Below are 57671 nucleotides of genomic sequence, written 5' to 3'. Positions count from 1 at the left end.
ATTGATAAACTGTCCTATCTCAGCGAGAATGACATGATGTATATTATGCTTCAGGGTACTGTGTACGGTATCGATCTCAAGAGCAATGAATCCCTGGTAGTGGCCCAGGGGCTGACAGAGGGAAGCTATGCTGTCAGCGGCGATGCCAGCCGGTTTGCATGGCAGGAAGGCCAGAACCTCTATGAATCCGAAAAGGTCCATGTTATGGACTTTAATACTTCCCAGAAACAGGAAATCGTAGGGGAGGTAAATGATTATGTCAGAGTATTGGGATTTGTTGGAAATGATTTGATATATGGACTGAGCAGTTCCAAGGATAAGTGGATTGTCAATGGCCGCATGAAGGGTATGCCTATGTATGCAATGTACATTGTCGATACGCAGATGCAGGTGGAGAGTGAATACAGAAAGGACGGCATTTATATAACGGATGTAGTTGCACAGGATGGACGGATTCATCTGAAACGGCTTGTGCCATTGGGTGAGAACCAATATCTGTATCAGAATGAGGATACCATTGTATGCAACCAGAGGGTTGAGAAGGACCCATTGGAGGGAATCGGCTGGTTTGCCTCCCAGGATAAGGGAAAGGTTTATTTTGTACAGGCAGATTCGGAAATACACGGAAATGAGGTCCGTACATCTGCGCCAAAGGCATTTTCTTATGAATATACAAGTGTTCTGGATACAGGAAGCAGTGCTTCCGCATCATCTGATAACAGCATGATATTCAGGGCATACGGAGGCGGACATTATTTAGGTTCATCCAGAACCTTCAGCCAGGCAGTGGAGATGGCCTATGGGCAGATGGGGTATGTGACGGACAGCAGCCAGCATATTGTGTGGGACAGAATCAACAGGCAGCCCATACGCAATATCAAATCCCCGGTGGATGAGGCCAGGAAGGTGACAAAATATCTGGATTCATTTGACGGAAGCCGCGTTTATGAGGATGGACTTATTCTCATTGACGCAGGAGGATGCAGCCTGAGCCAGATACTGTACTATATTGACAAGGGTATTCCTGTGATTGCCTATGTGGAATCAGGCCAGTACGTGCTTTTATCCGGCTACGACCAGTACAATGTGACGCTCTATGACCCTCAGACCCAGGAGACACAGAAGATGGGGCTGAATGATGCCACAGAGTATTTCAAGAACCTGCAGAATGATTTCCTGTGTGCTTTGGCAGTGGAGTAGACAGTGTACTTTAGGGTGTGCATTTTCGTTTTACTTTACAAATCTGATTCTTATGGTATAATCTAAGAAGATGTAAATAAATTATGAACAAATTTTTAAAGATTTCTTTAGGAGTATTTTCCTTATATATTGGATTTGTTTAAATAAAAATCAGAGGTGTGGAATGGAACAATATATTATCAAAGGCGGGAATCCACTGGTGGGAGATGTGACCATAAGCGGAGCCAAGAATGCCGCACTGGGAATACTGGCTGCTTCTATCATGACTGACGATGATGTGGTGATTGATAATCTGCCGGATGTAAGGGATATCAATGTACTGTTAGAGGCGATTCAGGAAATCGGTGCAAGGGTTGACCGGATTGACCGACACACTGTAAAGATAAATGGAAGCAATATAAGCGAGGTATCTGTGGATGATGAGTATATCCGCCGGATACGTGCTTCTTACTATTTCATAGGAGCTCTTTTGGGCAAATATAAAAGCGCGCAGGTTCCCCTTCCCGGGGGATGTAATATCGGCAGCAGGCCCATTGACCAGCATATCAAGGGATTCAGGGCACTGGGGGCTGAGGTGACCATTGAGCGCGGGGCTGTCATTGCCCATGCCATCGACCTGGTGGCAAGCCACATTTACCTGGATGTGGTGTCAGTGGGAGCTACTATTAATATCATGATGGCCGCGGCCCTGGCAGAGGGACAGACCATCCTGGAGAATGCTGCCAAGGAACCCCATATTGTTGATGTTGCCAACTTCTTAAACAGCATGGGCGCCAATATAAAGGGAGCCGGTACGGATACAATTCGTATCAGGGGAGTGAACCGTCTTCACGGCACTGAGTATTCCATTATACCGGATCAGATTGAGGCAGGCACATTTATGTGCGCTGCAGCTGCCACCAGAGGCGATATCATGGTTAAGAACGTGATTCCCAAGCATCTGGAAGCCATTTCGGCCAAGTTGACGGAGATAGGCTGTGAGGTGATTGAATTTGATGACGCTGTACGCGTGGTGGGAAAACCTGCCCAGAGGCATACGGATATAAAGACCCTTCCCTATCCCGGCTTTCCTACGGACATGCAGCCTCAGATGTCGGTTGCCCTGGTCCTGGCCAACGGCACCAGTATGGTGACAGAGAGTATTTTTGAGAACAGATTCAAATATGTGGACGAGCTGGCCCGCATGGGCAGCAATATAAAGGTAGAGGGCAATGTGGCTGTCATAGACGGCGTAAAAGGCCTGACAGGAGCCCAGGTCAATGCACCGGACCTGAGGGCGGGAGCAGCCCTTGTGATTGCGGGATTGGCCGCTGACGGGTATACGGTGGTGGATGAAATCGGTTATATCCAGCGCGGATATGAGTGTTTTGAGGAAAAGCTTCAGGGATTGGGAGCTATGATTGAAAAAGTAGATTCCGACCGGGAAGTACAAAAGTTTAAATTAAGGGTTGGTTGATAACAGGAGAGAATACAAGGCAGGAGGATGTACCGGAAGGTGCATGGTTCCTGCCTTTTCTTTCAGAGGCAGGACAAACAGACTTAAGAAGGATATGTGGAACGAATATGAAACAAGAATTTTATTACCAGCAAATGAATAAAGCTCAGCAGAACGCCTATAGGGCCATGTTGGATGGATTTGAGTCACTGTCGCCGGAATTTCCGGTTCTGCGCTTGGATGGTAAGGAGCTGTCAGATATTTTTTTCCGGCTCCGCCTGGACCATCCGGCCATATTTTATGTGGAGGGCTTTCACTACAGGTTTGCCCAGAATTCAGAGTATGTACAGATGATTCCGGAATATATGTTTGAGAAGAAGAAAATAAAAGAGATGAAAACAGCCCTGGAGTCCAGGATAAGCCGGCTGGTCCGTCAGGCAGAGGGAATGGCGCCGGAGGAAAAGGAAAAGTACGTGCATGACTTCATCTGCTCCAATGTGACCTATGACAAGCTGAAAAAACAGTATTCCCATGAAATCATAGGGCCTCTCCAGCAGGGGATCGGCGTCTGCGAAGGCATTGCCAAGACCGTGAAAATACTGTGCGACAGGATGGGGCTGGAGTGCCTGATAGCCATAAGTGAATCAGCTCCTGACAGGGGAATCCGGTACCGTCACGCATGGAATCTGGTAAAATTGAAGAATACATGGTACCATCTGGATGCGACCTTTGATAATTCCCTGGGACGGTATGGACAAAAGCGGTTTGATTATTTTAATCTGGACGACAAGATGATATTTAAGGACCATCAGCCCCTGGTGTATAAGGTGCCTGCGTGCACAGACGGGGGAAGGTTTTATTATAAAGAAAACAGGCTGTCCCTGACCAAGCTGGAGGACGTGGCGGGACGTTTTAAGGCTGTGCTGAGGAAGAAACAGCCCTATTATGTATTCCACTGGCGGGGAGGATATCTGACCAGGGATGTGCTGGAGCAGATTGTGGGCATTGCATCTGAGGCAGCCAGGGAAAAAGGAAAATATGTCAGGATGTCCGTGAACTATTCCCAGGCCGTAATGGAGCTGGCTGTGACGGATTATCAGTCCGGGCAGGAGATATGCAGGGAAGAGGCGAATGAGGGCGAGCTGGCCAGTGAATAACCGAAATGCCGGAGGCAGAAATCAGGCGGCGGACTAGGATACGCAAAAAATGGGGAAAGAATCCACAGGCAGGATGATTTCCCCATTTTCTTATTAGAACCGTTATCAGCGTTTTTTACTTATCCGCTTAAATATGATATGATGGTGGCAGGAACCTTTGAAAAAAACATAATAAGGAGGAAAATCATGAAAAACAAGAGCTTCAAATGGCTGCGCAGCCTGTTTCTTGCAATTGTCCTGACCACTGTAACGGTGATGGGCCTGCCGCTCACAGGCGGTCCGGTCACGGCACTGGCAGCGGACAAGGATATCGTGGTTCTGTACACCAATGATGTCCACTGCGGAGTGGATGACAACATCGGCTATGCAGGTCTGGCATTGTATAAGAAGGAGATGCAGCAGCAGACGCCGTATGTAACCCTGGTGGATACAGGGGACGCCATTCAGGGAGCGCCCATTGGCACGCTTTCAGACGGCGGGTATCTTATTGATATCATGAACTATGTGGGATATGATTTTGCAGTTCCTGGAAACCATGAGTTTGACTATGGCATGTCCAGATTTCTGGAGCTGGCCGGGAAATTAAATTGTGGGTATTATTCCTGCAATTTTATAGACAGTGCCACAGGCGCGCCTGTTTTTGCGCCTTATAAGATGTTTACATATGGGGCTACTCAGGTGGCTTTTGTAGGCGTTACCACGCCTGAAAGCTTTACAAAATCCACACCGGCATATTTCCAGGACAGCCAGGGCAATTATATTTATTCCTTCTGTGAGGACGAGAGCGGCCAAAAGCTGTACGATCAGGTGCAGGCCAGCGTGGATGCAGCCAGGACAGCGGGAGCTGATTATGTGATTCTGGCGGGACACCTCGGGGAAAACGGCATTACCCAGAAATGGTCCTCCGCCAGTGTGATTGCCAATACCACGGGAATTGACGCGTGTATTGACGGTCATTCCCATGAGACGGTCCCGTCGGAGAACGTAAAGAATAAAAACGGACAGAATGTGGTTCTGACCCAGACGGGGACCAAGCTGAATCATATCGGAAAGCTGACCATATCTGCCGATGGATCCATACGCACAGAGCTGGTATCAGAGGTGCCTGCTGCGGACCTGGACAGGGAGTATACGGTACAGGAACATGATTCCTTAAGCAGGATTGCGAAGAGGGAATTGGGCAGCTATAACCGCTGGATCGATATTTACAACAGCAATCTGGATAAGATAAAGAATGCGGACGTGATTCCTGTGGGTCTTAATATTGTGATTCCCGGCAAAAGCTATATTAATCCTGACGGAAAGGCCGCAGACTATGGGACCTATCAGTTTATCCAGTCTATCGAGAACCAGTACAATGAGACATTAAAGACAGTTCTGGGTACCACGCCATATGAGCTGACAGTCAATGATCCTGCCACGGGGAATCGTATTATCAGAAACGCTGAGACGAATCTGGGAGATTTGACGGCAGATGCTTACCGTGCGGAGCTGGGTGCTGATATCGGGCTCAGCAATGGAGGCGGAATCCGAAGCGTTATTAAGCCGGGAAACATTACCTATAACGACACCCTGGCCGTGTTCCCTTATGGGAATATGGGATGTGTCATAGAGGCCACGGGACAGCAGATTAAGGATGCGCTGGAGATGGCGTCCAGGAATTGTCCTGAGGAGAGCGGCGGTTTCCTTCAGGTTTCCGGTTTGACCTACACCATCGACACATCTGTTAAGTCCGGCGTTCAGACGGATGACAAGGGGAATTTCACCGGTGTGTCCGGTGCTTACAGGGTAATGGACATTAAAGTGGGAGGAGAACCCATTGACCTTAACAAGACGTATACCGTAGCGTCCCATAATTATATGCTGAAACAGGGAGGTGACGGCATGACCATGTTTAAAGGATGTAATGTAATCCGGGATGAGGTTATGGTGGATGTGGATATATTGTCTTCCTATATCCGAAGAATGGGAGGTTCCGTGACATCTGAGTATGCAAATCCAGGGGGACAGGGAAGGATTTCCATAAGGTAAGACAGGAAATGATGGATTTTAGTATTGACATATATATATAATTGCTATAAGATATGGAAGGTAACACATTTTACAATTAAAGAGTTCGTAAATATCCCTTATTCAGAGTGATGGAGGTACAAAGGACCTGTGAAGTCACGGCAACCCCGGTTGAGTATATCAGCAAGATATGCGAAAGGGCCGGAAGGTGCCAGCCTGAGCGAGGAGTATGCTATGGAGCATACTTGGTCGAGCAATAAGAGGATTTGAAGATTTAATGATATTTTCAAGTCCGCAATTGCTGCGGACTTTGTTTTTTGTAAATGGTTGATGTTACAGCTGCTATTAATCATTTATCTGAAAGAAGGAGAGATTAAAATGGAGAGAAGACTTTTTACATCTGAGTCCGTAACAGAAGGGCATCCGGACAAAATGTGCGATGCCATATCCGACGCAATCCTGGATGCTCTGATGGAGCAGGATCCAATGAGCCGCGTGGCATGTGAGACAGCCACCACAACAGGACTAGTTCTGGTTATGGGAGAGATAACCACCAACGCTTATGTGGACATCCAGAAGCTGGTGCGCGAGACGGTGCGTGAGATTGGCTATGACCGTGCCAAATACGGCTTTGACTGCGATACCTGCGGTGTTATCACAGCCATTGACGAGCAGTCCCAGGATATTGCGCTGGGAGTGAATAAGGCGTTAGAGGCAAAGGAAAACAAGATGTCCGACCAGGAACTGGATGCTATCGGAGCAGGGGATCAGGGCATGATGTTCGGTTTTGCCACCAATGAGACAGAAGAATTTATGCCGTATCCCATTTCCCTGGCCCACAAGCTGGCTAAGCGTCTTACAGAAGTCCGCAAGAACGGTACGCTTAAGTACCTGCGTCCAGATGGCAAGAGCCAGGTAACTGTGGAGTATGATGAAAATGACAAGCCGGTCCGCCTGGATGCTGTGGTATTGTCAACACAGCATGATGAGAGCGTGACCCAGGAACAGATTCATGCGGATGTGAAAAAATACATCTTTGACGAGATACTTCCTCAGCATATGATTGATGGGAACACAAAGTTTTTCATCAACCCTACAGGACGTTTTGTTATCGGCGGACCTCAGGGAGACAGCGGTCTGACAGGACGTAAAATAATCGTTGATACCTACGGCGGTTATGCGCGCCACGGCGGCGGCGCATTCTCCGGAAAGGACTGCACCAAGGTAGACAGATCTGCTGCATATGCTGCCCGCTATGTTGCTAAGAACATCGTGGCGGCCGGTCTGGCTGACAAGTGCGAGATTCAGCTGTCCTATGCCATTGGTGTTGCTCACCCTACCTCCATCATGGTGGATACCTACGGAACTGGTAAATTGAGCAATGAGAAGCTGGTGGACATTATCCGTTCCAATTTTGATCTCCGTCCGGCCGGAATCATTAAGATGCTGGACCTGCGCCGCCCGATTTATAAGCAGACAGCTGCTTATGGTCACTTTGGCCGCAATGATTTGGACCTGCCTTGGGAGAGACTGGATAAGGTTGAATTGTTAAAAAGTTATCTATAGGAAGGCGCTTAAGATTTGACTGAACCCCCTATTTTAATAAGTAATTAAAGGATTTCGGTTGAGTCAATGATTAGAGCTTCGGAATATGTTTGATTTTTAGTTACAGCTATCTTCTATGGCAATAGGGGATAGCTGTTTTCTTGTCTGAGGATTGCCCTGGTTTCCCCCCTAAAAAAAATTATAAAATCTTTCATTTACATATTGACATTTTTTTAACGAAGGTTTATAATGCAAACAGTGAGATTGTTAATTAATTATCAATAGCAATTGAGTAACAATTTAAAATGACTTGACAGGCAGGTACAGCCTAAATGTACTGATTCAAACACAAGGAAAATGGAGGATAAGGAAATGGCAAAGAAAATCGAGCAGGTTGTTCCGGAAATCATTGACAGCGTAGACGGACTGAATGCAAAAATGAATGCAATGCGCGAAGCGCAGAAAGCTTTTTCTACCTTTACACAGGAGCAGGTAGACAAAATCTTTTTTGCAGCAGCAAGCGCAGCCGACAAGATGCGTCTTCCACTTGCAAAGATGGCAGTAGAAGAGACCGGCATGGGCGTGGTTGAAGATAAGGTCATCAAAAACAACTACGCTGCAGAGTATATCTATAACGCATACAAGGATACCAAGACAGTTGGTGTGATTGAGGAAGATAAGGAATACGGCATTAAGAAAATTGCCGAGCCAATCGGTCTGATTGCAGCTGTTATTCCTACCACTAATCCTACTTCCACAGCTATCTTTAAGACACTGATTGCCTTAAAGACACGGAACGCAATCATCATTTCCCCACATCCCCGTGCTAAGAACTGTACTATCGCAGCGGCCAAGGTGGTTCTGGACGCGGCAGTGAAGGCCGGCGCACCGGAGGGCATTATCGGATGGATTGATGTTCCTTCACTGGAACTGACCAATGAGGTTATGAGGGATGCGGATCTGATTCTGGCAACAGGCGGTCCCGGCATGGTTAAGGCTGCTTATTCTTCAGGAAAGCCTGCTCTGGGCGTTGGCGCCGGCAATACACCGGTTATCATCGACGACACAGCAGATATTAAGATGGCGGTTAACTCCATCATTCATTCCAAGACATTTGACAACGGTATGATTTGTGCTTCCGAGCAGTCCGTGACAGTCATGGAATCCATTTACAGCGAAGTAAGAAAAGAATTTGAATACAGAGGCTGCTATTTCTTAAAGTCGGGCGAGATTGATAAGGTGCGCAAGACCATCATTGTTAACGGCGCCCTGAACGCCAAGATTGTGGGACAGAAGGCAGCAACCATTGCCAAGCTGGCAGGCGTTGAGGTTCCGGAGGATACCAAGATTCTGATTGGCGAAGTTGAGTCTGTGGATATCAGCGAAGAGTTTGCCCATGAGAAACTGTCTCCTGTACTGGCTATGTACAAGGCTAAGACGTTTGACGAGGCTCTGGATAAGGCAGAGCGTCTGGTGGCAGACGGAGGCTACGGCCATACCTCATCCCTGTATGTGAATGTAAATGAAGAAGAGAAGATTTTAAAGCATGCAGCAAGAATGAAGACCTGCCGTATCGTAATCAACACTCCTTCTTCCCACGGCGGTATCGGTGACCTGTATAACTTCAAGTTAGCTCCGTCCTTAACACTGGGCTGCGGTTCCTGGGGCGGCAACTCCGTATCTGAGAATGTTGGAGTTAAGCACTTACTGAATATTAAGACCGTTGCTGAAAGGAGAGAGAACATGCTGTGGTTCCGTGCACCTGAGAAGGTTTACTTTAAGAAAGGCTGTCTGCCTGTAGCATTACAAGAGCTGAAGGATGTTTTAGGCAAGAAGAGGGCGTTCATCGTAACAGACTCCTTCCTGTATAAGAACGGATACACCCATGCCATCACAGACCGTCTCAATGAAATGGGAATCACATATACCGTATTCTCCGATGTACAGCCTGACCCAACACTGGCTAATGCACAGGCCGGCGCCAAGCTGATGAGAGAATTTGAGCCGGATGTAATCCTGGCCATGGGCGGCGGTTCTGCTATGGACGCAGGTAAGATTATGTGGGTGCTGTATGAGCATCCGGAAGTGGATTTCATGGATATGGCTATGCGTTTCATTGATATCAGGAAACGTGTATATACCTTCCCGAAGATGGGTGAGAAAGCATATTTCATTGCTGTTCCTACTTCTTCCGGTACAGGTTCCGAGGTTACTCCTTTCGCCGTTATCACAGACCAGGAGACTGGTATCAAGTATCCTCTGGCAGATTACGCGCTGCTGCCTAATATGGCAATTGTTGATACTGACAATATGATGAGCCAGCCAAGAGGACTGACCAGCGCATCCGGCGTTGACGTACTGACCCATGCACTGGAGGCATATGCATCCGTCATGGCAACCGACTATACAGACGGCCTTGCGCTTAAGGCCATGAAGAACGTATTTGATTACCTTCCAACCGCTTACAATGAGCCTACAAATGTTGAGGCACGTCAGAAGATGGCGGATGCTTCCTGTATGGCTGGTATGGCGTTTGCCAATGCATTCCTGGGCGTATGCCACTCCATGGCTCATAAGCTGGGCGCATTCCATCACCTGCCACACGGTGTTGCCAATGCTCTGCTGATTTCCCTGGTGGTTGATTTTAACGCAGCTGAGAATCCACGTAAGATGGGTACTTTCTCCCAGTATCAATATCCACATACCCGTGAAAGGTATGCGGAGTGCGCAAGGTTCTGCGGAATCCAGGCCAAGGATGATGCTGAGGCAGTTCAGAAGCTGATTGTTAAGATTGAGGAGCTTAAGAGGACTGTTGGTATCAAGTCCTGCATCAAGGATTACGGCGTTGATGAAAAAGACTTCTTAGACAGGCTGGATGATATGGTAGAGCAGGCATTTGATGACCAGTGTACCGGCGCTAACCCAAGATATCCGCTTATGAGTGAGATTAAAGAAATGTATTTAAAAGCATACTACGGTAAATAATTCGTACCCATTGCGGGTAAATACCTTTATCCTTTGTGTTTGGAACAGGCCGTCTGTCGTTTGACAGGCGGCCTGTTCATATTGTTTAGTTATTGTTTATCCCTGTGGTTCAGCATGATACCATCAAAAAAAGATTCATAATTGATGTTAAATATTTCCTTCATGGCTGCCAGCTCGGAGATTCGTATATTATATGTGCCGCTTTCTATCTGGGAATATATGCTGCGTGAAATATTAATCCCCATCAGCTGCATCTTTGCAGTGACCTGATCCTGGGTGAGATGTGACTGCATGCGGTATTTTCGGATGTTTGGCCCTATCCTTAAATCCTGCTTTAATTTTTGATCCATGGCTTCCTCCGGAATATGCAAGAAATAGGTTGCATTTCCTTGATTTTACGACAAATGTCATATATAATTGCAATGTATAGATTGCACAGGAGAAATTGGAAATATACATGCAGAAAGAAGAATAGGAGTTTTATATGATGCCAGATAAATCCCAGGGGGGGCTGTTGGCCAGATTGCAGGATCTCTCCGGCTGTCAGTACCTTTCGGACCTCCACAGTCCGTTTTATATAGAGGATATTATATATGCCGTGCGCACGGTAAGCATGTCATCCTATTCCATGAGCGAGTGGGAGGAGGCTTTCCGGTATATTACTGGCGTCAGGACGGAATTTAAGAGTAAGGAAGAGCTTGTTAAGAATCTGATTCTCAGATTAGAGGAAAATAAGGAACTATAGATAAATAAAGATGCTGTATGGCTGGCTGTCCGGATGTATTATAGTATATCCGGACAGCCAGCCATACAGCATCTTTTTCATTTATCCTGTTTTTTTCCTGTTTTTATGCGGAGCGTATTTTTGTGCGGAGCGTATTTTTGTGCGGAGCGCAGTCCTGTCCTGTGCTGGGCAGGGGGCGCTGGGGCAGGAAGCGCTGCTGTGGTTTCTGCAGTCACCCGGCATACCCTATGTAATCTCGCTGTAAAACAGCTCATGCTGCCTTTTTACCCGTTTGCGGATCTGCCGTACAAAGGACGAAGGGCCAAGTACCCGGACCACAGGGCCAAAGGACAGAATATCTATGAGAAGTTCTGTCTCATCTGCCAAATCATAGTGGATGGAACAGATCCAGCATTTCATTTCCGCGTCATATTCCGTATGCTTTTCATAGTTGGCAAAATGCAGCATGCACCGTTCCAGGGAGTTGCGTTCCCCGCTGATTTTAAGAACCACTGGTTCCGAGGCCTTTTGGATGGGTTCAAAACAGCGGGATTCAAGGTCTGGTGGGCATGACTTTGAGGTTACGTGGCAGTCCTTTATGCGTGCCAGATTAAGTATGGTGCTGCGGCTGAACGTATTCCGGTGGAGCTGGAGACAGCAGAGCCGGAACTTGTCATCCTTGGAGGAATACTGAAGCTGGTAAGGCGCGGTCTCAAAGGAGTGGACACGGCCGTGTTTTCCCTCATAGGCAACCAGAAGAACGCGTTCCTCCCGAATTGCTTTAAGTATAGCCTGAAAATGCTTCCTGTAGGAGGGGGAATCATAGGAATCCCCATCCCTGTAGCGGTCATAGTAGTAAAAGTCGTCCTCATGGTAAAGGGAGGGCAGACCGTCCCATTCCCCGGCCAGAAGTTCTAACTGCCTGTCTGTGAAAAACAGTTGGAAACGGGGGTCCTGTATCAGGGATTTCAGCCATGCTTTCTGGAGGTTCGTGAGAGGGAGCGCAGGAACAGCATGGCCCAGACGGGACGTAAAGGTATGTTTGTCCTGTTCTTCCAGAAGGGCCCATGTGCTGTCCGTCAGTTTGGGGATGATGGACAGGGCGCTTTCCTGGAAACCGTAAGCGCGGCATATATCCTCCATATCCTGCCTGGTTATGGGGCTGTGACCTGCTTCATCCAGTATGTGGCGGACCACATTGTAATAACAGCTGTATATTTTGTGAAATAATTCCATGGCATCCTACTCCTCATTCCTGCAGTACATCTCATACATCTTCTCCCAATCCCGGGTTACCTTGGCTATAGAAAAAATATTTGTGCCCTGTATGTCCATGATACGGCCTGTAAAGGTTTTGACCCAGGACAGCATTTCATTGGTATCGAAAAATGTACCTGTGTAGAGAAACTGGTTCTCACGTATCTTCATAATTTCCCCGCCCCTTCCTTCACGGTAAAGACGGTTCAGAATGTAGGGTTCCTTTTCCTCGTCTATATAGAGCTTGATGCAGACCTCCTCCATACGGCTTGTACCGCTTCCAAAGGACACGCCCCAGCATTTCTCCTTATTCTTTTCCAAATCACGGAGTACTTCCTCATAAAATGCACATGGCTCCAGAAGGGTCACCCGGGTAATGGAGTCCAGGCGGGAGTTGCTGAAGCGGCGGCGCTCCGGCAGATACAGGCACAGATACCTGCGCCCGGTCTGGGTGCTGACAAATATCTTCAGGGGCACTCCTGACAGGGTGGAAACCTGTCCGCTGCGGCTGCTTTTGTTCTCAAACCGAATCATGCGTTTCTCACGGACAGCGGTCAGTATGTCGGCCAGTATGCCGTCCTCCAGTGTATGTACGATAAAATGGTGCTTGAACTGGAACAGGTCATTACATTCATCCTGACGGTCCAGGATGGTGCTGCCTATGCAGCCAAAGGGGGCGGCTTCCTGGAAGTATTTCACGGCTGTCATGAGGCACTGCCACAGGTTCTGTTCCCCTTCCTCAGTCCCATCCGGTTCCATGTCACCGGAATTTACACACTGCGGTTCTGTTTCCATGGGCATGAGAGGAGCAAGCGCGTAGGACAGGGTCTTGCCGTCCTTATGGGATACCAGTATACCGAGGGTTTCGTATTCCTTCAGCTTCAGTCGCACGGTCTGGGTGTCGAAAACTACCCCGTAGTTGTGGGATATAAGGTCGGTCACTGTGTTGGATGACATGCCCTCCGGACAGTCCCATAAAAGGTCCAGGATGAAGAAATGGAGCATCAGGTCGTTGTCTGTAAAGCTTTTGGACTTCCAGGCAGCGTACAGGGGATTCTGGGGAATGGTCTTGCTGTCCACATTGATGTAGACATGCTTTCCCTTGGAGGTGTAATTGGACTTTGTATACCGGGAGAGCCAGCTCTCAATACGCCGGCGCTCATTGTCGTAGGTTCTGGCGCTCTTTTCGCTGAAATCATTTCTTACCTTAAACCCATATACGTAAAACTGGCGCATATAGTCCCGGATGCGGTCAAAGTTCTTGATTAGTTCCTGGAATTCAGCCATATATGTCCCCTCCTGTCCGTGGATTTCCGACTGTTTTATCTATCATTTTAATGTAATGTTCTATTTTGTCAAGCTGACACACCTGTTCTTACAGCATACGTTCAATTTAAACGTTAGTATAGATATTATAGTAAATAATGGAAGTTCGCAACTTTTTTTAAATGATAACCATGTTAAAATTGAGTATTATAAGCATGTAGTTAAGATACATACGCAAATATATGAACGGTAAGACAGATTACCACGGCGCCGGCAGGGCGGGATTCATCCCAATCATCCATTGACGGCGTACAGAGTGAAGAAGAAAGGATGTGAGATATATGTTTGTGATGTATGAAAAAGAAAAGATGAAGGTTCCTGTAAGGGTATGGCTGAAGGAACGAGAGGATTTGGAAGGAAGCTGTCTGGAACAGGCATATCATCTTTCACAGCTGCCTTTCCTTCATAAGTGGGTCAGTCTGATGCCGGATACACACGCCGGAATGGGAATGCCCATTGGAGGTGTTATTGCAGCAGACGGCGTGGTGATTCCCAATGCAGTGGGTGTGGACATCGGCTGCGGTATGGCTTATACCGAGACCAACATTAAGGTGGCTGATATCAGGGAGGTTATCACGGGCAACGGCTCCCTCCTCCAGGCTGTCATAGGTGATATCATGCGCAACGTGCCGGTGGGATTTGCACACCATAAGACCATGATGCCCAGCTATACCATGGACGGTGCTTTGGAGGAAATGGACCGGTATGAGGAGGATGGGGAGCTCTTAGGACAGCTGGAGGCGGGATATTACCAAATTGGTACGCTGGGAGGCGGGAATCATTTCATTGAGCTCCAGGAGGATGACGACGGTTATCTGGCTGTAATGATTCACTCGGGAAGCCGTCACTTCGGAAAGTCTGTCTGCGATTACTTCCACTATAAGGCAAGACAGCTAAACCAGAAATGGTTCAGCGCTGTGCCCGATGAATACAGGCTGGCCTTCCTGCCGGTGGATACCAGAGAGGGCAAACAATACCTTAACTGGATGCAGCTTTCCATGGATTTTGCCAAAGAGAACAGGGAAAAGATGATGTTAGCCGTGAAGGCCATTCTGGAAAAATGGATTGGAAAGTATACCGAACTTTCACTGGAGTTTTCCCACGACATAAACTGCCACCACAATTACGCTTCCTTTGAAAACCACTATGGGAAGGATGTGTGGGTCCACAGGAAGGGCGCTGTCAGCGCTCAGAACGGAGAATTAGCCGTTATTCCGGGGGCCATGGGTTCTTACAGCTATGTGGTCATGGGAAAGGGAAACCAGGAGAGCTTCTGCTCTTCATCCCATGGAGCCGGGCGGCAGTATTCAAGAAAAGGTGCCATGGCGGCATTTTCCTGTGAGGAAGTCATTCTGGATTTACAGAAACAGGGTGTGATTCTGGGTAAAAAGGGAAAGGCCGATGTGGCGGAGGAGAGCCGGTTTGCCTATAAGAATATTGAGGAGGTCATGGATAACCAGCAGGATCTGGTGGTGCCTGTGAAGCGCCTTAAGACAATAGGCGTGGTGAAAGGATAGAAGGCCGCGGCAGTATGCCGGGGCCGGGGAAAAACAAGCAGGCGCCCGTCAGAGGGACGGGAGGCCTGCCCTACATAAATATCGGCAGTTTGCCTTAAGAGGCGGAGTTTACTTCCTGGGACTCCCCGGTGCCCGGCCTGTGGTTCAAGGGTATGCCGGCAATCTGCAGTTTTTTAGGATGATGTGTCGCGGGTTCGACTCCCGCCGTGTATGATAACACGTAGCTAAGTGGGTATAGCAATCATTAAAAATGATGACATAACCAAATGTCTCCAGGAAGGAGAAGGGATGCCTTCGCTCCTGCCGAACCTGTTTAAAACAGGGAAAGGCAGTTCTTCTGCGGCCCAGCGCGGCTGCGGATACCGCACAAAATGGGCCGGGCCAGAAATACGGTCAATCCGGATAGGCCGGATGATAAAGTGTTTCCCGTTCGGATGGAGCCTGTACGGAATGCGTGTCAGCGCATTACGGATCGGATCCGGGTAGGGCCGTAACGCCCAGCCCTTCCAGGATGTGCTTAAGCAGAAGCCCGCAGCAGGAGGATGGAGCCGGGCATCCGCCTTTTCCATCAAACAAATTTTACAGATTCATAATAATGAGGGATTCAGATATGATGATAAAGAAATATATAATCAAAGAGCAGGAATGCGGCTACCTGATGAAGGATGGCCGGTTCGTGGAACTGCTGACAGCAGGCAGGTATTCTTACCTGAACATGTTGGGATATGAGGTACAGACAGTGCCTATGACAGGGGAAGTCAAAACATGCGGAATACCGGAGGAAATCCTCATGAAGGATGAAAAGTTTGCCTCCAGGGTAGTGAAGGCAGTGCTGCCGGATGAGTGCATAGCTCTCCGGTTTGTGAATAAGGCGTACAGGGAAGTAATCACAAAGCCTGAGACATTGTACTGGAATGTATTTGAGAAAAATGAATTCCGGCTCATCGACATAACACAGCCTTATATGGAGGATACCCTTCCCCGGATGTATATGGATCTGATGCCATCCAAGTACTATAAGAAAATAGTTATAAAGGACGGAGAGACAGGTCTTTTGTATTTTGACAACCGCTATGAAAAGAAACTGGACACAGGAACCTATTACTTCTGGAATTACGGAAGGGAGGTTACCTGCAAAGTTTTCAACATGAAGATCCAGCAGCTTGACATCTCCGGCCAGGAAATCCTTACCGCAGATAAGGTGGCTGTGCGGTTAAATATAATCTGCAATTACCGGATTACCAATCCGGAGAAGCTGGTTCAGACCGTAGAGGGGGTGGCTTCCCAGCTCTATACCTATGTCCAGCTGAAACTGCGGGAATATGTGGGGCGGTACAGGCTGGATGAGCTCCTGGAACAGAAGGAGGAAATCGGAAGATTTGTGCTGGATAAGCTAAAGGAGTATCAGGAGGAATACTGCGTGGAGATAACCGGGGCAGGTATCAAGGACATTATCCTTCCGGGAGAGATAAGGGAAATCATGAATACCGTGCTGATGGCAGAAAAAAAGGCCCAGGCCAATGTCATCATGCGGCGGGAGGAAGTGGCTTCCACCAGAAGCCTTTTGAACACTGCCAGGCTTATGGATGAAAACCGCACCCTGTTCAAGCTGAAGGAAATGGAGTATCTGGAGAAGATCTGCGACAAGGTGGGCAATATATCCCTTAACGGCGGTAAAGGCGTGCTGGAGCAGCTGGCAGAGCTGGCCGGGGTGCAGGATTAACGGTATACAGGGATAATGGTGTACAGGAATGAGAATGCCGGGTTAATTTAAAAATAATGCAAATCTGCCCAGGTCCATATGCTATAGTACTGACATAAGAGAACGGAGGCCTCCCCGGCCTCCCTCCATAAGCGCCGGTATGCAAATGGCTGAAGCAAGCGGTCTGTAAAACCGTGACCCAGGTGGTGAACATTGTTGGCTCGAATCCAACCCGGCGCATCAGGACTGTTAACAGACAGGTTCCGGGCGTGCCCATACCGGGATAAGGCATGGGCGCGCAATCAGCAGATGTGGCAGAGTGGTCGAATGCGGCTCCCCGCTAAGGAGCAGGCCGGCAGTAACCGGTCCGGAGGTCCGAATCCTCCCATCTGCGTTGACAAATTTGGAAGAAAAAGTGTATACTGATAATCGGAAGGAGAGCATTATGGCAGAAGCAGTGTTTATAAAGGTAAGGTTATATAGTTATGGGAAGTCCGGTGCCGGCAGTTATTCATGCTATGGCAGCGGACGGATTGGTGTAACTGAAAACAGGAACTGCCAAAGCCCGGGATAAGACGAAACGATTCATAAATACTTTTATGAACCTTTAGCGAACATGGTACAAAGGGCCAAAGGCAGGCCCTTTTTTGATGCGGAAGGCGAGGAAGATTCACATGCATCAGACCATGTTTCCATTATTGATTGTTAATATCCTGGAGAATCATGCCACGAAGGAAAGACCTCTTTCCGTTACGGAGATAACAGAGTTTGTCAACAGGGAGTTCGGACCCTTTGCCATGGAAAAGGAACAGCTTATGAACCGGTCCACGGTGACGCGGATTCTGGATGCCATGGAGTTCTGGACCGAGGAAGGAAACCTGCTTAATTTTAAGGTGACGCAGTGCGGTTCAGAGAATAAGAAGCTGTTCTGTCTGGAGCGGCCAAAGGAGTGAAGTGGAGTTCCGGACCGATTTCAGGTGGTAAATGATGAAACATCCGGTAAAACCGCGGAAAATCCGGCTGCAGTGATTTTGAAAATCGGTTTACATACTTCTTGACTTTAACATATTAACTTGTTATACTTTTCCTAAAGTGTGTGCCGGACCCACTGCCGGCACAGCATCCCCACACTTCACAAACAAAAATCCAGGAGGTCGATTGAAATGTCATACGTTGATGAGATTTATGAGAGAGTAGTAGCACAGAACCCGGGTGAGCCGGAGTTTCATCAGGCTGTCAAGGAAGTACTGGATTCCTTAAAGCTGGTCATTGATGCCAATGAGGAAAAATACCGCAGGGAAGGTATTCTTGAACGTTTCACGGAGCCGGAAAGAATTGTATCTTTCAGGGTACCGTGGGTAGATGACAATGGAGCTGTCCAGGTGAACAAGGGATACAGGATCCAGTTCAACAGCGCCATTGGACCATATAAGGGCGGCCTGCGTTTCCATCCATCTGTAAACCAGAGCATCCTCAAGTTTCTCGGTTTTGAGCAGACACTTAAAAACTCCCTGACAGGCCTTCCCATGGGCGGAGGCAAGGGCGGTTCCAACTTCGATCCCAAAGGCAAATCAGACCGCGAGGTCATGGCTTTCTGCCAGAGCTTCATGACAGAGCTGTACCGCCACATTGGCAAGGATACGGATATCCCGGCCGGAGATATCGGTGTAGGCGGCAGGGAAGTGGGATACCTCTTTGGACAGTATAAGAGAATCACAGGATTGTATGAGGGCGTACTTACAGGCAAGGGACTTACCTTTGGCGGCTCCCTGGCCAGGACACAGGCAACCGGATATGGCCTGGTATACATTCTGGATGAGATGTTAAAGCACAACGGCAAGGATATGGCAGGCAAAACCATCGTTGTATCCGGTTCCGGCAATGTGGCCATCTACGCAACTGAGAAGGCACAGCAGCTGGGAGCAAAGGTAGTGGCTTTAAGCGATTCCAACGGTTATATCTATGACAAGGACGGCATTCAGCTGGATATTGTGAAGGAAATCAAGGAAGTACGCAGAGGACGTATCAAGGAGTATGTGGAAGAGGTCCCAACCGCAGTGTATACAGAGGGAAGAGGAATCTGGAGCATCCCATGTGACATCGCCCTTCCCTGCGCAACCCAGAATGAGCTGAATCTGGAAGATGCCCAGACACTTCTCGCCAACGGATGCTTTGCAGTGGCAGAGGGCGCTAACATGCCGTCCACCAGGGAAGCCACAGATTTGTTTGTGGAGAAGAAGATTCTCTTTATGCCGGGTAAGGCTGCCAATGCAGGCGGCGTGGCAACTTCCGGACTGGAGCAGAGCCAGAACGCCTTAAGAATGTCATGGTCCTTTGAGGAAGTGGACGATAAGCTTCACACCATCATGGTAAATATTTTTGCAAAGGTATCAGAGGCAGCAGAGCGTTACCAGGTTGCGGGCAACTATGTGGCTGGTGCTAATATCGCCGGATTTGAGAAGGTGGTTGAGGCTATGCTGGGACAGGGCATCGTGTAGTCTGCACTGTATCGCGCAGACGGAATATATAATGTGCGGATTGGATCCCGCAGTCAGGCCATATTGGCTTGTCTGCGGGACTTTTTTACTTTTTTTGGAATGTGGGTATGGAAAAGAGACAGGTCAGGTCTGGTTTATCTTGAAAATCAACAGAAACTGGAAATAATGCATAAAAAACATAGTTTTTACTTTTGTATATTGAATATTTTTAAAACTTGTGTTAATATAATGCTAATACGGATTGTTGACAATCCACAATCCACAATTTACAATCATCAATATATGAAAGGTGAAGAGGAAAAAAAGATGGAAGCACTTATTACACGTACCGAAGGCCTGATATTCGTGATTTTAATCATGGTAGCATTTGCGCTTTGGTTACAGAGATTCAAAGCATTTAAGTCACTGGGGCCGGTTTTGACAGTAGTGGTATTGGGAATTATTCTTTCTAACACCCATGTGGTGCCGATTTCACATGATTTTTACAGTGCGTTGTCTACATACTGCGTGACGCCCGCCATATCTATCTGCCTGCTCAGCATGAATATGCGTGAGCTGAAGAAGCTGAACAGGGAGCCGGTTATTGCTTTGGTATCTGCTATTTTTTCCGTATGCTTTATTGCCATCATACTGGGATTATTCTTTGCCCCAAGGATTACTGAGGGCTGGAAGTGCGCCGGCATGTTTGTAGGCACCTACACAGGCGGAACACCTAACCTGACAGCTATCGCAACCGGTCTGGACTGTTCAAGGGAAACCCTTGCGGCCGCCAATGCAGCTGACTACGTGGTGTCCACCCCCTTAATGGTATTTCTATTCGCGGCTCCGGCTATCTTAAAGGCGTCCAAACGCTGGAACAAGCTGTGGCCTTACCAGTTTACAAAAGAGGAGCTGGACGACGGAGAGGACGAGCCTCTGATGTCCGATAAGAGATGGTCTATCCGGGATATTGCATGGCTTTTGACCATTGGTTTCGGTGTTTCCTTTGTATGTACTGTGATTGCACAGTCCATTTTTCCGGATACCTTCTGGAAAGCGGGAAGGCTGCTGATTCTTACCACGGTATCCATTGGCCTGGCACAGTTAAAGCCTGTCCAGAAGCTGCGCGGAAATCTTGACCTGGGTCTGTTTATTTCCCTGACCTTCCTTGCAACCATTGGATTTGCTGTGGATTTACAGCAGTTTATCGGTTCCGCGCTAATGATGACACTGTATGTACTGTTTATGCTGATTGGATGTATCGTACTGCACCTTATTATCTGCCGCATATTTAAGATTAAGTATGAATATGTAATCCTGTCCATGGTGGGATGTATTGTAGACGGGCCAACCTCATCCCTGACCGCGGCGGGCGCAGACTGGAAATCCCTGATTAACGTCGGCTTAATCATGGGTGTAATAGCCGGAGCCTGCGGAAACTATGTGGGCATCTTTGTATCCTATGTCATCAAGGGTATATGCGGCCTGTAAACATGATGAAAGGCGAAAGCCTCAGACAAACTCCGGCGCTTGTGATCCAAGGTGCCGGAGTTTTGCCATTTTTTCAGACAATATGTTTACCGTGGGATTTTCTTATGATACTATTATTTTGTGACAGAATACACTGGAATTGTTGTGGGATTATGAAAAGGAATTGCTTTTATGGGAAAATTAACGTATCAGACACTGCGTGAAAATGTGGTGGACGTCATTCGTATGAAAATATTCAACCACGAGCTGGCGCCGGGAATGAGAATTATTGAACAGGATATTTCGGACGAACTTGGGGTGAGCCGCGGGCCGATCCGGGAGGCTTTAAGACAGCTGGAACAGGAAGGCCTGGTGGAATATGTGAGAAATGTGGGGTGTTCGGTGAAAAATATCACCCTGGAGGACATTTACGAGATTTATCTGCTGAGGGCCACCTATGAGATTTTGGCAGTAAAGCTGTGCAGGGGAGTGTTTTCAGAGACTGCCTTTGCCGAGATGGATGCTGCATTGGAATCCATGAAGGACTTAAAGGAAACGGATTATAACAAATCCATTGCCTGTGATAACATGCTTCATGAGGCCATCATACGTTCCACCGGCTTACCGCGGCTGATTAAGGGATGGACGGACTTAAACTATGGAAATGCCATCAATTATTATGCGGGCAACCCTGACAGCCGGGCCATGATAGAACGCCAGTACCCCATCCACAAGGAACTGGTGGACGTGTGCCGCACCGGAAATACGGAGGAAATATGCAGGGCCATATCAAACCATTATATGAAGACAATCAGACGGCGGCTGAAGGAGCAGGGTATGCCGGAAGACCATTTTAAGTTTTCAATTGATGTGATTGATGGCTGGGTGTGAGGCTGGGAGAGAAGATTGGACAGCCGCAGAAAACAGAAGAGAGGGAGAATCCTGATGACGGTTTGAGAAGTACCTGTCATCAGGATTTTTTTGTGGAACAATAAGAAGGTGTATTCTGCCCTGTGATTTGGTAAACCATGTTGTTGTGAATAGTGACATGGTATCCGGGTGAAACAGGGAAAATAAGGCACAATTATGTATAAAATAATTGCGCATCACAGGAATGAGCATCATATTGCACAAAATATGGGCCCTATTTGAATTGAAATACACATGTCCGGCCTTTATAATGCAGGTATGGAGAAGATACATGAGCGCGCGTGTAACTTTAATATTAATTAATGAGGAGTACCAAATCATGACGGGAGATATTGTATACAAGGACCTGATTCAGCTGGATTTGGATGTGAGAAACACAGACGAATTATTTGAAGTAATGTCCGGGCGGCTTATGGAATTGGGATATGTGACAGGGGATTTTCTTGAAAGCATAAAGGAAAGAGAGAAGGAATATCCCACGGCCCTTCCCATAGAGCCATATGCAGTGGCTATACCCCATACAGACCCGGAATGCATTAAGAATGCATTTATTGCCTGTATCCGCCTGAAGGAACCGATTCCATGGAGGGAGATGGCTGCCAACGAGGTAGTCCATATGGTGCGGTTTGTATTTCTGCTTGGTTTTAAGCAGGAGGCGGTGGGGGATGCCCATGTGGAACTGCTTCAGATACTGGTAAACAATTGCCAGAGACCTGATTTTATGGAAAGGCTGAGGCAGGCTGCTAATATAGAAGCATATTTTAATCTGGTATTATCAATGGAAGGTATAGGGTGAACATATGAAGAGAATTATAGTTGCATGTGCAAATGGAGTTGCCACGTCACAGGCTGTTGCCAGTAAGGTAAACCGTCTGCTTAAAGAGAGAAAGGTGGACGCGGTGGTGGACGCGGTTAATATCAAGTCCCTGGACAGGGATATAAAAGACTGTGTGGCTTATATAACCATCACAAAGACGGTAAAGGAATATCCGGTACCTGTTATCAACGGAATCGCGTTCCTGACAGGGGTCAGGCAGGAAGATGAACTGAAAAAGCTCATTGATGCGGTCAACAAAAGCTGATAGGGAGAAGGAGGGGAAAGTATGCAGGTATTAACAAATGTTGTTAATTTCTTTTTGGGATTAGGGGCTCCCATATTTGTACCGATTATAATGATTGCCGGCAGTATAATGGTGGGGATGAAGATAAAGGACGCGATTTCATCCGGCATCACACTTGGCGTGGCATTTACGGGCATGAATCTTCTCATATCCTTTATGAAGGACAGCATAACCCCGGCCGCCCAGGCCATCATGACCTCTACGGGAATCTCGCTGCCCATTGTTGACGGCGGATGGAGCACCATGGCTACCATATCATGGGCATGGCCCTATGCATTTCTCATGTTTCCGCTTTTGATAGCAGTCAATGTAGTGATGATACTTCTCAACAAGACAAATACCATCAACGCAGATTTATGGAATGTATGGCTTAAGATATTTACGGCAGTTGCCGTGGTATCCATTACTCATAGTGTGATTCTGGCCTTTGTGATTGCGGCGGTTCAGATTATACTGGAACTTAAATCTTCGGACGCACATCAGCACCGAATTGAAAAGCTTACAGGAATTCCGGGTGTGTCAGTGACCCATGCTACGTTATTCTTTGGAGCTATTTTATACCCGATTGCCCTTGTTTTAAGAAAAATTCCGGGACTTAACAGGGAATTTGACACGGATATGTTAAAAGACAAGGTTGGTATTTTTGCGGAAAACCATGTGATGGGATTTATATTGGGCTGCCTGTTTGGAATTCTCGCGAAGTATTCCCTGGCCCAGATTCTTACCACAGGAATCAAGGCTGCAGCTGCCATGACGCTGTTCCCGGTGGTGGCCAAATATTTCATGCAGGCCTTGTCTCCCATTTCTGAGGCGGTCAGCGCTTTCATGAATAAAAAGTTTGAAGGAAAGACTCTGATTGTAGGTCTGGACTGGCCTATCCTTGGCGGCTGTAATGAGATATGGCTGGCTATCCTTTGGAGCATACCGTTTATGCTGATTTATTCCATGGTGCTGCCGGGCAATGAAATCCTTCCCTTTGCAGGTCTTATGAGCGCATCCCTGGCATTGCCGGCGTTTCTGGTGACAAGAGGAAACCTGCTTCAAATGTCTATCCTCTGCGTCATCGGCGCTCCGGTGTTCCTGTGGGTGGGGACTGCCTTTGCTCCATTCATGACAGAGTTAGCCATCGCAACAGGCAGTATTGACCTTCAGGCGGGAGAGCTGATCAGCAACAGCCTGATTAATGGTCCTGTATTTACGTATTCTATTTCCCATCTGTTTATGTTTTTAAAAGGTAATTTCATGCCTTTGATTATATTTGCAGTCTGGCTGGCAGGGTTTATTTTATATTACCGTGATTTAATGCGTGAGGCCAGGGAAGACGCGGCTCTGGAGGCTGGGAATGCCAAGGCGGGACAGTAAGCAATCGAATTGACGAGGTGATATCGTGTATCTGGATAGCAGAAGTTATATGATTTTTCAGGAGATTGTAGATAATTCATCAGCTACAGGCAAGGGGCTGGAGGAAAAGTTCCATCTTACGAGAAAGCAGCTCAGCTATAGCTTTGACAAAATCAATGACTATCTTAGGGATAACGGCCATCCGGAGATTAAGCGGCTGAAGACCGGGTACTTTATGGTGCCCGGTCCGGTGGCTGAGCATTATTCCGCCAAAGAAGCAGCAATCACCAAGTCCTCCTATACCTATTCGGACGAGGAGCGGGCATATTGGATTGAGCTACGGCTGCTCTGCCATGAGGATGAGCTTTCCACCTATCATTTTACAGAGGAGCTTCAAATCAGTAAAAACACGCTGCTCAGTGACTTCAAGAAGGTACAGGAACGGGTAAACAGATTCAGTTTGGAGCTGGCATATAACAGGAAGGAAGGGTACCGCCTTTACGGAAGTGAATATCACAAAAGAGAGCTTTTGACACATGCCCTCAGAAAGCTTCTGAACATGCCGGGCGGTGAGGAGAACCTGAACCGTATATACGGAATCAGGGAGGAAGGGGTAAAGGAGCTCAGGGCAAATATCGAGGAGATAGAAAATAAGCTTCAGCTTCAATTTACAGATGAACGTCTGAAGGAGCTTCTGTATATTTTTTATTTTACACTGATTCGGATTAAAAATGAAAAGACCGTGGAAGCCATGGACCGGTACCGCCTGGTAACCACCACCAAAGAATATTCCGTGGTGGCTGCCTTTGCAGATAAGTACAGGATAAAGGATGAAAATGAGATCGTAAATTTTGCAGTTCAGATACAAATTTCAAAGGTCCATAACAGGGTCCATGAAGATATAGGGAATCTGGAGCTGCTCAGGGACGCGGGCATGCACATGCTGGAACGTTTTGAGTCCATCAGCTGTGTACGGCTGGACGGAAGGGCGGAATTTTTGGAAATCCTTTATCAGCACATGAAGCCTGCCGTGTACCGGATCTGGTATGGATATCATGTGGAACCGGATATCACGGACATGATACTGCCAAAATACCAGTATCTTCATGAAATCGTGAGAAAGGCCGTAAGGCCCTATGAAGTGTATCTCACATGTACTTTTCCGGACCCTGAGCTTGTGTATATTACGGTTCTCTTTGCATCATGGCTTCATAAGGAGGGAAAACTGATTCAGGTCCAGGAAAAAGAGAGGGCCGTGGTGGTGTGTACCAATGGTCTTACCGTATCGCAGTATCTCTTTGTGTCTCTGTCAGAGCTTCTGCCTGAGATTGAATTTTTAGAGTGCCTGTCCTTAAGGGATTTTTATGAATATGATAAGGATTTTCAGATAGTGTTCTCCACCGTAAGGCTGGAGACAGATAAAAAACAGTTTGTGGTGTTTCCTTTTGCCAATGATATTGCCAAGAAATCATTCAGGGAAAAGGTATTGGATAACATACGGGTTTCGGAGGGAGAGGTAAAGCTTCAGAGCCGTCTGCCCTTCCTGCTGCCGGACGAGAGGATTCAGATTACCCGGGAAATGCCCGACTGGCAGAATGCAATCCGTATGGCATCAGCGCCGCTGCTGGACAATGGTTTTATTAACAGGAATTATATTGAAAAAGCCATTGATATGGTGGAAACGGATAAACGGTTCATCATGATTGCAGACGGCGTGATTATCGCCCATGCAGGTGTGGATGACGGTGTTTACAGCATGGGCATGGCGCTGCTTAAGCTTCCTGAAAAACTGTCCTTTAACGGATATATGGATGCTGATATCATCGTTGTGCTGGCCACACCGGATAAGACCAGACACTTGCCCGCACTCTACCAGCTGTTCGATTTGCTGGAGGACGAGGGTAATATAAGCGCCATGCGGAGGGCGCAGGACGCACATGAGATTGCCAGGCTGATACGAAAATATATTTGAATTAACAGCCATTAAAATAATAGGAACCATAGAGGGGAGAAAATCATATGTCACAGGAAACAATACAAAGAGCAATACAAAAAGCAAAAGAGCAGGTCATGTGGGGATGCAGGACCATGGTGGACAAGGGGTATGCATTGGGTACAGCCGGCAATATCAGCGCCAGGGTGGAGGGAGAACCATTGTTTGTCATTACCCCGTCAGCCAGACCGTATCTCACGATGAAGCCGGAGGACCTGGCTGTGGGGGATATGGATGGAAATGTGGTGTCGGGACCCTATAAGCCTTCCATTGAATTTTCCATGCATCTGGGTATTTATAAGGAAAGACCGGAGGTTAACTGCATCGTGCACACACACTCCAAATTTGCCACGGCTGTCAGCGCCATGGACGGTGTTGAGAAGGTGCCGGTCATTGACATTGAGGGCGTGGTGTATCTGGGCGGGGAGATACTGGTGGCCCCGTTTGCACCTCCAGGATCCGGTGAGCTGGCAGCGCATGTAAGGAATACTATTGGGACAAACGCAGGCCTGCTCATGGCCAGCCATGGCGCCATCGGCACAGGTCTTACCATGGAAGATGCCATGATATCCAGCGACAATGTGGAGAGGGCCTGTGAAATGTATCTGGCAATCCTGGGGGCAGGGCGCCAGGTAAGGAAACTGCCTGAGGATTATATGGAAATGGCAAAGAAAAAGTCGCTGGTAAGAAGAAATGTAGTTTTATAGAATCAGGAGGGGCATATGGAAAGAAAGGTTGCGGTAATCCATACCACAGTTGTTACCTGCGATGGCATCAACAGCAGGCTTAAGGCGCTGGTACCGGACGCCGAGGTGATGAACATTGTGGATGATAGTCTTTTAAATGATGTGAAAAAGGAAGGAATGCTGACAAAGGAGGTTACCAGGCGGCTTTTAACATATGCTCTTGAGGCACAGGACTGGGGAGCAGAGCTGATTCTTAACGCCTGTTCCTCGGTGGGGGAGGGAGTGGATGTCATAAGACCCCTTTTAAAGATTCCTTACCTTAAAATTGATGAACCAATGGCCCGCAGTGCAGTGGAAAAGGGTGAAAAAATAGCTGTATACGGCACGGTGAAAACCACGCTGGAGCCAAGTGCGAGGCTCATAAGCCATATTGCAGAAGCAGAGAAAAAGAAGGTTGTGGTGGATTCCTATTTGGCTTCCGATGCGTTTGAAGCGCTGACAGTGGAGAAGAATCAGGAAAAGCATAATCAGATACTGGAAGCGCTGATTCGGGATACGGGGAAACAGTATGATGTTCTGGTCCTGGCACAGGCCAGCATGAGCGTATTGATTCCATGTCTGGCAGATATCACAAAACCAATCCTGAGCAGCATGGATTCAGGTGTGGAGGCAGCCGCCAAGGCGTTAAAGGGTTTATAAGAGAGGTTAAAGTATGATATTAGGATGTGTGGCAGATGATTTCACAGGGGCCAGCGATGCCGCCTCCTTTCTTCAGGCAGGAGGCGCAAATGTGATACTCAGCAACGGGATACCTGAGAGGGAGGATGAGGATATCTTGGAAGCCCAGGCAGTGGTCATAGCACTGAAAACCAGAACCTGTCCTCCCGGCGAGGCGGTGGACCGGAGCATGGCTGCCTTTTCCTGGCTGAAGGCCCATGGGGCACGTATGCTGTATTTTAAATATTGTTCCACCTTTGATTCCACGGAAAATGGAAACATAGGCCCGGTTCTGGATGCAGCCCTAGAACGGTGGGACATACCGTACACGCTTTTATGCCCTGCTCTGCTGGAAAATGGAAGAAGCGTGAAGGATGGTAAGCTGTATGTCAATGGAGTACTGCTGGAAGATAGTCCGATGAAGGATCACCCTCTGAACCCAATGAGGGATTCCAGGCTAAAGTACCTGATGGAGAGGCAGAGCCGCTACCCCTGCTTTAACCTGGGTGCAGGTGAACTGGAACGGGGGTTCAGGCCTTACGAGAAACCAGGGCATTATTACCTGATCCCGGATTATTATGAAGAGAAGCACGGGAGAATGATTGCTAAACAATACGGGAATCTTCCGCTTTTGTCAGGCGGATCCGGTCTGCTCAGGATGATTGCCCGTACATGGGAACCGGATGAGGAGAGGAATGTTCTCACACCGTCCCGTTGTGCGGCCCCTGTCATACTGGCTGGAAGCTGTTCTGAGGCTACCAGGACACAAATCAGGTATTATGAGTCAAAGGGAGGTGCTTCTTTGCGTATCCATCCCCTCCGGTTTGTGCAGGGAATCCAGACAATGGAACACATCAGGGCATTCCTGGAAGAAAATAAAGATCAGGCAGCGCTGGTGTACACTTCAGCGCCGCCTGATGAGGTAAATCGTATAAAAGCAGAGTGGAGGGAGTCATATCCGCCACTGGAACATTATAACGAGGAACTATTGGCCGGTACAGCCGCCTATGCCTTGGAATCTGGAAGAAAAAGAATCATAGCAGCAGGAGGGGAGACGTCAGGCGCCGTTATGCAGAAGCTGGAAATGCACACCTTTCATATCGGACGGTCCATTGCTCCGGGGGTTCCGGTTATGTATCCTGCGGAACAGGAAGGGATGGAGCTGATTCTTAAGTCCGGCAATTTCGGCCAGGAGGATTTCTTTATCCGGGCTGCAAGGGACATCTGAGCCGCCCTTAATGCGTCAGGCCGCCAATCTGTCAGGCTGCCAATTCGCCAGGCCGCCAATCCGCCAATCCGCCAGGCCGCCAATCCGTCAGGCTGCGATTAGTCCGCCGTCTCCGCCCCGCAGTTCATCTCTTCTTCCATACCCCGCATTCTGCGGAGCTCCCTGGTAACAAATACCAGGGCCAGGAGGGCAGCCATTAAATCAGCAACCGGTGCAGAGTACATCACGCCCTCAATACCGAGGAACATGGGAAGGACCACAATCAGGGGCAGAAGGAAGATAATCTGCCTGGTAAGGGAGATGAAGATACCCTTTGCCGCCTTTCCGATGGACGTAAAGTAATTAGCCGTGATAGGCTGGAGCCCGTTTAAAAATGTGAAGAACAGGAATATGCGGAAGTATTGTTCCGCAAAGTGAAAGTATTCCTCGCTGCCTGAGCCAAAGATGCCGATGATTTGCCTGGGTATCAGCTGGAAGCACAGGAAGGACAGGGTGGAAATCATGGTTGCGATGAGCACAGCTTTCAGATAAGCCTCTCGGACCCGCCTGAATTTTCTGGCGCCGTAGTTAAAGCTGACAATAGGCTGTAATCCCTGGGACAGACCGATGACCAGGGAGAAGAATATCATGTTCACCTTGGTTATGATGCCTGCGCAGGCCAGGGGAATCTCACTTCCATAATGGGATTGAGCACCGTAATAGCGAAGGATGTTGTTCATTACAATCTGCACCACCATCATGGCCATCTGGTTAAAGAAGGGGGCCATACCCAGGGCTGCAATGGCCTTCATATGGGATGGAACAGGCACAAGAGAGCCCAGGGACAGGCGCACGGTCTTAAACCGGGTCAGGTATACAATGACCATGATGCCGGATATGATCTGCCCGATGATGGTAGCCAGTGCGGCCCCCGCCATCCCCATGTGGAAGCCGAAGATAAACAACGGGTCCAGTATGGTATTGAGGACGGCGCCTGTGAGAGTACACATCATGGAAAAACGGGGACTGCCGTCTGCGCGGATCAGGTTGGAGCCGCCTGTGGTCAGGATAAGGAATGGAAATCCAAGGGACGTGATGCCGGTATAGGTCAGTGAATAGTCCAGAACATCCGGAGTGGCCCCAAATACAATCATAAGCGGTTTCAGGAAAAGCCTGACCGTGAGACATAGGAGGATTCCAATGGCAGCCAGCATAAATACAGCGTTGCCTGCATAACGTGTGGCTTCCTCTTTTTCGCCGCTGCCAAGGGACAGATTAAAATTGGCAGCCCCGCCGATGCCGCACATCAGGGAGATGGCAGTACAGGTGATGGTAAGGGGAAAGGCCACGTTGGTGGCAGCATTTCCCAGCATACCCACGCTTCTTCCTATGTAAAACTGGTCTACAATGTTATACAGGGCGCTGACCAGCATGGCTATGATGCTGGGTATGGCAAATCGGGCCAAAAGCTGGTTCACGGGCAGAATACCCAGTGGATTTTCTTGAGTTGATGAAGATTTCATAAGCTACCTCGTCTTTCGTAAATAAAAGAAGACTCCCTGTCAGTTTGCGAATGACAGGGAATCACATGTATCATTGGTATAATTATACTACCCGATTCCTCCAAATACAATTCCCAAAACAAAGACCGCAGCCGTTAAACCGCAGAACAGATAGGATGTCATGAAAGAAAACCAGGGTCCTATGGGACGCAGACGGCCTTTTTCCACTTCTTTTTTCGCATAGTCCGATCCAAATACCCAGAAAAACATGATACCGGCCAAACCTGCTCCAAGAGGGCAGATATAGATGGATACAAAATCCATCCACCCGGATACAATGCCCTGGATGCACAGTCCGATGGCCAGGGCGGCAGCCGTTATTACGGAGACAGATGTCCTGCGGCTGAGCTTAAACTGCTGCTGTAAAGCGGCAATGGGGGCCTCGAACAGATTAATCAGGGAGGAGATCCCGGCAAACAGTACGGCTGTGAAGAACACGATAACCAGGACACGGCTTCCGGGCATGGATTTAAAAAGGTTGGGAAGGTAAATGAAAATCAGTCCGGGTCCGCCTTCATCCAGCCCGGAACCCGCAGTTGCCATGGCCGGGATGATGACAAGAGCAGCAAGCAGGGCTGCCAGGGTGTCAAAAAGGGCTACCTTCCATGCTGCATTGGTCACATCTTCCCGGTCATCCAGATAGGAGCCGTAGATTAAGGTGCCGTTTCCTGCCAGTGACAGTGAGAAGAACGCCTGTCCCAGGGCGAATACCCATGTCATGGGATCTGCCAGGCCTTTAAGGTCAATCCGGAAGATATAGCGGTATCCATCCGCGGCAGAGGGCTGGAACGCCATGTAGACAGCCAGTCCCAGGAATAAGAGGAAGAATAGGGGCATGATTATTTTGTTGATTTTTTCAATACCGCCGGATATGCCCAGTACCATGATGATAAAGGTGATAACCAGTCCAACAGTCTGCCAGAAATTATTTCCGAAGGCTCCGGCCATGGAACTAAAAGCAAGGGTAAAGCCGTCCACATCGCCGGGAGCCAGTGTAGTGCCGGTCAGGGAACCCGCGCTGTAGCGGAGGATCCAGCCCACAATGACAGAGTATCCGATAGCCAGGGCCAGGGAGCCCAGAACCGGGATATATCCGATGGCTTCTCCCAGACGCCGTCCTTTTCCCCTGCTGGCCATGGCCTGGCCAAAGGCGCCTATAGGTCCGGAGCGGGCGGCGCGGCCGAATGCCATTTCCCCGATAACGCCGGAAAGGCCTATCATAATGACAAAGAGGAAATAGGGAAGCAGAAAGGTTCCGCCGCCGTATTTGGAGACTCTGGCGGGAAACATCCATATATTGCCCATTCCAACGGCGGAACCGATGCAGGACAGGATAAATCCCCAATTTGTTTTCCAGGAATCCCTTTGAGTGTCAGTTGAGTTAATCACGTAAAACCTCCAAAGTTGGTGTATGTAGTCCGCTGCTCCGCATACAGTTCAGCATGCGAGGCAGCGTCGTGTTTTATCTTTTATTTCTGGTTCTGTACAAACTGCTTATCAAACTCAGGATTGAAGTAGTAAAAATTCTTTTCATCCAGCTTGGACTTTATCTTTTCCAGCGCCTCCCCGAAACGCTGGAAATGCACGACTTCCCTGGCCCGGAGGAATTTAAGGGGTTCTCTTACCTCCGGGTTTTCAATGATGCGGATCAGGTTGTCATACGTGGTCCTGGCCTTCTGTTCTGCCGCCAGGTCCTCATGAAGGTCTGTGATGGCATCGCCTTTGGACTGGAATTCGCAGGCATTAAAGGGAACACCTGCAGCAGCCGTAGGCCAAAGAGCCGTGGTGTGGTCGATATAATAGGCGTCAAAGCCTGCTGTCTTGGCCTGTTCCGGGGTCAGATTCTTGGTCAGCTGATAGATAATGGCGCAGATCATTTCCAGATGGGCAAGCTCTTCTGTGCCAATATCTGTCAGCAGTCCGCCCACTTCCTTGCATGGCATAGTGTAACGCTGGGAAAGATAACGCATGGAAGCAGCTAATTCGCCGTCAGGACCGCCGAACTGGCTGATAATCAGGGACGCTGTCTTGGGACAGGTCTGGGTAATTTTTACGGGAAATTGTAACCGTTTTTCATAAGTCCACATGGTCAGACACCTCCTTATTTTAATGTTCCGGGCAGTCCCATGGCAGAGGTCCGTCTGACCAGGTAAAATGCTTCTGGCCGGGATACTTGGTATGGGATTCGGACTTGTTATTGGTTTCAGGGCAGACACAGTTCAGGGTAAGGGGTTCATATTCCTTGGCAAAGGAATCCAGAAGCTGTTTTCTCTGGGCCATGGCCTGGCTGAACGCGTCTAATGCCTGGCCGTCTGTTGGGTGGGTATCCAGAAACAGGTTCAGGTCATTGACAACAAAACTTATCTCATTAATCTGCTGAAGCAGCTGGCAGCGGTCAGGCATTTTTTTCACCTCCTACTATAAAAAACGGCAGATCCAGGCAGGGAAAAATAGTTCCCTGTTTCAGGGCTTTGGATGGCTCATAAGGTGTTTCCCAGGGCTGCATGGGAACAGTGGCAATGGCCAGCTGTACTCCTGGTCCGGGAGCGGGAAGCTCTTTGCTGCACCCGCATTGTGATGCAGGAACTTTGGCGTCGCAATTGCATAAATTCATATGATTCACTCCTTTCTGTTGATTGGCCTTGTACAGGCTTCATGATTAGTATGAGCCTGATGCGTTTTTTTAGGTTATTTAAAAACTGTCAGTATATCCAGAAATCGTCGGAGTGTTTTTAAATGGGATTTTTTGCTGAATCCGTATTTCTAAAGTTGAACGTGCAGTATGTTTTTCCGGTTGTATCGGCAGCAGAAAGATAGAGTGAATCCTGATTTAGAATTGATTGAGAACAAGCGCAGAAGCAAGAATTTCTAATACTGGCAGTAAATGAATGTTTGATTGTCCCTGCCTTTCAACATAAAATTTTTAAAAATTAGGCTATGTTAAAGTAGTTCGGTGCCCGGACTTGCGTCCTGAGCACCGATGTATCTGCAGTCTGACATGATACAGGTATCATGTCTCATGTTTCCCGCCTGCTGTATGGGGCGCTGTATTCCCCTTACCGCTCGGCAGTCTGCTGTTCCCCGCGTATCCGGCACACCGCACGGCCCTCCTGGGCATCCAGGGTCAGTGTGGCACCGGACCGGCTTACATCATGGATCTTTACAATGTCAGCCAGTTCCTGGGATTCGCCGGGCAGAATATCCTTCAGCACCTCAGGATATCTGGTGAGGAGTTCAGGGCGGTACAGCCTGGTCTTGCTGTTGTCATTGATGGCGCCGTAATACACATCTGCCTCCACCATGTCCTGGAACATGTGGCTGCCGTAGGAAAGATCCGGGTGGTAGCCTGCCTTTCCGTAAGCCACCTCGCAGATGGCGCTGAACTGGCTGATTTCCGCATAGACCACGGGTACGCCTAATTCAGGGGACGAGGTTCCGATGCGGCCGGGCACCAGCAGCATCAGCTTCTTATCCGTATCCTCAAAATGCTGGTTGATGCGGCTGATTAAACGGGCCACGTCCGGCTTCTTGGCATATTCGTATTCATAGTATTTCTGGGGATCCACCCACACAATGTAGTCGATGGGTTCCTCCTTGGACCGGCGCATGGACGTTCTGCGCACGTCAAAGAGAAATTCGTGGTCCACGCCGTCCGGTATATGTACCTGCTCGGATTTGGCGGTCTGAAGGGGACGGCATTGCAGCAGGTTCAGCCTCCATATGCCTTCCTCCGGACTGGTGACGGCAAACTCCACATCCACCGGGCGTTCATATTCTTTCTCCAGCATCTTCATGAGGGTGCGCATCATCCGTATGAACTCCAGATTGTCCACCAGGCCCTGGCAGTCCCCAAAATAGATGGTTCTGTATATATGGCGCTCGGCCAGCATGTCCTCGGCATCCGTATCCCTGCTCAGCACCATTTTCTTCTGCCATTTGGGAAAAAGGTCCAGTATTTTTTCCAGGGACTTGGTACAGAGCGACTTGGTTCCAAAATCCAGGACATCCACCTTGCGCTGGGAAAATTTGTGGCGTTCAGCCAGGGTGGTCCTTAAGTTGGCCTGCGCCCTGTCAAGACCGATAAGACGGGGGTAATCGCCGGGCGTCCTCTCCACAGCCCTGGTCCCCAGCCCCATGACCATGCGCAGCATTCCTGCTTCCGGGTTCAGGTGCTCCATCCATTTATAAGGGTTATAGGAACAGCCCATACCGGCAGCCACCGGCATATAGAGGTCGCCGTACTGCTGCCCGGCCACCTGCTGAATCAGCAGGGCCATCTGTTCATCCACATCCAGCAGGTGGCGTTTCCTGCGGTATTCAATGGCCTGTTCGTTCATGGTGCTGGCGTATACGCGGCGGATGGCTTCCTCCAGTTCCTCCATCCGTTCCTCCTTGGTGCCCTGGTTCATACAGAAGATGGATTCGTATTTGCCGGAGAATGCATTGCCGTATCCGTCCTCCATGATGCTGCTGGAACGGACAATGATTGGGGTGGTCCCGTAGTGGTCCAGCATATCGCTCAGCTCTTCACGTATATCTTTGGGCAGGGAACCGCCCCGCAGCCGTTTGGTCAGTTCCTCGGTCTCCTTAAAATGTTCCTTTTCCAGACGGTGTCTGGCCTTTAACTCCGCACAGCGGTTATATACCAGATACCGGTAGAAAACATCCGTGCCGATGAAAAAGGAGTTATGGGGTTCCACATGCCCTGCGTACTCCGGCATGTTGAGTTCAATCAGCTTCCTGGCAACCAGCAGGCCGCAGGCCTTGCCTCCAATTACGCCCCCGCCGATTTTGCGCATCCAGACCCTGCGGAAATCCTCCTCTGTGAAATGCTTCAGTATCAGCTGTTCCATGTGGCTCTCCGTGGTCATGAGCCGGTTGCAGATACATTTTTTTTCTTCCCTTGTCAGGTTTTCCTTTTTAAGGATTTCTGGCCATCCAACCATTTTTCTTACCCCCTTCTGTATTTTTATTTGCTGAAAAAATGACACTTATAACACTTATAAGCATATGATTATACATACTTCTCCGAGTTTTTCTCAATGCCCGGAATTGCCATTTTGATAAATTCAATCATGCTCCGGGTCAGGTATTTATTTTTTTTATAATACAGGTAAACATCTCTTACTGCCTCGGGGTCGTCAATCTTATAATATATGATATCCGGGTTTTCCGGAAGGCATTTGACCACGGTGTCGCTGACAAATGAGGCGCCCATGCCGTACTCTGTCAGGTGATAGGTGGTTAAGAGCTGGTTCAGCTTTAAGGTATAGTTTAACTGGATTCCTGCCCGGCCAAGTATGGCGTCCACACGTTCCCTGGTATCATTGTGGGACCGCAGCATGACAAAGGGCTCATCCTTGAACTTCTTTAGGGATACGGCCGGAAAGGTATCGTTCTGGTGAAGGCAGCGCTTTATGTCGGAAGCCTTAAGCTGGTATTTTACCGCTCTCCGGTTGCTGTCAAAGGAGGAGGGAACAGCCAGCAGCAGGCGTTCCTCCATGAAGCGCTCCTTTTCGTAGATGCCCGCGTCCAGCAGATAGTTGTCTATGATAATGTCCAGTTCCCCGGCAAAGAGCTTTTGCTCCAGCAGCGGGGTGTGTCCCTCAAACAGGTTCAGCTTCACGTGAGGGTAGGCCCTGCGGAACTTATCAATGATGGGTGGAAAAATGAAGGATGAGAAGAGATAGGTCCCGCCCACGGACAGACGGCCTGTTTTCAGTTCCTGGAGATTGCCCACATAGTAGGCGAACTCATTTTCCAGGTCCATGATTTTCTCGGCGGTCTTGATGTATTTCTTGCCGCATTCCGTCAGCTGGATGGGGCTGGTGCTCCGGTCAAAGAGGGGCATGCCTATCTTTGTCTCAATCTTCTTAATCATGGAACTGAGGGCCGGCTGGGATATGTAAAGGTTCTCAGCAGCCTTGGAAAAGCTCTGTTCCTTATAGACTTCGTATACGTAATTCATCCCGCTGAACATAGCTGCACCTCCTATAAGTTTTTGATTATATGTTTTATTCAAATATAAATATTTGTTTTTATTCTAGGATATTTTTATAATAAAGGCAAGAACAAATATATCTGACTAATGTTTGATGCGGAGGCCATGAATGAGACATGTAACGGAATATTCCAAACAGGAACTGAATGATATGTTAAAAGAGCTTACCATACAGTTCCAGGAAGCCAAGAAATTGAATTTAAAACTGAATATGGCCAGGGGAAAACCCGCAGCAGCCCAGTTGGATATGAACATGGGCCTGTTGGAGTTTCCAGAGGGCTGTACGCTGGAGGACGGTACAGATGCAAGGAATTACGGCGTTTTAGAAGGGATTCCTGAATGCAGGCGTCTGTTGGGCCAGCTTTTGGGCCTGAAGCCGGACCAGATTATAATAGGGGGTAATTCCAGCCTGAATCTGATGTTTGACACCATGGCGTTCCACTGTCTTTTCGGAACACAGGGAGAAAAGCCATGGAGCTTCTATGCATATGAGGGCAGTCCTGTGAAATTCCTTTGTCCGGTCCCGGGGTACGACAGGCATTTCCAGATTTGCGAGGAGCTGGGAATCCAGATGATTCCGGTCCCGCTTCTGGAGGACGGACCTGACATGGAGATGGTGGAAGCCATGGTAAGGGAGGATGCTTCCATCAAGGGAATCTGGTGCGTTCCCCTTCATTCCAATCCTCAGGGAGTATGCTACAGCGACCGGGTGGTGGACCGCCTGGCGTCTATGGAAACGGCTGCCCCGGATTTCAGGATATTCTGGGACAATGCCTACGGTGTGCACCATATTTACCAGGAAGTGCCCCTCAAAAATATCCTGGATGCATGTGAGGCCGGCGGTCATCCAAACAGGGCTTACTATTTCTTCTCAACCTCCAAGATAACATTTCCGGGGGCAGGTATTTCCCTTATTGCTTCAGGACCGGACAACATGAAGGAGTTTAAGGGCCATATGTCCTCACAGACCATTGGACATGACAAGCTGAACCAGCTAAGGCATGTGCAGTATTTCAAAACGCCGGAAAACATCCGCGCCCATATGGCGGATCTGGCAGAGGTGCTGAGGCCCAAATTTGACATGGTGTTAAACCGTCTGGAGGAGGAACTGGAAGGCAGCGGACTGGCAGTGTGGAGCCGTCCGAAGGGAGGCTATTTCATCTCCCTGGACACGCTTGCAGGATGTGCAAAGCGTACCGTGCAGCTGGCTAAGGAGGCAGGTGTCACGCTCACAGGCGCAGGCGCAACCTATCCCTACAAGAGGGATCCGCAGGACAGAAATATCCGCATTGCTCCCACCTATCCCACGCCGGAGGAGTTAAAATCAGCCATGGACATATTTATTCTGTGCGTTAAGATAGCGGGAATCGAGTCAGTGGTGAATCAGGGGAACTAAGTATTGGGATACTATAAACAGGCAGCAGCCGGGCAGAAAAGGAGAACAGGTATGGAGAAACTATATAATCCTTATGATAATGTGTTAAAGGTAGTAAAGGAAGCAGCCGATATACTGGGCTATACGGACAGTGACATAGAGGCCATTAAGTACCCGGAGAGGGAACTTAAGGTTGCGATTCCGGTGCGGATGGACGATGGGACAACGAAGGTATTTGAGGGATACAGGGTGCAGCACTCCACATCCCGCGGACCGGCCAAGGGCGGAGTGCGTTTCCATCCTGCGGTAAATCCTGACGAGGTCAGGGCCCTGGCAGCCTGGATGACATTCAAGTGCGCAGTGGTGAATATTCCTTACGGCGGCGGCAAGGGCGGTGTTGTCTGCGACCCCAATGAGCTGTCTGAAAATGAAATCCGGGCAATCACCAGAAGATACACGGCAGCCATTGCTCCCCTTATTGGGCCGGAACAGGATATCCCGGCTCCTGATGTAGGCACCAATGCGGCTGTTATGGGCTGGATGATGGATACCTACAGCATGCTGAAGGGCCACTGCATCCACGGCGTGGTTACAGGCAAGCCAATCTGCCTGGGAGGCGCCCTTGGAAGAAATGAAGCCACGGGACGGGGCGTCATGTATACCACAAAAAATATACTGAATAAAATGGGAATTCCGGTTCAGGGAACCACGGTAGCCATTCAGGGAATGGGAAATGTGGGCAGCATCACAGCCAAGCTGCTTCATAGGGAAGGAATGAAGATCATAGCGGTCAGCGATGTATCCGGCGGAATCTGTAATCCGCAAGGACTTAACGTACCGGCTATCCTGGATTACCTCTCCCTTAACAGAAAGAATCTGTTAAAGGATTACAATGAAGAGGGAATGAGCCGCATTACCAATGAGGAACTGCTGGAGATGGATGCCAGGGTACTGGTGCCGGCAGCCCTTGAAAATCAGATTAACGCTTCCAATGCACATAAAATCCGTGCGGAAATCATCGTGGAGGCTGCAAACGGCCCGGTGGCCGCAGACGCTGACGGGATACTCCAGGAAAGAGGCATTACTGTTGTGCCTGATATCCTGGCCAATGCAGGCGGCGTAGTTGTTTCTTATTTTGAATGGGTTCAGAATATACAATCCGTGAGCTGGACCGAGGAAGAAGTCAACGAGAAGCTGAAGGATATCATGGATCCTGCGTTTGAAGCAGTATGGGATATTGCAAAGAGACAGAATGCCACACTGCGCACCGGCGCTTACCTGATTGCCGTGAAGCGGGTAGTGGAGGCCAAGGCGGCAAGGGCAATCTGGCCATAAAGCGAATCACAGAAAAAATCATAGAATTTCCGAATAGCAGCAGTTACACAAAGACCAGGCACTGGGGATGCCTGGTCTTTTACTGTGTATAAAGGGGGATAAAATGTGTGAAAGGGGGAGGGCCCTTTCGGTTTTTGCAACAATTTATTTGCTGTGTTTTTCTTGCTTACAGGACACATTATAATACAGGTATATTGCAAAAACCATTGTCAGAAGACAAAGAAATATTGCAATTAGCACAAGCTGTGTTAGAATAGGGTTAAACGCACCTGCGGCTTGCGGCCGCGCAGGGCAGGGACGGCTGGGGACAGCCGGTATTTTTAAGGAGGAGATCCATGTACCAGGAAGAAAGTTTTAAGACGCAGAGGGTGGTATATGCCCATACGCGCAGCGATGAAGGGGATATGGAGTATAAAATGCACTGCCATGATGTATATGAGGTTTATTACATGATTTCAGGCAACGCAGAGTATCTGCTGGAGGGCAGGACCTACACACCCAGGCCCGGAAGCCTGATTATCATACCGCCGGGCTGTTTTCACGGGTTAAGGGTGCTGGATTCGGATGAATATAACCGGATACGTCTGCACTTTGCCGCCGAACTTCTGCAGGAAGAGGAACAGGCTCTTTTGCTGGAGCCTTTTGGAACCGGATGGTGCTGCTATGAGGAACAGTTTCAGCTGGAGTGGTATTTTCACTCCCTGGAGGAGTGTGGGAATTATGGAAAAGATTTACAGGATATTGCAATCCGCACACGGGTTCTGTCTCTTTTGACCAAGATTTTTGCAATATATAGGGAGGCTTCAGGAACTTCCAGGGGAAAGGAAGGACAGGTCCAGGAAATCATCCGCTATATCAACCAGAATCTGTCCGCTCCGCTGAGCCTGGAAGGGCTGGCACAGACCTTCTATATGAGCAAAAATCATCTCACAGCTGTATTTAAGAGGGCCACGGGAACCACGGTGGCCCGGTACATCCTATATAAGCGCATGGCCATTGTGAGAAAAGAGCTGTCAATGGGGGTGCCGGCAGCAGAGGCAGCGTCCAGAGCGGGATTTGGAGACTACTCCAGTTTTTTCAGGGCTTACAAAAAAATGTTTGGATGCGCGCCCTCTGATAAAAGCGCGCCGGGAATGCCTGAGATGGATAAGGGAAGTATGGTTTGAGAATGCGCGGGGACTCAAAAATAAGGTTTAAGAATGTACGTAAATAAATTCTTGACAGGAAAAAAATACCATGATATTATCAATTAAACCTATAGAAATAGTAGGAATTAGGAGACGGAGGACAATATTATGGGAGAGAAGCGTAAGAGATCAGACAGACATTTTAAATTTGAGACAACCCAGCTTCACGGAGGTCAGGAGCAGCCCGACCCTTCAACAGGGGCAAGGTCGGTACCGATTTACCAGACATCATCGTATGTATTTGATAACTGCGACCACGCGGCGGCACGATTCAATCTCAGCGACCCGGGAAATATATACAGCCGTCTTACCAATCCTACCCTGGATGTATTTGAACAGAGAATGGCGCAGCTGGAAGGCGGCGTGGCAGCCCTGGCCACGGCTTCCGGGGCAGCGGCCCTGTCCTATACCTTCCAGAACCTGACACGGGCAGGGGATCATATTGTGTCTTCCGGCCATATATACGGCGGCACCTACAATTACCTGGCCCACACCTTTCCGGAATACGGGGTGGAGACTACATTTGTGGATCCGGCTGATTTAGAGGCGGTAGAGGCAGCTATCAGGGATAATACAAAGGCTGTCTTTATAGAGACACTGGGAAACCCTAATTCCGATATCGCTGATATAGAAAAAATTGCTTCTATTGCACACCGGCATCAGATTCCTTTGGTAATAGATAATACCTTTGCAACGCCGTATCTTGTCCGTCCCATTGAGTACGGTGCTGACATCGTGGTACATTCAGCCACAAAGTTCATCGGCGGTCATGGAACTGCGGTGGGCGGCGTGATTGTGGACGGCGGAAGGTTTGACTGGGCTGCTTCTAAAAAATTCCCGGGACTTTCAGAGCCAAATGCCAGCTACCACGGAATCCGTTTTGCCCAGGATGTGGGAGCGGCTGCCTTTGTCACCCGGATACGGGCCATTCTTCTAAGGGATACAGGGGCGACCCTCTCACCCTTCCACGGCTTTTTGTTTTTACAGGGGCTGGAGACACTTTCCCTGCGGGTGGAACGCCATGTGGAAAACGCGCTTAAGGTGGTGGAATATCTGAATGCGCATCCCCAGGTGGAGGCGGTCCATCATCCCAGTGTGAGCCGGGATCCGGTCCAGCAGCAGCTTTACAAAACGTATTTCCCCAGGGGAGGCGGCTCTATTTTTACGTTTGAAATAAGGGGCGGGGCTGAGAATGCCAGGAAATTCATCGACAACCTGGAACTGTTCTCCCTTCTTGCCAATGTGGCGGATGTAAAGTCACTGGTGATCCACCCGGCCTCCACCACCCATTCCCAGATGCATGAGAAGGAGCTTTTGGAACAGGGAATCCGTCCCGGTACCATCCGGCTGTCCATCGGGACAGAACACATTGACGACATTTTGGAGGATTTGGAGGAAGCGTTCCGGTCCGTATAGAATTCCGGTTCATTTCGTATTCCGGTTCATTTCGTATTCCGATCCGTTTAGCACAGGTGGTTCAGATTAAATCCATGGGTACGGCCGGGGCTGCGTGCAGGGAAAAAATCAGCAGGTGAAAACAGCAATACAGATTGAAACGCCGCGGGAATAAGGCTATAATGGATAGAAAATACACCGCTAAGGAGAAGGACATGGATTACAGGACATATTTGAAAAATTATCCGGATAAGGACGGCCGTTTCGGCGCTTACGGAGGCGCTTATCTTACAGAGGAGCTGATACCGGCTTTTGAGGAGATCGCGGATGCATACCAGACCATCTGCCATTCTTCCCAGTTTATCAATGAGCTGAGACGGATTCGCAAGGAATTCCAGGGAAGGCCCACTCCTGTTTACCACTGCGAACGCCTGTCCGGGAAAATAGGAAATTGCCAGATATATCTGAAACGGGAGGATTTAAACCACACAGGAGCCCACAAGCTGAACCACTGTATGGGGGAAGGACTTCTTGCAAAATTCATGGGTAAGAAACGCCTCATCGCAGAAACCGGAGCAGGGCAGCACGGGGTGGCCCTGGCCACGGCAGCCGCGTTTTTCGGTCTGGAGTGCGAGATTCATATGGGCGAGGTGGACATAGCAAAACAGGCGCCCAATGTCACCAGGATGAAGATTCTGGGGGCAAAGGTGGTGCCGGTTACCCATGGCCTTAAGACACTGAAGGAGGCAGTTGATTCAGCCTTTGAGTCCTATGCCAGAAATTACAAGGATTCCATCTACTGTATCGGATCTGCCCTGGGCCCCCATCCCTTCCCGCTTATGGTCAGGGATTTCCAGTCTGTTGTGGGATATGAGGCAAGGGAACAGTTCCTTGAAATGACAGGCATGATGCCGGACGAGGTCTGCGCCTGCGTGGGCGGAGGCAGCAATTCCATCGGTATGTTCATACCTTTCCTGGATGACCCGGTGGATATCACAGGGGTGGAGCCGTTGGGAAGAGGCGAGACGCTGGGAGATCATGCAGCTTCCATGAAATTCGGTGAAAAGGGAATTATGCATGGATTTGAGAGCATTATGCTGAAGGATGAAAAGGGAGAGCCTGCTCCTGTATACTCCATTGCCAGCGGACTGGATTATCCGTCTGTGGGGCCGGAGCATGCATTCCTTCACGATCTGGGCCGGGTTAAATACGATACGGTAAGCGACGAGGAGGCCATGGAGGCATTTTTCAAACTTTCCAGATATGAGGGAATCATACCGGCAGTGGAAAGCTCCCACGCGGTGGCATATGCCATGCGCAGGGCAAAGGAGATGCGGCAGGGATCCATTTTGGTGTGCTTAAGCGGCAGAGGCGATAAGGATATCGACTATGTGGTGGAGCACTATGGTTATGGGGATCAGTTTATGGATTAATTTGGCGGGGAGGCCGGAGGGCCTCCTGTCTGATTCGGAGAAGATGGAGAGCAGAGCCAGAAGGCGGTGGGGGGTTCATGATGGTCCTTGCTTTCAGGGCAGTATGGATTGAAATAAGGGCATCCGAACCAGCGGAATCATTCCGTGGACCGGATGCCCTTTAGACAATATAGTTTGTTTTACAGCCTCTTAGCAACAGCCTTAATAAAGTCCCCGCTGTTAAGTACAACTGGATTTGGAATGGTGGTAATCAGAGCCAGGTCTTTTGTCATCTCGCCGTTCTCAATGGTGTCAATGGTGGCCTTTTCCAGCCTGTCAGCAAATTCCATCAGCTCGTTGTTGCCGTCCAGCTCGCCGCGCTTGCGCAGTGCGCCGGTCCAGGCAAAGATGGTTGCCACGGAGTTGGTGGAGGTCTCCTCACCCTTTAAGTGCTTGTAGTAGTGGCGCTGTACGGTTCCGTGGGCTGCCTCGTATTCATAGTTGCCGTCCGGGGATACCAGGACAGAGGTCATCATGGCCAGGGAGCCGAAAGCAGAGGATATCATGTCGCTCATGACGTCGCCGTCGTAGTTCTTGCAGGCCCAGATGTAACCGCCCTCGGATTTCATGACACGGGCTACGGCGTCGTCAATCAGGGTGTAGAAATAGGTGATGCCGGCAGCTTCAAATTTTTCAGCATACTCGCTGTCGAAAATTTCCTGGAAGATATCCTTGAAGGTATGGTCGTATTTTTTGGAAATGGTATCCTTGGTGGCGAACCAGAGGTCCTGTTTTGTATCCAGGGCATAGTTGAAGCAGCTTCTGGCAAAGCTTTCAATGGATTGATTGATATTGTGCATGCCCTGTACGATGCCCGGACAGGTGAAGTCGTGAACCAGTTCCCGGCTCTCGGAACCATCCCCGGCCGTGTAAACCAGCTCCACCTTTCCCGGACCCGGTATCTTCATCTCAGAACCCTTGTAGACATCGCCGTAGGCATGTCTGGCAATGGTGATGGGTTTCTTCCAGTTCTTAACACATGGTTCGATTCCCTTTACTACAATAGGGGCGCGGAACACGGTTCCGTCCAGGATGGCGCGGATGGTTCCGTTGGGGCTCTTCCACATTTCCTTCAGGTGGTATTCCTCCACGCGGGCGGCGTTGGGGGTGATGGTGGCACATTTAACAGCCACGCCGTACTTTTTGGTGGCATTGGCGGAATCAACGGTTACCTGGTCGTTGGTCTCATCCCTGTATTCCAGTCCAAGGTCATAGTACTCTGTCTTTAAATCTATGTATGGCAGCAGCAGGTCATCTTTGATCATCTGCCAGAGAATTCGAGTCATCTCATCGCCGTCCATCTCAACAATCGGGGTGGTCATCTTAATCTTGTCCATACTGTATCCTCCTGAATTTTCGCATTATTTTATAGTATACGACGAATTGGGGTTTCGCACAAGAGAAAACTGTGTATCATCTGCCTGCAAACTGTGTATCATCCGCCTGCAAACTGTGTATCATCCGCCTGCAAAACCATGTATTATCTGCTGGATAAAATGTAATATCAGGCAAAGGTTTCATCCGCCGGAAACACAATTCCCATCTGCTTTCTGGCCTCGTCCATGACCTGAAGGGCCATCAGGGAATACCGGTTATGTATATTGCTGCCGGGTCCCGCTGATATAAGGCGGAGCCATTCCGCTATCTCACCGGACATGTCCGCCTTGGCAGGACCCTGGTACAGGACCTGTCTGCCGCCTGTTCTGTCATAAAAAATAAGCTGGTGGGGGTGGTCGATTCCTTCGATGGTAATGGTGCCGTTTTCACCCTGAATCTGGCTGGGAATACGGCTGCTGCTGATTTTGGAATACACCAGTTCAGCCTGCATATCCTTGTACACGCCAAGGATTGTCCCGGATCCGTCAATGCCGTTTTCCAGGAGGACGGCGTCTGTTTTGATTTTTTCCGGCATTCCAAACAGGCGCACAAGAGGATGTACGCAGTAAACGCCTATATCCATAAGCGCACCGTTGGAAAAGATGGGGTTAAATGCGTTTTCCACAATTCCGGATTTGAACTTGTCATAGCGCGAAGAATACTGGCAGAAATGGAAGCTGGCCCTGCGGATGGTTCCCAGTTTGGGAAGATGTTTTGCCAGGGCCTGGTAGCCGGGCGTAAAGATGCTGCGGATGGCTTCCAATAAAATCACGTTGTTTTGGCCGGCCAGCTGAATCAGGTGTTCCAGTTCCCTGGCATTGGAGGTAATAGGCTTTTCGCACAGAACATGCTTTCCATGGGATAATAAAAGTGCGGCCTGTTCATAGTGGAAGCTGTTTGGGCTGGCAATATAGACAGCGTCCAGGTCATCAGCGCAGGCAAAGGCATTCAGATCCGTGTATGTTGTTTCAACCCCGTATTTTGCTGCGAAGTTTCCGGCTGTTTCCTGATTTCTGGAATAGACAGCACTGTAATGAAGGCTGGGATTTTCCATTGCGGCTTCCTGGAAACGGTCCACGATAAAGTTGGTTCCTATGGTTCCATAGCGTATCATTGGCAGGTTTTCCTTTCTGTATGGCTCTGTGTCCTGTACTATTTTATCACAAACAGAGCCGTAAACACAGGATTTCATCCGAAATTAAGGTGGTAAATAAGAGGAAAATAAGGAGGGAGCCGCATTAATTTATGCTGCTCCCTCATGATCACTGACTAACTTCTCCGGTCTTCTACCAGAAGTGTCTGGATGGTATCCGCGGAGGGATTCCAGTTTAACACATACAGGGTATAAATCCGGGATGGATTTAATGTTACCGGCGTGGTAACCAGGGTGTTTTCCGGGCGGGCGGAGCGGGCCACACGCAGGGTATAGTTACCGGAGCTGAGCCGGCTGAAGCTGGCTGCATCGGCAAAGTTTACTGAGTTAAAATAGATATTGCCCAGGGAGGCATTGACTGGTCCGCTGTAATAGGCTAAATTGCAGACCCGGAAGCAGGAAGAGGTCCAGTCCGTGGGGCATGCCGTATCACGGATGGATACCAGGTCCAGGCCCGTGGAGGAGTTGACAATGGCGATGGTGGCCATTCCGTCACCCACATACATGGATTTGCGGAGATATACGTAACCGTTGGAGCCCATAATGGAGAATGTATGATAGCCCTGGGACAGCTGGCGGTACTGGGTCACTTCAGAAAAATCCAGTCCGGAGAAAACAGCCTGGTTATCTATATACACGGTAAATGGGTTATATCCGGTGGCGGCGTTTAACAGGCGTATTCCGCCGCGAATCCACTGGTTATTGTTGCAGAACACGCAGGGGATGGGATAATTGGGCCGTACAGGATAATTAGGGCGTACAGGATAGTCCGGACGTACAGGGTAGTCCGGGTAGTAGGGTGGCATAACGGAAAAATCAGGGTCGATTTCATCGTCAGGAGATGGAATTACTACATCGGTATCAGGATATGTGAAACCTGGATCAATCGGGTCTTCTACCTGGGTCATCTTAAGTGATGGTACAGAGTAGGGATTATTGTTATTCATATACAATGGTCCTCGGTTAATGCTTTTATGATAATATATGTCTGATATGCCGAAGGGGTACGGTAAAAAGCAAAAAAAGCCGGGAGCAAGGTCAGTTCATGGATGCAATTATAATTGTTCCGGCAATGGATCAGGCCAATATGGTATACTTATATCAGCCGCAAAAGAAAGGCAGTTGGGGAGGCCGTTATACGATTCAGCAGTAACAGGATGTCATTCTCCCTCGCTTTTTGCGGCGACAACCTTAGCGGCAGCGGCCTCTACCATATTGGTTATCTTTTTTTCGCTTCCGTCCATGCCCAAGGTCTGGATTTTTTAAGATTTAAAAACCCGATTGACATTTTCTTTTATATAAGGTATCATACCTCATGTTCATCGGAGGACTTATAATCGTAGTATAAGGCCGGATAAGATGTCGGATATAGTGGTTTTTTCGGAGGGCTGCGGTCACGTATGGCACAGCCGGATAAGAAAACTGTCTATGTTCGGTCTCTTATCCGGCTATTTTTATGCTTAAAGGAGGAAACATAAATGAATTTGTTAACTGGAAAAATTAAGCCGCTCTACCTGAAATATCTTGGCGCTGCTTTTGGCAGCGCGTGTATATCTTCTGTTTATGGACTTGTGGATATGGCTATGGTGGGCCAATATCACGGGCCGTCAGGAACAGCGGCCATGTCTGTTGTGATGCCAATCTTTAATATTATTTACAGTCTGGGGCTGTTTATGGGAATCGGCGGATCTGTCCTTTATAGTTCAGAAAAAGGACGGCGGGAAAATGGCGGCTATAACGAGTTTTTTTCCACGGCGCTCCTGGGCACAGCCGCCCTTGCCGCGATTGCTTGGACTGGTATTGTTTTCTTTGGAGAGCCTTTGCTTCGGCTGTTTGGCGCGGAACAAACACTTCTGCCATTGACAAAAGCCTATTTGTTCCCGATTAAGATCGTTATTCCTGTCTTTGTTTTCAACCAGATGCTGGCGGCGTTTCTTCGGAATGACAACGCACCCGGCCTTGCAACCGCGGCGGTCCTTGGCGGTGGTATTTTTAATGTTTTTGGTGACTATTTCTTTGTCTTTGCCATGGACATGGGGATTTTGGGGGCTGGCCTTGCAACCGCGGCGGGCGCGTGTATTACGCTGCTGATTATGCTGACTCACTTTTTCTCAAAACACTGCACACTTAAATTTGTGAGTATTCACTATTTATTTATTAAAGTAAAGGGCATCTTGACAACAGGATTTTCAACATTTTTTGTTGACTTGGCAGTGGGAATCATGACAATGCTGTTTAACCGGCAAATTGTCCGGTATCTGGGAACAGACGCCCTTTCCGTTTATGGCCTGATCGTGAATATCAGTATGTTTGTCCAGTGCTGCGCATACAGTGTGGGGCAGGCTTCCCAGCCTATTTTTTCCATTAATTACGGGGCAGAACACTGGGGGCGTATGAAAGAAACACTGAAGTATGCTTTGGGTACGGTAGCCTTTTTTGGGATCTTCTGGACAACATTGGTGGTGCTGGTTCCAAATGGTTTTGTCCGTATTTTTATGAAACCGACAGAAGAGGTGCTGCAGATAGCTCCTTCCATCATGCGGTGTTATGGTATTTCGTTTCTGCTGCTCCCGCTTAATATATTTTCAACTTATTATTTTCAATCCCTGATGAAGCCGGCTGCGTCGTTTGTTGTTTCCGTTGGCCGCGGGCTGGTGATTAGCGGGGCGCTGATTATGCTGCTGCCAACGGTGGCCAAGGCTGATTTTATTTGGTTTTCTATGCCGGTAACAGAGATTGTGATTGCAGTTTTTGTGATATACATGATGGTTCGGTACACGAAAAGACTTGCAAAATAGCTTCCTGTATAATTTAAGTATAAGGAACCGCGGGGAATGTGGCTGATAAAAAGATGCTAATCGTTCGACAAAAACAAAAAAGCCGAAAACCCAGTAAACCAGGCTTTCGGCTCTGTATCCAGTGTTCCTGAGCGGATTCGAACCGCTGGCCTTCCGCTTAGGAGGCGGACGCTCTATCCTGCTGAGCTACAGAAACACAAATATAAGGCGGGCCGTATGATACTCATGCGGTCCGCCTTATATAATAACCTAAGTGGTAAAAAAAATCAAGTCCTATTTTCAAATAAACATCCCGTTGAAACATCCCTTTAAAACAGTACCGTACCCTGCATCCACACCTGTCCCTTAAAGCGCCGTCCTATCCGTGGCTCGCCTAACAGGTCCTGTTTGTTGATGGCCACATGGAATACCATATCGTTGCAGTCCAGCTTCAGGTTATATATTTCTTCCTTGGTAATCCGGTTGGCGCTGGTGCTGATTTCCGTGATTTCCCCTATGACGGAGTACTGGTCGCACTCTATGCCGCAGGGCATGAAACATGTCTCTATGATGGAGTACACATCTTCATGGGCAATCCGTCTGGATACCATGGAATAGAGGTCGATGTCCTCTATGGTCAGCGTCTCAATGGCGTCCTCATCGCCGTGTTTTGCGGCTTCCAGGAGACTGCTGCGTTTTTTGGCGGCCTGACGGGAGTCCTCTGCCTGTTTTTCCGTCTTATTGACAGGCAGCAGCACCTTACCCTGGACTGCCAGTCCTGTAAGGGCGGCTCCCTTTGGCTGGACAGGCTGGCGGGCGCTGCGGCGCATCCTGTACTCCATGGAATTTTCCATGTAGAAGATTAGGGATATGCCCACCCTGTATTCATCAAGAAGGCCTGCATAAGTTTCACGCTCCGTGTGGCGCTGGATGGAACATTCCGCCTCTGAACTTACATCCGGGTTCTTGACATAGGGAAAGTAATACTCGCGGCTGAATGTTCCTTTGGGGCTCATCTCGCCTATCATGGCAACTCCCATGCCGGGGGCCACTTCCGTGCGCAGTTCACAGAACCTGCTGCCTTCCTGTTCCGCCAGGCGGCCGGTCATCTCCGCTTCTTTTACCAGACGCTTTAAAAGCTTCGCCATATCCTGTTTTTTCTGGTACATACTGAATCCTACTGTCCGCATAAACTTATGCATCTTGTCACCTTCTTTCACTTAAGATTTTGCTCACCTAAAACCGTACTCATACAAGAATGAGGCCAAAGGAACCCCTTCGCCTCATCACCTTTGCTCATTATATACTACTTCATAGGAGATTACCAGTATTTTTTCTAAATAAACCGTAAAATATTCGTGAAAATAAGTTTGGAAAATAAGGCGAAAAATGCGATTGATGTGTTAAAATTTAAACACTTTTTAGCTATTGACTGAAAATCGCGCCTGTGTTAGTATGGGATTAGCACAAGGCAAGCCGGTGGGATTTGCGTTTGCGGACAATTTTATATCATCGGAAGATGGATTCGGGAGAGACTGACCAAAATGTATGAAAGATACAGAATACGCTTGATACAGCGTATCCGTGTATTATCAGCATACAGAACACAGCGCCGAAGGGGAAGCGGAAAACTCTCAGGCAAAAGGACCGGATACCGGACGATACTCTGGAGAGCATAGCACCGAAGAAGCCAAATCTTTCAGGTCCAAGGACAGAGCGCATGAACATCTTTTGTTCGTGCGCTTTCATAGTCTATGATTGTTAAGGACCAGACAATTTCATGAAGGAGGTAGTGATTATGGGAACAGAAACAGCAGGGGAGGTTTTGTTAAAAACACCTCTCTACGACACTCACGTAACGTATAAGGGCAAGATCGTACCTTTTGCAGGGTATCTTCTGCCGGTACAGTACGAAACAGGCGTTATCGAGGAACACATGGCAGTGCGTACCAAATGCGGTCTTTTTGACGTGTCACACATGGGGGAAGTGATTTGCAAAGGACCGGACGCCCTTAAGAATCTGAACATGCTCCTGACCAATGACTATACGGTCATGGCGGAGGGCCAGGCCAGATACAGCCCCATGTGCAATGAGCAGGGAGGCGTGGTGGATGACCTGATTGTGTATAAGGTCAGGGATGACTGCTATTTTATCGTGGTGAACGCTGCCAACAAGGATAAGGACTATGCGTGGATGAAGGCCCACCAGTCAGGGGATGTTGTGTTTGATGATATTTCCTCCCAGGTGGCACAGCTTGCCCTGCAGGGACCAAAAGCAATGGATGTGCTTAAAAAGGTGGCGAAGGAGGAAGATATTCCTGAAAAATACTATACCTGCCTGTTTGACCGCATGGTGGGCGGCATGAAATGCATCATTTCCAAAACCGGTTATACCGGAGAGGACGGAGTGGAGATTTATCTGGCACCGGAGGATGCGCCTAAGATGTGGGAACTGCTCATGGAGGCAGGAAAGGATGAGGGCCTGATTCCGTGTGGTTTGGGCGCCAGGGATACCCTGAGGCTGGAAGCAGGCATGCCTCTGTACGGACATGAGATGGACGATACTATTTCTCCCAAGGAAGCCGGATTGGGAATCTTTGTGAAGATGGATAAGGATGATTTCATCGGAAAACAGGCTATCCAGGACAAGGGACCTTTGACCAGGAAGCGTGTGGGATTAAAGGTAACCGGCCGCGGCATCATCAGGGAGCACCAGCCTGTTTACATAGGAGAACAGCAGGTGGGTATGACCACCTCCGGCACACATTGCCCGTTCCTGGGATATCCGGCAGCCATGGCCCTGGTTGACATAGGGTTTAAGGATCCGGGGACAGCGCTGGAAGTGGATGTGCGCGGGCGCCGCGTGGCCGCGGAGGTAGTGAAGCTGCCATTTTATAAACGGCAGTAATTTATGGGATATAATAAACAAGTTTTTAAAATATAATAAAGAACAGCATGTTCAAGGAGGTATTAAGAATGAATTTTCCAGAAGATTTAAAGTATGCAAAGTCACATGAGTGGGTAAAGACCCTGGAGGACGGCACGGTTTTAGTGGGAGTGTCTGATTATGCACAGGACGCTCTTGGGGATCTGGTATTCGTAAACCTGCCGGAAGCAGGGGACGAGGTGACAGAGGGAGAGCCGTTTGCAGATGTGGAATCCGTAAAGGCTGTATCCGATGTGTATTCACCGGTAAGCGGCACAGTGGCCGAGATCAACGAGGTACTGTTAGACGCCCCGGAATCCATCAACGAGGCGCCTTATGAGGCATGGTTCATGAAGGTGGAGAATGTAACCGGCACAGCGCAGTTAATGAGCGCGGCAGAGTATGAGGAATATGTGAAGACCCTGGATTAGGGGATTAAGGCGGGGAAGGTATTCCATCCCATGAGAGGTGAGGTGAGATTATATGGGAAGTTATGTACCAGGTACGAAGCAGGAGCAGCAGGAGATGCTTCGTGAGATTGGATATGCCAGCTTTGAGGAGATGTTCTCCCATATACCGGATGAGGTAATGCTGAAGGAAGGGGTCAATATCCCTTCAGGACTCAGCGAGCAGGCAGTTAAGGCAAGAATGGAGGACATAGCCGGTAAGAATGTTGTGTTCCGCCATATTTTCAGGGGGGCAGGGGCTTATAACCACTACATACCTGCCATTGTTTCAAACGTGACGTCAAAAGAGGAGTTTGTCACTGCCTATACGCCTTATCAGGCGGAAATCAGCCAGGGCATCCTCCAGTCCATATTCGAGTATCAGACCATGCTCTGTGAACTCACAGGAATGGACGCCTCCAATGCATCCATATACGACGGTGCCACGGCTGCGGCGGAAGCCATTGCCATGTGTAAGGAGAGAAAGAAAACCACAGCCTATATTTCTGCGGCTGCAAATCCGGGCGTTATCGAGGTCATGAAGACATACTGCTTTGGCAGCAATACAAAGGTTGTTATGGTTCCGGAAAAAGACGGGGTAACGGATGGGGCAGCTCTGGAAGAGATGCTGAAGGCAGACCCCCAGGCCGCCTGCTTCTATGTGCAGCAGCCCAACTATTACGGCAATATAGAGGACGGGGACGCCCTGGGCCGCATCGTCCATGAGGCCGGCGCCAAGTACATCATGGGCTGCAACCCCATGGCCCTGGCTGTTATGAAGACCCCGGCAGAATACGGGGCGGATATCGCTGTGGGCGACGGCCAGCCTCTTGGCATGCCTCTGGCGTTTGGAGGACCTTATCTGGGCTTTATGACAGCCACGGCAGCCATGACCAGGAAGCTTCCGGGCCGTATTGTAGGCGAGACAGCCGATCATGAGGGACGAAGGGCATTTGTTCTTACTCTCCAGGCCCGTGAACAGCATATACGCCGTGAGAAGGCCAGCTCCAACGTGTGCTCCAACCAGGCATGGTGCGCTCTGACCGCCTCTGTATATATGACAGCCATGGGAGCAGACGGTATGGCTAAGGCAGCAGGCCAGTGCATGTCCAAGGCCCACTATCTCAGGGATGTATTAAAGGAAGCAGGACTTGAGCCAAAGCATAACTGTGAATTTTTCCATGAGTTCGTTACCGTAAGCCCTGAGGGCGGGTGCACGGACAGCGCCCACATTTTAAGGGCATTGGAAAGCAAGGGAATCCTGGGCGGACTGCCGCTTTCCGACAGGGAAATCCTCTGGTGCGCTACGGAGATGAACACCAGGGAAGAGATGGATGAACTTGCCTCTGCTGTACGGGAGGCGCTTCACAGGGAATGCGGACAAAAGGAGGTGTGCGGTTCATGAAACTTGTATTTGAAAAAGGGTCAGCCGGGAGAAGACTGGATTTAATCAGTCCCTGTGACGTGCCACAGGTATCTTTTGAAAAAGCACATATCCGTGAGAAACAGCCCCGCCTTCCGCACATGTCGGAAAATGAAATAAGCCGCCATTATACGGAGCTGGCAAAGCGTTCCCACGGTGTCAACGACGGTTTCTATCCTCTGGGTTCCTGTACCATGAAGTACAATCCCAAGGTAAATGAGGAAGCAGCCGCTTTAAAGGGTTTTAGGGGAGTCCATCCGCTGCAGCCGGAGGCTACGGTGCAGGGTTCCATGGAAGTTTTATATCTGGCGGAGAAATATCTCTGCGAAATCACGGGCATGGATGCAATGACATTCCAGCCGGCAGCAGGCGCACACGGTGAGTTTACAGGACTGCTTTTAATCAAGGCATACCATGTACATCACAATGACACCAAACGTACCAAAATTATTGTTCCCGACTCTGCCCACGGAACCAATCCGGCCAGTGCGTCCATGTGCGGCTACGACGTGGTGAGCATTCCGTCCAGGGAGGACGGCTGCGTGGATCTGGAGCAGTTAAAGGCAGCGGTAGGGGAGGACACAGCCGGTCTGATGCTGACCAACCCCAATACCGTGGGATTATTTGACAAGAACATTCTGGAGATTACCAAAATCGTACATGATGCAGGCGGACTGTGCTATTATGACGGCGCCAACCTGAACGCGGTTATGGGCATTGTGCGGCCGGGTGACATGGGATTTGACGTGGTCCATCTGAACCTGCACAAGACATTCTCCACACCTCACGGCGGCGGTGGACCAGGAAGCGGTCCTGTGGGCTGCAAGGAAATCTTAAAGCCTTTTATACCTGGCGTGCGTGTGGAAAAGGAAGAGGATACATACCACTTTGTGAAGGCGCAGGATTCCCTTGGGGATGTGAAGATGTTCTACGGCAACTTCCTGGTGGTGGTTAAGGCATTGTCCTATATCCTGACCCTTGGAAAGGAGGGCATCCCGGAGGCTGCCCGCAATGCAGTGCTGAATGCCAACTATATGAGGGTGAAGCTGTCGGATGTCTATGACATGGCCTACAACGAGACCTGCATGCATGAGTTTGTCATGAGTCTGGAGAAGATGAAGCATGACAAGGATATATCCGCTATGGATATCGCCAAGGCCCTTCTGGATTACGGCATCCATCCGCCGACCATGTACTTCCCGCTGATTGTACATGAGGCGCTGATGGTGGAGCCTACTGAGACAGAGTCCAGAGAGACACTGGATGAGGCAATCGAGGTATTCCATAAGATTTACGAGCAGGCCCTGGCAGATCCTGAGGCACTTCACAGTGCGCCCCACCTTACACCGATTGGAAGACCGGATGAGGTTACGGCGGCCCGTAAGCCGGTACTGCGCTATACATGGGAATGATGAAAATGAAATAGGACTGCCTGGACAGCCGGCATGTCCCTGGTTATGTATGGATATCCCGGATATCCGTACATGGCCGGGGAAGGGGCTGCCCAGGCAGCCTTTCTATAGAATGGAGACTGACATGATAAACAGACTTGTGTGGATGGAGACAGATAATACATACCCCTACCGGAATCTGGCCATGGAGGAATACATGACCCTTCATGTTCCCCAGGGAACCTGCATTCTGTATCTGTGGCAGAACCGCCATACGGTGGTGATAGGAAAGAACCAGAATTGCTGGAGGGAATGCAGGGTGAATTTCCTGGAACAGGAGAACGGATATTTAGTGCGCCGGCTCTCCGGCGGAGGCGCGGTGTTCCACGATCTGGGGAACCTGAATTTTACATTTATTGTGGGCGCCGGTGATTATGATGTTTCACGGCAGCTGGATGTAATACTGGAAGCCGTAAGGAGTCTGGGAATCCATGCTGAGAAGACGGGGCGCAATGATATCACGGTGGATGGACGCAAGTTCTCAGGCAACGCATTTTACAGAACAGGGGACGGCTGCTACCATCACGGGACCATACTGATACGGGCGGACAAGGAAAATATGTCGCGGTATCTGAATGTATCAAAAGAGAAGCTTGCCTCCAAAGGCGTGACCTCTGTAAAGTCCAGGGTGGCCAATTTATGCGAGTTTAAGCCGGATATCACATTGGAGGAAGTAAAATCGGCGTTGGTGGAGGCATTTTCCAAGGTTTATGGTCAGCCTGCCGTAAGGATGGAGGAAGGGGAGCTGCCTCAGCCGGACATAGATGCCCGGACAGAGAAATTTGCTTCCTGGCAGTGGAAATACGGAAGAAAAATCCCCTTTGAGTATGAAATGGAGAAACGGTTTCCATGGGGCAATATCCAGATACAGTTTCATGTGGATGAAGGCATGATACAGGATGTGAATGTATTCTCAGACGCCATGGACCAGGAGATGATCGGAATGCTGGCTGAACAGCTTAAGGGCTGCGCCTATGCGGAGGAGGATATATGCAGGGCGGTAAAAGCCGTGGGAACGGACGCGTTTCAGGCAGGGGAATATACGGGCGCGGATGAACCGCAGTCATGCCGGATAAAAGAGGATATCATGACCCTTGTGAGGGAATCGCTGTAAACGCAGAACATAAATGGAAGAGAGGTTAGTTTATATGGCTGACAAATTTGATTTGGTGGTGATTGGCGCGGGGCCGGGCGGATATGAGGCCGCCATTGAAGGGGTTCAAAAGGGAATGAAGGTCGCTCTGGTGGAAAACCGTGAGCTGGGAGGCACCTGCCTGAACCGGGGATGCATTCCCACCAAAACAATCATCCACACAGCAGAGCTGTACCATGAATTACAGTCAGGGCCATCCATCGGCCTGACGGTCCGGGAACCCGCGGTTGACATGGAGATGGTCCAGAAACGAAAGGATGAAGTGCTGGAACAGCTGAGAAAGGGCATTGCCTCCCTTATGAAGACCAACAAGATTTCAGTTTATTACGGTACGGGAACCATACTGGACAGGGAGCATGTAAAGGTGGCGGCGGCTGAGGATACATCAGAGGGAAAATCGGAAGGAAAATCGGAAGGCAAACCGGAGGGGAAATCAGAGGAACAACCGGGCGGACAGAAACAGGACCAGGTGGTTCTGGAAACCAGCCATATTCTCATTGCCACTGGTTCCGTTCCCGCGTGCCCGCCCATACCAGGCTCATCCCTGCCGGGAGTGGTCACCAGTGACGGTCTGCTGGACAAAAAGGATATGTTTGAACATCTGATTATTATAGGCGGCGGAGTAATCGGTATGGAATTTGCGTCTGTATACAGTTCCCTGGGCCATGGTGTGACTGTTATCGAGGCCCTGGACCGTATTCTGCCCACCATGGATAAGGAAATTGCCCAGAACCTGAAAATGATTATGAAGAAAAGAAATGTGGATATCCATACAGGGGCAAAGGTGGAGGAGATCCTTCAGACAGAGGATGGAAAAGGACTTATATGCCGCTATACGGAAAAGGACAAACCCTGTGAGGCCAGGGCGGACGGCATCCTTATCGCTACGGGCCGCAGGGCTTATACAGGCGGTCTTATAACCGATGAAAGCAGCCGGGAAGTGAAGGATATGGCCATGGAACGCGGGCGTATTATCACGGATGAAAAATATGAAACCAGCGTACCGGGCATATATGCCATTGGCGATGTGACGGGTGGCATTCAGCTGGCCCATGCAGCCACTGCCCAGGGCAGAAACGCAGTGGCGCATATGGCAGGAGAGGATATGATGATCCGTACGGATATCATTCCGTCCTGTGTGTATACCAATCCGGAAATCGGCTGCGTGGGAATCAGCGCAGATGAGGCCAAGGCCCGGGGAATGGAAGCAGTGACAAAGAAGTATATCATGTCTGCCAACGGCAAGTCCATTCTGTCCCAGCAGGAGAGGGGATTTATAAAGGTGGTGGCGGACAGCGGTTCACACCGCATCCTGGGCGCCCAGATGATGTGTGCCAGGGCCACGGATATGATCAGCCAGTTTGCGGTGGCTATGGCCAACGGGCTGACGCTGGAGGATATGGCTAAGGTTATATTTCCTCACCCCACATTCAGTGAGGGGATACTGGAAGCTGTGAGGTAATGGAGCTTTGGCTGCGTTCCTGCTCACTGCCTGCATTGATTTTTAAGGGTTTGGGTATATAATACAGTAGGCGGACAAAATGCCGCCATAGGAATGGAATACTCAGGAAAGGCGGGCAGGAATTTCATGTGCGGCAGATATCATTTCAGCGCGGAGTTATTAGATGAGATAAGAGACATAACGGAGCAGAAGGACTGGAAACTGGAACTGGGAGTTCTGGACCGGGACATCCATCCGGGCGACACGGCGCCGGTCATTGTGGCAGCCCTGGAAGAGGCATCTAATGTACCGGCCCCGGCAAAGAACGCCGGGGCAGCTTCTTACGCGGGCCGGGGCGGGAGTCTGCGGGTCTGCAGGCAGAAATGGGGATATCCCG

The 57671-nt window shown here is 49.2% G+C and carries 47 protein-coding genes, 3 tRNA genes and 2 riboswitches (2 of these 52 cut by a window edge); of the genes, 35 read left to right on the top strand and 15 right to left on the bottom strand.

Going from position 1 to position 57671, the window contains the following annotated elements; translation table 11 throughout:
* The 6 genes from LI015_RS10910 to adhE form a co-directional block, all read left to right on the top strand.
* Positions 1–1200 carry the 3' portion of a hypothetical protein gene (locus LI015_RS10910; protein WP_227124967.1) on the top strand. It extends 1281 nt beyond the left edge of the window, so the window shows 1200 of its 2481 coding nt (coding positions 1282–2481); its start codon lies beyond the left edge, outside the window; the stop codon is at positions 1198–1200.
* 163 nt (positions 1201–1363) lie between these two features.
* Entirely contained in the window at positions 1364–2656 is a 1293-nt protein-coding gene (locus LI015_RS10905) for a UDP-N-acetylglucosamine 1-carboxyvinyltransferase (RefSeq protein WP_002569289.1), read from the top strand.
* A gap of 107 nt (positions 2657–2763) precedes the next feature.
* Positions 2764–3792, top strand: coding sequence for a transglutaminase domain-containing protein (locus LI015_RS10900; protein WP_227124965.1), 1029 nt, complete (start codon positions 2764–2766; stop codon positions 3790–3792).
* A gap of 186 nt (positions 3793–3978) precedes the next feature.
* Positions 3979–5823 carry a 5'-nucleotidase C-terminal domain-containing protein gene (locus tag LI015_RS10895; RefSeq protein ID WP_227124963.1) on the top strand — a complete coding sequence of 615 codons (1845 nt, stop codon included), beginning with the start codon at positions 3979–3981 and terminating at the stop codon, positions 5821–5823.
* 95 nt (positions 5824–5918) lie between these two features.
* Positions 5919–6065, top strand: a riboswitch (SAM riboswitch).
* Between the two features lie 115 nt (positions 6066–6180).
* Entirely contained in the window at positions 6181–7368 is a 1188-nt protein-coding gene (gene metK / locus LI015_RS10890) for a methionine adenosyltransferase (protein ID WP_002569286.1), read from the top strand.
* Between the two features lie 351 nt (positions 7369–7719).
* Positions 7720–10332: a bifunctional acetaldehyde-CoA/alcohol dehydrogenase gene (gene adhE / locus LI015_RS10885; protein WP_227124960.1), complete on the top strand. Its 2613-nt coding sequence runs from the start codon at positions 7720–7722 to the stop codon at positions 10330–10332.
* Positions 10333–10421: 89 nt separating this feature from the next.
* Here adhE and LI015_RS10880 read toward each other — a convergent pair whose 3' ends face one another.
* A complete protein-coding gene (locus tag LI015_RS10880) occupies positions 10422–10682 on the bottom strand; it encodes a helix-turn-helix domain-containing protein (RefSeq protein ID WP_002569284.1) in 261 nt (86 codons plus the stop codon).
* A 134-nt stretch (positions 10683–10816) separates the two neighbouring features.
* On the opposite strand from LI015_RS10880, the gene LI015_RS10875 reads away from it, so the two are divergent.
* Entirely contained in the window at positions 10817–11077 is a 261-nt protein-coding gene (locus LI015_RS10875; protein WP_002569283.1) for a hypothetical protein, read from the top strand.
* A 225-nt stretch (positions 11078–11302) separates the two neighbouring features.
* Here the strand turns inward: LI015_RS10875 and LI015_RS10870 are convergent, their stop codons facing one another.
* Together LI015_RS10870 and LI015_RS10865 are read right to left on the bottom strand one after the other, a co-directional pair.
* A complete protein-coding gene (locus tag LI015_RS10870; protein WP_021893382.1) occupies positions 11303–12292 on the bottom strand; it encodes a WYL domain-containing protein in 990 nt (329 codons plus the stop codon).
* Positions 12293–12298: 6 nt separating this feature from the next.
* Positions 12299–13600, bottom strand: coding sequence for a WYL domain-containing protein (locus LI015_RS10865; protein WP_227124958.1), 1302 nt, complete (start codon positions 13598–13600; stop codon positions 12299–12301).
* 320 nt (positions 13601–13920) lie between these two features.
* On the opposite strand from LI015_RS10865, the gene LI015_RS10860 reads away from it, so the two are divergent.
* The 15 genes from LI015_RS10860 to otnK all read left to right on the top strand — a co-directional run bounded on the left by LI015_RS10860 (position 13921) and on the right by otnK (position 28821).
* The gene (locus tag LI015_RS10860; RefSeq protein ID WP_002569280.1) at positions 13921–15156 is read left to right on the top strand and encodes an RtcB family protein; all 1236 of its coding nucleotides are present in this window, start codon (positions 13921–13923) and stop codon (positions 15154–15156) included.
* Positions 15157–15766: 610 nt separating this feature from the next.
* Positions 15767–16879 carry a slipin family protein gene (locus LI015_RS10855; RefSeq protein ID WP_002573069.1) on the top strand — a complete coding sequence of 371 codons (1113 nt, stop codon included), beginning with the start codon at positions 15767–15769 and terminating at the stop codon, positions 16877–16879.
* A 131-nt stretch (positions 16880–17010) separates the two neighbouring features.
* A tRNA-Tyr gene (locus tag LI015_RS10850) sits at positions 17011–17098 on the top strand.
* Positions 17099–17163: 65 nt separating this feature from the next.
* Positions 17164–17252: transfer RNA gene (locus LI015_RS10845), tRNA-Ser, on the top strand.
* Positions 17253–17532: 280 nt separating this feature from the next.
* A complete protein-coding gene (locus LI015_RS10840; RefSeq protein WP_227124956.1) occupies positions 17533–17811 on the top strand; it encodes a hypothetical protein in 279 nt (92 codons plus the stop codon).
* 210 nt (positions 17812–18021) lie between these two features.
* Entirely contained in the window at positions 18022–19356 is a 1335-nt protein-coding gene (gene gdhA / locus LI015_RS10835; RefSeq protein ID WP_021893384.1) for an NADP-specific glutamate dehydrogenase, read from the top strand.
* A gap of 306 nt (positions 19357–19662) precedes the next feature.
* Positions 19663–20826, top strand: coding sequence for a DUF819 family protein (locus LI015_RS10830; RefSeq protein WP_002573067.1), 1164 nt, complete (start codon positions 19663–19665; stop codon positions 20824–20826).
* A gap of 171 nt (positions 20827–20997) precedes the next feature.
* Positions 20998–21696, top strand: a complete 699-nt coding sequence (locus LI015_RS10825; RefSeq protein WP_002569273.1) for a GntR family transcriptional regulator — start codon at positions 20998–21000, stop codon at positions 21694–21696.
* A gap of 310 nt (positions 21697–22006) precedes the next feature.
* Positions 22007–22531, top strand: coding sequence for a PTS sugar transporter subunit IIA (locus LI015_RS10820; RefSeq protein WP_002569272.1), 525 nt, complete (start codon positions 22007–22009; stop codon positions 22529–22531).
* A 4-nt stretch (positions 22532–22535) separates the two neighbouring features.
* The gene (locus LI015_RS10815) at positions 22536–22817 is read left to right on the top strand and encodes a PTS sugar transporter subunit IIB (protein ID WP_002569271.1); all 282 of its coding nucleotides are present in this window, start codon (positions 22536–22538) and stop codon (positions 22815–22817) included.
* Positions 22818–22838: 21 nt separating this feature from the next.
* Positions 22839–24218, top strand: coding sequence for a PTS galactitol transporter subunit IIC (locus LI015_RS10810; protein WP_002573065.1), 1380 nt, complete (start codon positions 22839–22841; stop codon positions 24216–24218).
* Between the two features lie 49 nt (positions 24219–24267).
* On the top strand, positions 24268–26169 hold the full coding sequence (locus LI015_RS10805) for a BglG family transcription antiterminator (RefSeq protein WP_227124954.1): 1902 nt from the start codon (positions 24268–24270) through the stop codon (positions 26167–26169).
* A gap of 47 nt (positions 26170–26216) precedes the next feature.
* On the top strand, positions 26217–26897 hold the full coding sequence (locus tag LI015_RS10800; protein ID WP_002569268.1) for a class II aldolase/adducin family protein: 681 nt from the start codon (positions 26217–26219) through the stop codon (positions 26895–26897).
* A gap of 15 nt (positions 26898–26912) precedes the next feature.
* Complete coding sequence (locus LI015_RS10795) at positions 26913–27575, top strand: aspartate/glutamate racemase family protein (protein WP_002569267.1); 663 nt, start codon at positions 26913–26915, stop codon at positions 27573–27575.
* 13 nt (positions 27576–27588) lie between these two features.
* Positions 27589–28821, top strand: coding sequence for a 3-oxo-tetronate kinase (gene otnK, locus LI015_RS10790; RefSeq protein ID WP_119205735.1), 1233 nt, complete (start codon positions 27589–27591; stop codon positions 28819–28821).
* Between the two features lie 98 nt (positions 28822–28919).
* On the opposite strand, the gene LI015_RS10785 is transcribed toward otnK, so the two are convergent.
* From LI015_RS10785 to LI015_RS10755, 7 genes are all read right to left on the bottom strand, one after another.
* Positions 28920–30323: an MATE family efflux transporter gene (locus LI015_RS10785; protein ID WP_002569265.1), complete on the bottom strand. Its 1404-nt coding sequence runs from the start codon at positions 30321–30323 to the stop codon at positions 28920–28922.
* Positions 30324–30410: 87 nt separating this feature from the next.
* Positions 30411–31751: a sodium-dependent transporter gene (locus LI015_RS10780; RefSeq protein WP_227124952.1), complete on the bottom strand. Its 1341-nt coding sequence runs from the start codon at positions 31749–31751 to the stop codon at positions 30411–30413.
* 80 nt (positions 31752–31831) lie between these two features.
* A complete protein-coding gene (locus tag LI015_RS10775) occupies positions 31832–32449 on the bottom strand; it encodes a manganese catalase family protein (protein ID WP_002569263.1) in 618 nt (205 codons plus the stop codon).
* A 19-nt stretch (positions 32450–32468) separates the two neighbouring features.
* Positions 32469–32765: a spore coat protein CotJB gene (locus tag LI015_RS10770; RefSeq protein WP_054354900.1), complete on the bottom strand. Its 297-nt coding sequence runs from the start codon at positions 32763–32765 to the stop codon at positions 32469–32471.
* On the bottom strand, positions 32758–32976 hold the full coding sequence (locus LI015_RS10765) for a spore coat associated protein CotJA (protein ID WP_002569261.1): 219 nt from the start codon (positions 32974–32976) through the stop codon (positions 32758–32760). Before LI015_RS10765 ends, LI015_RS10770 begins: the two co-directional genes overlap by 8 nt.
* A gap of 442 nt (positions 32977–33418) precedes the next feature.
* Complete coding sequence (locus tag LI015_RS10760) at positions 33419–35308, bottom strand: PEP/pyruvate-binding domain-containing protein (protein WP_227124950.1); 1890 nt, start codon at positions 35306–35308, stop codon at positions 33419–33421.
* 68 nt (positions 35309–35376) lie between these two features.
* Positions 35377–36342: a LysR family transcriptional regulator gene (locus LI015_RS10755; RefSeq protein ID WP_002569259.1), complete on the bottom strand. Its 966-nt coding sequence runs from the start codon at positions 36340–36342 to the stop codon at positions 35377–35379.
* A gap of 130 nt (positions 36343–36472) precedes the next feature.
* Here LI015_RS10755 and LI015_RS10750 point away from each other — a divergent pair, with 130 nt between their 5' ends.
* From LI015_RS10750 to trpB, 5 genes are all read left to right on the top strand, one after another.
* Complete coding sequence (locus tag LI015_RS10750) at positions 36473–37759, top strand: aminotransferase class I/II-fold pyridoxal phosphate-dependent enzyme (RefSeq protein ID WP_002569258.1); 1287 nt, start codon at positions 36473–36475, stop codon at positions 37757–37759.
* A 51-nt stretch (positions 37760–37810) separates the two neighbouring features.
* Complete coding sequence (locus LI015_RS10745; RefSeq protein ID WP_119205740.1) at positions 37811–39073, top strand: Glu/Leu/Phe/Val family dehydrogenase; 1263 nt, start codon at positions 37811–37813, stop codon at positions 39071–39073.
* 335 nt (positions 39074–39408) lie between these two features.
* Positions 39409–40239, top strand: a complete 831-nt coding sequence (locus LI015_RS10740) for an AraC family transcriptional regulator (protein WP_002569256.1) — start codon at positions 39409–39411, stop codon at positions 40237–40239.
* A gap of 129 nt (positions 40240–40368) precedes the next feature.
* On the top strand, positions 40369–41676 hold the full coding sequence (locus LI015_RS10735; protein ID WP_195633954.1) for an O-acetylhomoserine aminocarboxypropyltransferase/cysteine synthase family protein: 1308 nt from the start codon (positions 40369–40371) through the stop codon (positions 41674–41676).
* Positions 41677–41870: 194 nt separating this feature from the next.
* Positions 41871–43088, top strand: coding sequence for a tryptophan synthase subunit beta (gene trpB / locus LI015_RS10730; protein ID WP_002569254.1), 1218 nt, complete (start codon positions 41871–41873; stop codon positions 43086–43088).
* Positions 43089–43267: 179 nt separating this feature from the next.
* Here the strand turns inward: trpB and LI015_RS10725 are convergent, their stop codons facing one another.
* The 3 genes from LI015_RS10725 to LI015_RS10715 form a co-directional block, all read right to left on the bottom strand.
* Complete coding sequence (locus tag LI015_RS10725) at positions 43268–44464, bottom strand: NADP-dependent isocitrate dehydrogenase (protein ID WP_002573042.1); 1197 nt, start codon at positions 44462–44464, stop codon at positions 43268–43270.
* 167 nt (positions 44465–44631) lie between these two features.
* On the bottom strand, positions 44632–45618 hold the full coding sequence (locus LI015_RS10720; RefSeq protein ID WP_227124948.1) for a Gfo/Idh/MocA family protein: 987 nt from the start codon (positions 45616–45618) through the stop codon (positions 44632–44634).
* 155 nt (positions 45619–45773) lie between these two features.
* Complete coding sequence (locus LI015_RS10715; RefSeq protein ID WP_117627355.1) at positions 45774–46604, bottom strand: DUF4397 domain-containing protein; 831 nt, start codon at positions 46602–46604, stop codon at positions 45774–45776.
* 531 nt (positions 46605–47135) lie between these two features.
* On the opposite strand from LI015_RS10715, the gene LI015_RS10710 reads away from it, so the two are divergent.
* The gene (locus LI015_RS10710) at positions 47136–48455 is read left to right on the top strand and encodes an MATE family efflux transporter (protein ID WP_227124946.1); all 1320 of its coding nucleotides are present in this window, start codon (positions 47136–47138) and stop codon (positions 48453–48455) included.
* 122 nt (positions 48456–48577) lie between these two features.
* Here the strand turns inward: LI015_RS10710 and LI015_RS10705 are convergent.
* Both LI015_RS10705 and LI015_RS10700 read right to left on the bottom strand, forming a co-directional pair.
* Positions 48578–48651 (bottom strand) — tRNA-Arg (locus LI015_RS10705).
* A gap of 112 nt (positions 48652–48763) precedes the next feature.
* A complete protein-coding gene (locus LI015_RS10700) occupies positions 48764–49636 on the bottom strand; it encodes a DUF3881 family protein (protein WP_002569111.1) in 873 nt (290 codons plus the stop codon).
* A gap of 314 nt (positions 49637–49950) precedes the next feature.
* Positions 49951–50094, top strand: a riboswitch (glycine riboswitch).
* A 138-nt stretch (positions 50095–50232) separates the two neighbouring features.
* Here LI015_RS10700 and gcvT point away from each other — a divergent pair.
* The 7 genes from gcvT to LI015_RS10665 form a co-directional block, all read left to right on the top strand.
* Positions 50233–51342 carry a glycine cleavage system aminomethyltransferase GcvT gene (gene gcvT, locus LI015_RS10695; RefSeq protein WP_002569110.1) on the top strand — a complete coding sequence of 370 codons (1110 nt, stop codon included), beginning with the start codon at positions 50233–50235 and terminating at the stop codon, positions 51340–51342.
* A gap of 68 nt (positions 51343–51410) precedes the next feature.
* Complete coding sequence (gcvH, locus tag LI015_RS10690; RefSeq protein WP_002569109.1) at positions 51411–51791, top strand: glycine cleavage system protein GcvH; 381 nt, start codon at positions 51411–51413, stop codon at positions 51789–51791.
* A 52-nt stretch (positions 51792–51843) separates the two neighbouring features.
* The gene (gene gcvPA / locus LI015_RS10685) at positions 51844–53211 is read left to right on the top strand and encodes an aminomethyl-transferring glycine dehydrogenase subunit GcvPA (RefSeq protein ID WP_002569108.1); all 1368 of its coding nucleotides are present in this window, start codon (positions 51844–51846) and stop codon (positions 53209–53211) included.
* Positions 53208–54641 (top strand): aminomethyl-transferring glycine dehydrogenase subunit GcvPB, encoded by a 1434-nt coding sequence (gcvPB, locus tag LI015_RS10680; RefSeq protein ID WP_002569107.1) that lies wholly within the window; start codon positions 53208–53210, stop codon positions 54639–54641. The genes gcvPA and gcvPB overlap by 4 nt, the downstream gene beginning before the upstream one ends.
* Positions 54642–54765: 124 nt before the next feature.
* Positions 54766–55794: a lipoate--protein ligase gene (locus tag LI015_RS10675; protein WP_117627506.1), complete on the top strand. Its 1029-nt coding sequence runs from the start codon at positions 54766–54768 to the stop codon at positions 55792–55794.
* Between the two features lie 34 nt (positions 55795–55828).
* Positions 55829–57295, top strand: coding sequence for a dihydrolipoyl dehydrogenase (gene lpdA / locus LI015_RS10670; RefSeq protein WP_227124944.1), 1467 nt, complete (start codon positions 55829–55831; stop codon positions 57293–57295).
* A gap of 126 nt (positions 57296–57421) precedes the next feature.
* A protein-coding gene (locus tag LI015_RS10665; RefSeq protein ID WP_021892834.1) for an SOS response-associated peptidase crosses the window boundary here: on the top strand, positions 57422–57671 show its 5' portion. The gene runs 401 nt beyond the window's last position; only the first 250 of its 651 coding nucleotides appear in the window; it begins with the start codon at positions 57422–57424; its stop codon lies beyond the right edge, outside the window.

The sequence above is a fragment of the Enterocloster sp. 210928-DFI.2.20 genome, assembly GCF_020554465.1.
Lineage (GTDB): Bacteria > Bacillota > Clostridia > Lachnospirales > Lachnospiraceae > Enterocloster > Enterocloster bolteae.
This window is presented reverse-complemented; position numbering and strand designations above follow the sequence as displayed.

Excerpts from the sequence above, each read along its gene's own strand:
- LI015_RS10905 (WP_002569289.1), top strand. The coding sequence starts at position 1,364 with ATGGAACAATATATTATCAAAGGCGGGAATCCACTGGTGGGAGATGTG.
- LI015_RS10900 (WP_227124965.1), top strand. The coding sequence starts at position 2,764 with ATGAAACAAGAATTTTATTACCAGCAAATGAATAAAGCTCAGCAGAAC.
- LI015_RS10895 (WP_227124963.1), top strand. The coding sequence starts at position 3,979 with ATGAAAAACAAGAGCTTCAAATGGCTGCGCAGCCTGTTTCTTGCAATT.
- metK (WP_002569286.1), top strand. The coding sequence starts at position 6,181 with ATGGAGAGAAGACTTTTTACATCTGAGTCCGTAACAGAAGGGCATCCG.
- adhE (WP_227124960.1), top strand. The coding sequence starts at position 7,720 with ATGGCAAAGAAAATCGAGCAGGTTGTTCCGGAAATCATTGACAGCGTA.
- LI015_RS10880 (WP_002569284.1), bottom strand. The coding sequence starts at position 10,682 with ATGGATCAAAAATTAAAGCAGGATTTAAGGATAGGGCCAAACATCCGA.
- LI015_RS10875 (WP_002569283.1), top strand. The coding sequence starts at position 10,817 with ATGATGCCAGATAAATCCCAGGGGGGGCTGTTGGCCAGATTGCAGGAT.
- LI015_RS10870 (WP_021893382.1), bottom strand. The coding sequence starts at position 12,292 with ATGGAATTATTTCACAAAATATACAGCTGTTATTACAATGTGGTCCGC.
- LI015_RS10865 (WP_227124958.1), bottom strand. The coding sequence starts at position 13,600 with ATGGCTGAATTCCAGGAACTAATCAAGAACTTTGACCGCATCCGGGAC.
- LI015_RS10860 (WP_002569280.1), top strand. The coding sequence starts at position 13,921 with ATGTTTGTGATGTATGAAAAAGAAAAGATGAAGGTTCCTGTAAGGGTA.
- LI015_RS10855 (WP_002573069.1), top strand. The coding sequence starts at position 15,767 with ATGATGATAAAGAAATATATAATCAAAGAGCAGGAATGCGGCTACCTG.
- LI015_RS10840 (WP_227124956.1), top strand. The coding sequence starts at position 17,533 with ATGCATCAGACCATGTTTCCATTATTGATTGTTAATATCCTGGAGAAT.
- gdhA (WP_021893384.1), top strand. The coding sequence starts at position 18,022 with ATGTCATACGTTGATGAGATTTATGAGAGAGTAGTAGCACAGAACCCG.
- LI015_RS10830 (WP_002573067.1), top strand. The coding sequence starts at position 19,663 with ATGGAAGCACTTATTACACGTACCGAAGGCCTGATATTCGTGATTTTA.
- LI015_RS10825 (WP_002569273.1), top strand. The coding sequence starts at position 20,998 with ATGGGAAAATTAACGTATCAGACACTGCGTGAAAATGTGGTGGACGTC.
- LI015_RS10820 (WP_002569272.1), top strand. The coding sequence starts at position 22,007 with ATGAGCGCGCGTGTAACTTTAATATTAATTAATGAGGAGTACCAAATC.
- LI015_RS10815 (WP_002569271.1), top strand. The coding sequence starts at position 22,536 with ATGAAGAGAATTATAGTTGCATGTGCAAATGGAGTTGCCACGTCACAG.
- LI015_RS10810 (WP_002573065.1), top strand. The coding sequence starts at position 22,839 with ATGCAGGTATTAACAAATGTTGTTAATTTCTTTTTGGGATTAGGGGCT.
- LI015_RS10805 (WP_227124954.1), top strand. The coding sequence starts at position 24,268 with ATGATTTTTCAGGAGATTGTAGATAATTCATCAGCTACAGGCAAGGGG.
- LI015_RS10800 (WP_002569268.1), top strand. The coding sequence starts at position 26,217 with ATGTCACAGGAAACAATACAAAGAGCAATACAAAAAGCAAAAGAGCAG.
- LI015_RS10795 (WP_002569267.1), top strand. The coding sequence starts at position 26,913 with ATGGAAAGAAAGGTTGCGGTAATCCATACCACAGTTGTTACCTGCGAT.
- otnK (WP_119205735.1), top strand. The coding sequence starts at position 27,589 with ATGATATTAGGATGTGTGGCAGATGATTTCACAGGGGCCAGCGATGCC.
- LI015_RS10785 (WP_002569265.1), bottom strand. The coding sequence starts at position 30,323 with ATGAAATCTTCATCAACTCAAGAAAATCCACTGGGTATTCTGCCCGTG.
- LI015_RS10775 (WP_002569263.1), bottom strand. The coding sequence starts at position 32,449 with ATGTGGACTTATGAAAAACGGTTACAATTTCCCGTAAAAATTACCCAG.
- LI015_RS10770 (WP_054354900.1), bottom strand. The coding sequence starts at position 32,765 with ATGCCTGACCGCTGCCAGCTGCTTCAGCAGATTAATGAGATAAGTTTT.
- LI015_RS10765 (WP_002569261.1), bottom strand. The coding sequence starts at position 32,976 with ATGAATTTATGCAATTGCGACGCCAAAGTTCCTGCATCACAATGCGGG.
- LI015_RS10760 (WP_227124950.1), bottom strand. The coding sequence starts at position 35,308 with ATGGTTGGATGGCCAGAAATCCTTAAAAAGGAAAACCTGACAAGGGAA.
- LI015_RS10755 (WP_002569259.1), bottom strand. The coding sequence starts at position 36,342 with ATGTTCAGCGGGATGAATTACGTATACGAAGTCTATAAGGAACAGAGC.
- LI015_RS10750 (WP_002569258.1), top strand. The coding sequence starts at position 36,473 with ATGAGACATGTAACGGAATATTCCAAACAGGAACTGAATGATATGTTA.
- LI015_RS10745 (WP_119205740.1), top strand. The coding sequence starts at position 37,811 with ATGGAGAAACTATATAATCCTTATGATAATGTGTTAAAGGTAGTAAAG.
- LI015_RS10740 (WP_002569256.1), top strand. The coding sequence starts at position 39,409 with ATGTACCAGGAAGAAAGTTTTAAGACGCAGAGGGTGGTATATGCCCAT.
- LI015_RS10735 (WP_195633954.1), top strand. The coding sequence starts at position 40,369 with ATGGGAGAGAAGCGTAAGAGATCAGACAGACATTTTAAATTTGAGACA.
- trpB (WP_002569254.1), top strand. The coding sequence starts at position 41,871 with ATGGATTACAGGACATATTTGAAAAATTATCCGGATAAGGACGGCCGT.
- LI015_RS10725 (WP_002573042.1), bottom strand. The coding sequence starts at position 44,464 with ATGGACAAGATTAAGATGACCACCCCGATTGTTGAGATGGACGGCGAT.
- LI015_RS10720 (WP_227124948.1), bottom strand. The coding sequence starts at position 45,618 with ATGATACGCTATGGAACCATAGGAACCAACTTTATCGTGGACCGTTTC.
- LI015_RS10715 (WP_117627355.1), bottom strand. The coding sequence starts at position 46,604 with ATGAATAACAATAATCCCTACTCTGTACCATCACTTAAGATGACCCAG.
- LI015_RS10710 (WP_227124946.1), top strand. The coding sequence starts at position 47,136 with ATGAATTTGTTAACTGGAAAAATTAAGCCGCTCTACCTGAAATATCTT.
- LI015_RS10700 (WP_002569111.1), bottom strand. The coding sequence starts at position 49,636 with ATGCATAAGTTTATGCGGACAGTAGGATTCAGTATGTACCAGAAAAAA.
- gcvT (WP_002569110.1), top strand. The coding sequence starts at position 50,233 with ATGGGAACAGAAACAGCAGGGGAGGTTTTGTTAAAAACACCTCTCTAC.
- gcvH (WP_002569109.1), top strand. The coding sequence starts at position 51,411 with ATGAATTTTCCAGAAGATTTAAAGTATGCAAAGTCACATGAGTGGGTA.
- gcvPA (WP_002569108.1), top strand. The coding sequence starts at position 51,844 with ATGGGAAGTTATGTACCAGGTACGAAGCAGGAGCAGCAGGAGATGCTT.
- gcvPB (WP_002569107.1), top strand. The coding sequence starts at position 53,208 with ATGAAACTTGTATTTGAAAAAGGGTCAGCCGGGAGAAGACTGGATTTA.
- LI015_RS10675 (WP_117627506.1), top strand. The coding sequence starts at position 54,766 with ATGATAAACAGACTTGTGTGGATGGAGACAGATAATACATACCCCTAC.
- lpdA (WP_227124944.1), top strand. The coding sequence starts at position 55,829 with ATGGCTGACAAATTTGATTTGGTGGTGATTGGCGCGGGGCCGGGCGGA.